General features: G+C 72.9%; 34 protein-coding genes. 20 read left to right on the forward strand and 14 right to left on the reverse strand.

Translation table 11 applies throughout. The features are described from left to right. Positions 1 to 27: 27 nt before the first annotated feature. Complete coding sequence (locus HII36_RS23205) at positions 28 to 915, reverse strand: SGNH/GDSL hydrolase family protein (protein WP_173525339.1); 888 nt, start codon at positions 913 to 915, stop codon at positions 28 to 30. Positions 916 to 1,194: 279 nt separating this feature from the next. On the opposite strand from HII36_RS23205, the gene HII36_RS23210 reads away from it, so the two are divergent. Then, the gene (locus HII36_RS23210; protein WP_173525340.1) at positions 1,195 to 3,042 is read left to right on the forward strand and encodes a S1 family peptidase; all 1,848 of its coding nucleotides are present in this window, start codon (positions 1,195 to 1,197) and stop codon (positions 3,040 to 3,042) included. A 171-nt stretch (positions 3,043 to 3,213) separates the two neighbouring features. Here HII36_RS23210 and HII36_RS23215 read toward each other — a convergent pair whose 3' ends face one another. The 3 genes from HII36_RS23215 to dnaE all read right to left on the reverse strand — a co-directional run bounded on the left by HII36_RS23215 (position 3,214) and on the right by dnaE (position 8,431). After that, a complete protein-coding gene (locus HII36_RS23215; RefSeq protein ID WP_173525341.1) occupies positions 3,214 to 4,398 on the reverse strand; it encodes an FAD-dependent monooxygenase in 1,185 nt (394 codons plus the stop codon). Positions 4,399 to 4,478: 80 nt separating this feature from the next. Continuing rightward, positions 4,479 to 4,871: a DUF6300 family protein gene (locus HII36_RS23220; RefSeq protein WP_173525342.1), complete on the reverse strand. Its 393-nt coding sequence runs from the start codon at positions 4,869 to 4,871 to the stop codon at positions 4,479 to 4,481. 14 nt (positions 4,872 to 4,885) lie between these two features. Continuing rightward, positions 4,886 to 8,431: a DNA polymerase III subunit alpha gene (gene dnaE / locus HII36_RS23225; RefSeq protein ID WP_173525343.1), complete on the reverse strand. Its 3,546-nt coding sequence runs from the start codon at positions 8,429 to 8,431 to the stop codon at positions 4,886 to 4,888. A 107-nt stretch (positions 8,432 to 8,538) separates the two neighbouring features. On the opposite strand from dnaE, the gene HII36_RS23230 reads away from it, so the two are divergent. Both HII36_RS23230 and HII36_RS23235 read left to right on the forward strand, forming a co-directional pair. Continuing rightward, positions 8,539 to 9,537, forward strand: a complete 999-nt coding sequence (locus tag HII36_RS23230; RefSeq protein WP_173525344.1) for a LysR family transcriptional regulator — start codon at positions 8,539 to 8,541, stop codon at positions 9,535 to 9,537. A gap of 40 nt (positions 9,538 to 9,577) precedes the next feature. Continuing rightward, positions 9,578 to 10,864 (forward strand): esterase-like activity of phytase family protein, encoded by a 1,287-nt coding sequence (locus tag HII36_RS23235; protein WP_173525345.1) that lies wholly within the window; start codon positions 9,578 to 9,580, stop codon positions 10,862 to 10,864. Positions 10,865 to 10,873: 9 nt separating this feature from the next. Here the strand turns inward: HII36_RS23235 and HII36_RS23240 are convergent, their stop codons facing one another. After that, entirely contained in the window at positions 10,874 to 11,701 is an 828-nt protein-coding gene (locus HII36_RS23240; protein ID WP_173525346.1) for a helix-turn-helix domain-containing protein, read from the reverse strand. Between HII36_RS23240 and HII36_RS23245 the strand changes: the two genes are divergently transcribed. Next, positions 11,700 to 12,242, forward strand: a complete 543-nt coding sequence (locus tag HII36_RS23245; protein WP_173525347.1) for a TIGR03086 family metal-binding protein — start codon at positions 11,700 to 11,702, stop codon at positions 12,240 to 12,242. The two genes, HII36_RS23240 and HII36_RS23245, sit on opposite strands and share 2 nt — an antisense overlap. 40 nt (positions 12,243 to 12,282) lie before the next feature. Here HII36_RS23245 and HII36_RS23250 read toward each other — a convergent pair whose 3' ends face one another. The 4 genes from HII36_RS23250 to HII36_RS23265 form a co-directional block, all read right to left on the reverse strand. Beyond that, positions 12,283 to 14,784 carry a penicillin acylase family protein gene (locus tag HII36_RS23250; RefSeq protein ID WP_173525348.1) on the reverse strand — a complete coding sequence of 834 codons (2,502 nt, stop codon included), beginning with the start codon at positions 14,782 to 14,784 and terminating at the stop codon, positions 12,283 to 12,285. A gap of 147 nt (positions 14,785 to 14,931) precedes the next feature. Further along, complete coding sequence (locus tag HII36_RS23255; protein ID WP_173525349.1) at positions 14,932 to 17,190, reverse strand: FtsX-like permease family protein; 2,259 nt, start codon at positions 17,188 to 17,190, stop codon at positions 14,932 to 14,934. After that, on the reverse strand, positions 17,187 to 17,867 hold the full coding sequence (locus HII36_RS23260) for an ABC transporter ATP-binding protein (RefSeq protein ID WP_173525350.1): 681 nt from the start codon (positions 17,865 to 17,867) through the stop codon (positions 17,187 to 17,189). Before HII36_RS23260 ends, HII36_RS23255 begins: the two co-directional genes overlap by 4 nt. Further along, positions 17,864 to 18,391, reverse strand: coding sequence for a PadR family transcriptional regulator (locus HII36_RS23265; protein WP_173525351.1), 528 nt, complete (start codon positions 18,389 to 18,391; stop codon positions 17,864 to 17,866). Before HII36_RS23265 ends, HII36_RS23260 begins: the two co-directional genes overlap by 4 nt. Positions 18,392 to 18,462: 71 nt before the next feature. Here HII36_RS23265 and HII36_RS23270 point away from each other — a divergent pair, with 71 nt between their 5' ends. Beyond that, positions 18,463 to 19,395, forward strand: coding sequence for a GNAT family N-acetyltransferase (locus HII36_RS23270; protein ID WP_217369850.1), 933 nt, complete (start codon positions 18,463 to 18,465; stop codon positions 19,393 to 19,395). 9 nt (positions 19,396 to 19,404) lie between these two features. On the opposite strand, the gene HII36_RS23275 is transcribed toward HII36_RS23270, so the two are convergent. Further along, positions 19,405 to 20,169: an MBL fold metallo-hydrolase gene (locus HII36_RS23275; protein ID WP_173525352.1), complete on the reverse strand. Its 765-nt coding sequence runs from the start codon at positions 20,167 to 20,169 to the stop codon at positions 19,405 to 19,407. A 116-nt stretch (positions 20,170 to 20,285) separates the two neighbouring features. On the opposite strand from HII36_RS23275, the gene aroQ reads away from it, so the two are divergent. Continuing rightward, positions 20,286 to 20,873 (forward strand): gamma subclass chorismate mutase AroQ, encoded by a 588-nt coding sequence (aroQ, locus tag HII36_RS23280; RefSeq protein ID WP_173525353.1) that lies wholly within the window; start codon positions 20,286 to 20,288, stop codon positions 20,871 to 20,873. A 78-nt stretch (positions 20,874 to 20,951) separates the two neighbouring features. After that, positions 20,952 to 21,518, forward strand: coding sequence for a YciI family protein (locus tag HII36_RS23285; RefSeq protein WP_173525354.1), 567 nt, complete (start codon positions 20,952 to 20,954; stop codon positions 21,516 to 21,518). 40 nt (positions 21,519 to 21,558) lie between these two features. Here the strand turns inward: HII36_RS23285 and HII36_RS23290 are convergent, their stop codons facing one another. After that, positions 21,559 to 22,596, reverse strand: coding sequence for an alpha/beta fold hydrolase (locus HII36_RS23290; protein ID WP_173525355.1), 1,038 nt, complete (start codon positions 22,594 to 22,596; stop codon positions 21,559 to 21,561). Then, positions 22,593 to 22,841, reverse strand: coding sequence for an AbrB/MazE/SpoVT family DNA-binding domain-containing protein (locus HII36_RS23295; protein WP_236003786.1), 249 nt, complete (start codon positions 22,839 to 22,841; stop codon positions 22,593 to 22,595). Before HII36_RS23295 ends, HII36_RS23290 begins: the two co-directional genes overlap by 4 nt. Before the next feature lie 106 nt (positions 22,842 to 22,947). On the opposite strand from HII36_RS23295, the gene HII36_RS23300 reads away from it, so the two are divergent. After that, positions 22,948 to 23,817, forward strand: coding sequence for an alpha/beta fold hydrolase (locus HII36_RS23300; RefSeq protein ID WP_173525356.1), 870 nt, complete (start codon positions 22,948 to 22,950; stop codon positions 23,815 to 23,817). A gap of 7 nt (positions 23,818 to 23,824) precedes the next feature. Here the strand turns inward: HII36_RS23300 and HII36_RS23305 are convergent, their stop codons facing one another. Together HII36_RS23305 and HII36_RS23310 are read right to left on the reverse strand one after the other, a co-directional pair. After that, positions 23,825 to 24,757 carry a hypothetical protein gene (locus HII36_RS23305; RefSeq protein WP_217369851.1) on the reverse strand — a complete coding sequence of 311 codons (933 nt, stop codon included), beginning with the start codon at positions 24,755 to 24,757 and terminating at the stop codon, positions 23,825 to 23,827. Continuing rightward, entirely contained in the window at positions 24,754 to 26,001 is a 1,248-nt protein-coding gene (locus HII36_RS23310; RefSeq protein WP_173525370.1) for a CoA transferase, read from the reverse strand. The genes HII36_RS23305 and HII36_RS23310 overlap by 4 nt, the downstream gene beginning before the upstream one ends. 114 nt (positions 26,002 to 26,115) lie before the next feature. Here HII36_RS23310 and HII36_RS23315 point away from each other — a divergent pair, with 114 nt between their 5' ends. The 12 genes from HII36_RS23315 to HII36_RS23370 form a co-directional block, all read left to right on the forward strand. Beyond that, on the forward strand, positions 26,116 to 28,239 hold the full coding sequence (locus HII36_RS23315) for a TerD family protein (protein WP_173525357.1): 2,124 nt from the start codon (positions 26,116 to 26,118) through the stop codon (positions 28,237 to 28,239). Positions 28,240 to 28,614: 375 nt separating this feature from the next. Then, a complete protein-coding gene (locus tag HII36_RS23320; protein ID WP_217369852.1) occupies positions 28,615 to 29,742 on the forward strand; it encodes an ROK family transcriptional regulator in 1,128 nt (375 codons plus the stop codon). Continuing rightward, entirely contained in the window at positions 29,739 to 30,533 is a 795-nt protein-coding gene (locus HII36_RS23325; RefSeq protein WP_328807836.1) for an ABC transporter permease, read from the forward strand. Before HII36_RS23320 ends, HII36_RS23325 begins: the two co-directional genes overlap by 4 nt. After that, positions 30,530 to 31,321 carry an ABC transporter ATP-binding protein gene (locus HII36_RS23330; RefSeq protein ID WP_173525360.1) on the forward strand — a complete coding sequence of 264 codons (792 nt, stop codon included), beginning with the start codon at positions 30,530 to 30,532 and terminating at the stop codon, positions 31,319 to 31,321. The genes HII36_RS23325 and HII36_RS23330 overlap by 4 nt, the downstream gene beginning before the upstream one ends. After that, positions 31,318 to 32,301, forward strand: a complete 984-nt coding sequence (locus HII36_RS23335) for an aliphatic sulfonate ABC transporter substrate-binding protein (RefSeq protein WP_173525361.1) — start codon at positions 31,318 to 31,320, stop codon at positions 32,299 to 32,301. The genes HII36_RS23330 and HII36_RS23335 overlap by 4 nt, the downstream gene beginning before the upstream one ends. Next, entirely contained in the window at positions 32,298 to 33,767 is a 1,470-nt protein-coding gene (locus tag HII36_RS23340; protein WP_328807837.1) for a sulfatase-like hydrolase/transferase, read from the forward strand. Before HII36_RS23335 ends, HII36_RS23340 begins: the two co-directional genes overlap by 4 nt. Continuing rightward, positions 33,764 to 35,179, forward strand: a complete 1,416-nt coding sequence (locus HII36_RS23345) for a sulfatase family protein (protein ID WP_173525363.1) — start codon at positions 33,764 to 33,766, stop codon at positions 35,177 to 35,179. Before HII36_RS23340 ends, HII36_RS23345 begins: the two co-directional genes overlap by 4 nt. A gap of 1 nt (position 35,180) precedes the next feature. After that, a complete protein-coding gene (locus tag HII36_RS23350) occupies positions 35,181 to 36,176 on the forward strand; it encodes a formylglycine-generating enzyme family protein (RefSeq protein WP_173525364.1) in 996 nt (331 codons plus the stop codon). Between the two features lie 151 nt (positions 36,177 to 36,327). Next, positions 36,328 to 37,194 (forward strand): DUF4132 domain-containing protein, encoded by an 867-nt coding sequence (locus HII36_RS23355; protein WP_173525365.1) that lies wholly within the window; start codon positions 36,328 to 36,330, stop codon positions 37,192 to 37,194. Then, a complete protein-coding gene (locus tag HII36_RS23360; protein ID WP_236003787.1) occupies positions 37,191 to 42,128 on the forward strand; it encodes a DNA-binding protein in 4,938 nt (1,645 codons plus the stop codon). The genes HII36_RS23355 and HII36_RS23360 overlap by 4 nt, the downstream gene beginning before the upstream one ends. Before the next feature lie 88 nt (positions 42,129 to 42,216). Further along, entirely contained in the window at positions 42,217 to 43,374 is a 1,158-nt protein-coding gene (locus tag HII36_RS23365) for an ATP-binding protein (protein WP_173525366.1), read from the forward strand. Further along, a partial coding sequence (locus HII36_RS23370; RefSeq protein ID WP_236003788.1) for a DUF5682 family protein occupies positions 43,371 to 44,216 on the forward strand: 846 nt, incomplete at its 3' end. The genes HII36_RS23365 and HII36_RS23370, both read left to right, overlap by 4 nt.

Below are 44,216 nucleotides of genomic sequence, written 5' to 3' on the forward strand. Positions count from 1 at the left end.
GTTGCGGGGTGGGCGCTGATGGGCCGGTCAGGCCGCGGCCGCGGGGTGGCCGACGGCGGCGAGCAGGGCGGCGGACATGGCCTGGTGGCCGGCCGCGTTGGGGTGCAGGCCGGCCGAGTCCACGCCCTCCATCGGCTCCATCCACCGGGTTCCGACCGGCTTGCACAGGTCGTGGCCGATCGAGCCGGTGTAGGTGTCGACGTAGCCAGCGCCGTGGGCCGCCGCCCGCGTGGCGAGCATGGCGTTGAGCCGCTTCTCCACGTCACGCAGCCAGGGGGCGTCGCCTCTGGAGATCGGGACGGTCGAGTAACAGTTGCCGCCGTCGTCCGGCATGATGACCGGGTAGCCCACGACCAGGACGCGCGCGGCCGGTGAGCGCCGCTTGATCTCCTGGAGCACGGTGTCGAGCTTGTGGCCGGTGTCCGTGATGCGCCGGCCGATCTCGTCGGTGCCGGCGAGCGTGTAGCTGGTCTTGCACGGCGAGCCGAACGGGTTGAGCTTGCCCAGGATCACGCAGCGGGCGATGACGCCGCTGACGTTGATGTCGTTGCCGCCGATGCCGAGGGTGACCAGGGCGGTGTCCGGGCGCAGGGCGTCGAGCTGGGGTGCGGCGGTGCCCTGCGTGGCGGTCATGTGCGCGGTGGTCGCGCCGGCGCAGCTCACGTCGGTGAGTGCGGTCCCGGGCAGCGCAGCCGCGGTCAGGGTCGGGTAGTTGCGGTCCGAGCGGCCGCAGTTGGCGTCGGTCTGGTTCGGGATCTCCGGCCCGGCCGTGTAGGAGTCGCCGAGCGCCACGTACTGGCCGACGACGGCCGAGGCGGAGGCGGCAGCGGGGGGTTGGACGGCGGCGGTCGCGAGAGCGGCTCCCGCGGCGAGCGCGAGAAGCGTCTTCCTGTGCCGTGGACTGACTGCGGGCATGGCCACCTCACTGGTACGGGTCGAGTACGAGGCTCCGCCGACGCTCCCGGCACGCGAAACCGGTGCGTCGGCGGCGAAACGAACGCCGTGCGCACAGCGTGAACGGCGCGAACGCCGTTTACCTACCAAGTGGTAAGAATGACCTTGAGCGGCCCGCGCGTCAAGGTCCCGGGGCACTTCCAGCCCCGTCCCTACGGGGGTTCCAGTCGACTCCAAGCCACCAACAAGCGGCGTACTCCACGATGAGCGCCTGTGAGCGGAAATATCAGAAGAAGGTTCATGCGGATCGTCGCGGCGGCGGCGATCGCGCTCCCGGTCGCGCTGACCGCGTTACCGGCGGCAGCGGCAGACGACAACCCGGACGAGCGGCCCGACATCGCGGTCGGCACCTGGCTGGCCGCGCGTACCCAGCCCGCCGTGCAGCTGACCAGCTTCACCTACACCGGCACTGTCGTCGTGCCCACCAGCACGCTGAACGAGACCACGTTCAACCAGCTCGTCGAGGCGGCCACCGCGGCCGTCCTGGCCGGCAAGATCTCCTCGGACGAGCGCAGCATCGCCAAGTGGATGTTCCAGCGCATCGCGGCCGACGTCGACACCTATCTCACCTCGACCACGCCGGAACGCACGGTCGAGGCCGAGGTCGGCGGCATGTGCACCGGCTGGTGGATCACCCCCGACGGTTACATGGTCACCGGCGCGCACTGCGTCCAGGTCGGCGAGACCGAGCTGAGCCAGCTGTTCGCGCAGCAGGCGCTGGCCAAGTTCAACAAGCAGGACGCCCAGGAGATCATCAAGGGCCTGCAGGGCATCGAGGCGGACGAGGAGATCGTCAAGCTGGCCCAGCAGATCTACGTCACGTTCAACAGCAGCCACATGCAGATCCGCAACCTGAAGCAGAGCCTGTCGGTGATGCAGAGCCTGCCCGGCGGTGGCGTGGACAAGACGGCCAAGGCCGTCCCGGCCGAGCTCGTGTCGGTGGGCGAGAGCTACCCGGGCAAGGACTTCGCGCTGTTGAAGGTCAACGGTCAGCAGAACCTGCCGACCGTGCCGCTCGGTGACGACGCGGACGTGCGCACCGGCGACACCCTTTACATCAGCGGCTTCCCCGGCCTGGTCACCAACACGCCGTTCTTCAGCCTGGAGTCCAGGCTCGAACCGGCGCTGACCGAGGGCCCGTACAACGCCAAGCGCGCGACGCAGAGCGGGGTGCCGTACATCCAGACCCAGGCGCCTTCGTACAAGGGCAACTCCGGCGGCCCGGTGTTCAGCAAGGACGGCAAGGTCATCGGCATGCTCATCGCCGGCACCGTGAGCGAGAGCGGTGAGGCGTCGGAGAGCGAGAGCTTCGTCCTGCCGGTGAGCATCATCAAGGAGAAGCTCAGCGAGAAGAACGTCAAGCCGGCCCAGGCCCTCACGACGACCCGCTACAACGAGGCGCTCAACGACTTCTTCCGCAACTACTACGAGGACGCGCTGCCGAAGTTCCGCGAGGTCCAGGCGCTGTTCCCGAACCACCCGTACGTCGCGAAGTACATCAGCGACTCCCAGGGCGCCATCTCGGCGGGCAAGGACGAATCGCCCCAGCCCATCCTGCTCTGGGTGTTGATCGGGGTCGGCGTGCTGCTGGTCCTGGTGCTCATCCTGGTGCTGGTCAAGGCCCTGCGCCGGCGCGGTTCGCGGCGCGAGCCCGCCATCATCTCGCCCCAGCCCGCCGGTTCGTACGGCCAGGTGCCGCCGCCCCCGTGGCAGCAGCTCCCCGCGGGCCAGGCTCAGGTGTCACCCCCGGTCCAGCAGGGCCAGGGCGGCGGTTACGGTCAGGGCGGTTACGGTCAGGGCGGTTACAGCGCCGGTCCGTACGGCTCGCCGCCTCCGCAGCAGGGCGGATCTCCCTACGGCGCCGGACCGTACGGCGCCGCCCAGCCCGGTTACCCGCAGGGGCAGGCCCAGGGCCAGGCCCAGGGACAGGCGCAGCAGCCCGGTGGCCCCGGTGGCGGTCCGACCCGCGCGGTCCGCTACGGCCAGTTCTCGCCGCCCGCGGATCACCAGGCTCAGCCGCAGACCGACCTGGAGCGGCAGATCGCCGACCTCCAGCGCCAGCTCGGCCAGCGGCCGCCGGACGCGTGACGCCCGGCGACGACGAGGCGCCGCACCTCGGCGGCGCCGTGATCGGCCCATGTCCCGGCCCGGCGTAGATACGCCCAGCCGGGATCGGCCTGTCGGGACCGCCTGGTCGGAACGGTCTGTTCGGACCGGTCTGTTCGGGTCGCCCGTTCGGAACGGCCTGTTCGGAACGGCCTATTCGGGGGCCCGGGCCGGGATGAGCCTGGCCGGGATGAGCCGGGCCATTCGTGTCCCCAGCCAGCCGGCCCCGTAGTACACCCGCGGCGGCAGCCGTCTGAGCCAGCTCGAATGCCGCTGGCCGAGCAGCGCGAACATCTGCATCGGCGGCAGGTCGATGTAGCGCGTGAGATTCTCGTAGAAGTGGGCGCTGTTGCTCGCCGCCCGCCGCGTCATCTTGATCGCGGCCTGGCGCTCCTTCTGGTACGAGGCCAGCGCCTGTGACAGGTCGTCCGTCTCGTGCAGTGCCTCGGTCAGGAAGACCGCGTCGCCCAGCGCGAGTGCCGTGCCCGCGCCGATCGAGTAGTGCGTGGTGTGCGCGGCGTCCCCGACGAGCACCAGCTTGTCCTTGAACCACCTGCGGTTGGTCACGGTGCGGAAGGTCAGCCAGTGCGCGGTGCCCTCGGGCTGCGCGCGGCCGATCAGCCGGTGACCGTCTAGCACCTCGGCGAAGAGCTTCTCCAGCAGCGACAGGCTGTCGGCCTCGTTCGTCTCGTGCAGTCCGAGCCCCCGCCACGTCTCGGGCGCGCACTCGATGACGCAGGTGCTGTGGTCCTTGCCGAAGCCGTAGCCGTAACACCAGATCCAGCCGTGCTCGGTCTCGACGAACGAGAACGTGAACGAGGTGAAGATCTTGGTGGTGCCGAGCCACATGTAGACGTTGCGCCCGGTCCTGACCTCGGTGCCGAAGTGGGCGGCGTGGGGTTCGCGCAGCGCGCTGTTGACCCCGTCGCCGGCGACGATCAGGTCGGCGTCGGCCACCTCCTCCTGGCCGGTGATCTCGCGCTCGTACTCGACGCGGACGCCGAGGGAGCGGGCCCGCTCGTCGAGGATGCCGAGCAGGGCGCGGCGGCCGATGCCGAAGCCCTCGTCGCCCGGCTCGATCAGCACCGACGCGCGATCGTGGATGCGGGCGTCCCAGGTGTTCCAGCGGACCGAGTTGGCCTTGATGGTCTGGGCGGACTCGGGGTCGGCCGCGTAGAGGTTGTCGAAGAGCTCGTCCCAGTAGGTGACGCCCCATCCGTACGTCGAGCCGGCCGGGTTCCGTTCGTAGATGGTGATGTCGTGCGACGGGTCCACCCGCTTCATCAGGATCGAGAAGTACAGGCTGGCGGGTCCGCCGCCGACGCAGGCGATCTTCACGGTATCCCCCAATATCGCGCAGAGTAGCCAATCTATGACTGATAGTAGCAGAACGGACTAAAGGCCCAGATGGCGGCCCATCACAGCTCGCCCCGGGCCCAGGCCTCCGCCTCGGCGTCGACCGCGTGCGCGGCCGGTCGCGGCGGCCGGGCCCGGGCCGCCCAGCGCCGCAGCCCGGGCGCCAGGCGTTCCGCGCTCTCCGGCCGCAGGCTTCCGTCCGCGGCGAAGCAGGCCAGGACCGGGGCGGCGGCCTGATCGCCGGCGTCGCAGCGTGTGCACAGCAGGACCTCGCTGACCACCCGGAACGCGTGCCCCGACGCGTTCGTCCAGACGTGCGGCAGCCGCACGACGGCCACGACGGCGGCGGCCCGGCACCGCGGGCACACCGGGTTCCCGCTCGCGAGGGGATCCCCGCTCAGGGCCGCGTCCCCGCTCAGGACCGGATCGTTGCTCAGGGCCGGATCGCTGCTCACGGCCGGGTCCACGCTCACGATCCGCTGATCGCGGCGGCCCCGAGCAGGGCCTTGACGTCGCCGTAGAACGCCGGTTCCGCGGCGACCAGGAACGGGCGCAGGCTCAGCAGCACGCTCCCCGCGCCCCGGCGGTGCACCCGCACGTGGACGGGCGCCCGTCCGGGATGGGTGAGCAGGATGTGCTTGAACTCCGCGACCAGGCGCGGGGTGAGCTGGGCCTCCTGCAGGGTGATCAGCACGGGCGGCTCGGCCCCGGCCAGGGAGACGTCGAGCGGCGTGATCTCCTCGACGTACAGGCTGGTCGTCTCGTCACGCACGTTGACCCGGCCGCGCACCGCGATCACCCGGTCCTGGGCGGGCACCTCGCCGTACAACGCGTAGGTCTTGGGGAAGACGAGGCATTCCACCGCGGCGTCGTGGTCCTCCAGCGTGACGATCGCCCACGGGCTGCCCTGCTTGGTGACCTTGCGCTGCAGGCCGGAGACGATGCCGCTGACCCGGGCCGCCGCGTCCTGCCGCCCGGCCGACAGCAGGTCGGCGATGGTGGTGTCGCGGTGGGCGTCCAGGACGTGCTCGGCGCCGTCGAGCGGGTGGCCGGAGACGTACAGGCCGAGCATCTCGCGTTCCAGGGCCAGTCTGGTGGGGGTGTCCCACTCGCCCTCGGGCACGTCGACGGAGAACGCGTCGTCGCGGCCCGGCTCGCCGAACAGCGAGTCCTGGCCCCTGGCCGCGTTCCGCTTGAGGTCGATGACCGCGTCGACGGCCTGCTCGTGCACCGCGACCAGGCCCTTGCGCGGATGGCCCAGGCCGTCGAAGGCCCCGGCCTTGGCCAGCGACTCGATGACCCGCTTGGCGCAGACCACGGCCGGGACCTTGGCCAGGAAGTCGTCGAAGCTCGCGTACGGCCCCGCGGACTCGCGGGCGGCGACGATCGCGTCCACCACCCCGGCTCCGACGTTGCGCACCGCGCCCAGGCCGAAGCGGATGTCGGCGCCGACCGCGGCGAAGTCCAGCCGGCTCGCGTTGACGTCCGGCGGCAGCACCTTGATGCCCATGCGGCGGCAGTCGGCCAGGTAGACGGCCATCTTGTCCTTGTCGTCGCCGACCGAGGTGAGCAGCGCGGCCAGGTACTCCTGCGGATGGTTGGCCTTGAGATAGGCGGTCCAGTACGAGACCAGGCCGTACCCGGCGGTGTGCGACTTGTTGAAGCCGTAGCCGCTGAACGGGACCAGGACGTCCCAGACCGCCTTGACCGCCGCGGCGGAGAAGCCGCGCTCGCGCATGCCGGCCGAGAACCGGCCCCACTCGGCGTCCAGCACCTCTTTCTTCTTCTTGCCCATGGCCCTGCGCAGCATGTCGGCGGCGCCCAGCGAGTACCCGGCCAGCCGCTGGGCGATGGCCATCACCTGCTCCTGGAAGACGACCAGGTGGTAGGTGTCGCCCAGGATGGGTTCGAGCGCGTCGGCCAGTTCGGGATGGATCGGCTCGACCGGCTGCCTGCCCGTCTTGCGCAACGCGTAGTTGGTGTGTGCGTTCATCTCCATCGGGCCCGGCCGGTAGAGCGCGTTCACGGCCGCGATGTCGGTGAACGTGGTGGGCCGCATCAGTTTCAGCAGCACCCGCATGCCGCCGCTGTCGAGCTGGAACACCCCGAGCGTGTCGCCGCGGGCGAGCAGTTCGTACGTCCTGGCGTCGTCCAGCGGGACGTCGAGCACGTCGATCTCGACGCCCTTGTTGGCCCGCACGTTCGCGATCGCGTCGCCGATGACGGTGAGGTTGCGCAGGCCGAGGAAGTCCATCTTCAGCAGGCCCATGTCCTCGGCCTGGGTGAAGGGGAACCCGGTGACCACCGGGCCGTCCGCCTTGGGCCTGACCAGCGGGATCACGTCGATCAGCGGCTCGGCGGACAGGATCACGCCCGCCGCGTGGATCCCGGTGCCCCGGGTGAGCCCCTCGATGCCGGCCGCGGTGTCGATCACTCGCTTGACGTCCGGGTCCTGCTCGTACATGCGGCGCAGCTCGGCCGCCTCGCCGTGACGGGCGTGGCGTTCGTCGTGGATGGCGGCCAGCGGGATCTCCTTGCCGCCGTCGGCGGCCGGGAAGGCCTTGGTGATGCGGTCGCCGACCGCGTACGGCAGGCCGAGCACCCGGCACGAGTCCTTGATCGCGGCCTTGGCCTTGATCGTGTTGAACGTGATGATCTGGCAGACCCGGTCCGCGCCGTACGTGCGGGTGACGTAGTCGATCATCTCGTCGCGCCGCCGGTCGTCGAAGTCGAGGTCGACGTCGGGCATGGAGACGCGTTCCGGGTTGAGGAAACGTTCGAAGATGAGCTGGTGCTCGATCGGGTCGAGCTGCGTGATGCCGGTGCAGTAGGCGACGATCGAGCCGGTGGCCGAGCCGCGGCCCGGACCCAGGCCGATGCCGTTCTCGCGGGCGTGCCGGCAGATGTCGGCGACCACCAGGAAGTAGCCGGGGAAGCCCATGGCGTCGATGACCGACAGCTCGTGGTCGATGCGCTCCAGCACCTCGCGCGACGGGTGCGCGCCGTAACGGGCGCGCGCGCCGCGCAGGGTCTCCGCGCGCAGCCAGCTCGACTCGCTCTCACCTTCCGGGACGGGGAAGCGCGGCGTCAGGTCCCGGTGCGCGAACACCTCGCCGTAGTCGCCGACGCGCTCGGCGATCAGCAACGTGTTGTCGCAGGCCCCGGGCACCTCCCGGTCCCACAGGTCGCGCATCCGCGCGGCGGACTCGATGAAGTAGCCGCTGCCGGAGAACCTGAAGCGGTCGGCGTCGGCCAGGCGCTTGCCGGTGCCCACGCAGAGCAGCACGTCGTGCGCCTGGGCCTGGTCCCGCGTGACGTAGTGGGAGTCGTTGGTGGCCAGCGGCGGCAGCGCGAGCTCCTTGCCGAGCCTGAGCAGGTCTTCGCGGACGCGGCGCTCGATGGGCAGCCCGTGGTCCATCAGTTCGAGGAAGAAGCCGTCCGGGCCGAAGATGTCGCGCAGGCGGGCGGCGGCCGCGACGGCCTGGTCGTACTGGCCGAGGCGGAGCCTGGTCTGCACCTCGCCCGACGGGCAGCCGGTGGTGGCGATGAGTCCCCGGCCGTGCTCGGCGAGCAGTTCCTCGTCCATGCGCGGATATTTCTGGACGTGTCCTTCGAGCCAGGCGCGGGACTGCAGCCGGAACAGGTTACGCAGCCCCTCCGCACTGTCGGCCCACATCGTCAAGTGCGTGTACAGGCCGCGTCCTGAGACGTCACCGCCCTCGCCCGTCGCGTCGTCGGAGCGGCGCAGCGCCGGGTCGTCGCTGAAGTACACCGGCCCCCGGTGCCGCCGTCCGGCGGGGGCCACGTAGGCCTCGATGCCGATGATCGGCTTGATCCCGGCCCGGCGCGCCGCCTGATGGAACGCGTACGCCCCGTGCACGTTGCCGTGGTCGCTCATCGCCACGGCCGGCATTCCCTGCCGGGCGACCTCGTCCATCAGCAGGCCGACCTTCGCCGCGCCGTCGAGCATGCTGTACTCGGTGTGCACGTGGAGATGTACGAACGATTCCGTCAAGGAACACGCCTCCTGGTTGTAGGCTCGCTGGCGAACTCGAGCATTCGACCCGAGGACGAGACCGGTTGTCCAACAAACGACACCCCGAAACACCACAACAGCTGGTTGTGAGCGAGGCTGTAGCGGACCTTGATCTCGGCGCCGTCCGCGCCTTCGTCGCCGTCACCGAGGACCGCTACTTCAGCGAGGCCGCCGCCCGGCTCGGCATCAGCCAGCAGGCCGTCTCCAAGCGCATCGCGAAGCTGGAGTCCGACCTCGGCGTGCGGCTGTTCTTCCGCACCCGCACCGGCGCCGACCTCACCGCAGACGGGCGGTCGTTCCTGCACCACGCGCGCGCCCTCGTCGGCCTCGCCGACCAGGCGCTCGACGTGCTGCGCGGCCGCCGCAGGGCGCTGCGCGTGGACGTCCTGGACACCCGGCTGGGCTCGGTCGACCTGGTCAGGGACTTCCACCAGAGCGTCGAGGGCGCGGACGTCGAGGTCCTCACCTCCAACGGGCTCAGGTCCGCCCGCGACGCGCTCGCCCGCGGCTCGGTCGACGCCGCCTTCGCCCGGGTCAGCGGCACGCTGGAGGAGGACCTGCGGCAGGCGCCCGCCTACCTGGAGCCCATCCACCTCATGGTCGGCCGCGACCACCCGCTCGCCGGCCTGCCGGAGGTGGCGGCGCGGCGGCTGGCCGGAGCGACCGTGTGGATGCCGGGAAACGCGCCAGACAGCGAGTGGGCCGAGTACTACCGGCTCCTCGGCGACGCGTTCGACCTCGACATCGACGACACCGGGCCGGACTTCGGCTGGGAGTACTTCATGGAGGAGATCGCCACCGGCCACCGCATCGGGTTCGTCGGCGAGGCGTGCCGGATGCCGTGGAACCCGGGCGTGGTGCGGATCCCGGTCGTCGATCCGGTGCCCGTCTACCCGTGCTCGCTGCTGAGCCACCGGCAGAACCCGCACCCGGTGCTGGCGCTGCTCGTCCGGTTCGTCGAGCGCGGCTTCGTGCCGTACGACCCGGGCCGCCAGTGGCTGCCGGACGCCGACCGCGCGGCCTTCGCCGGAGGTTCACCCGGACGTTCACTCGGACGTCGGAGACCGGACATCGGACGTCGCTAGGTTTCGGCGGTAACCCGGAATCTTGCCGTAAGGAAGCGTCATGTCCCGTTCATTGATCGCCGCGCTGGCCGCCGGCTCCCTGCTCGCCGCCGGCCTCGCCGCGCCGGCGTCCGCCGCGACCGGGGCCGGGCGCGAGCCGCGGGTGGTGTCCGACGTGACGCTGCCCGCGCCCGACCTGGCCGCGTTCCAGCCCGGGATCGTGACGGACTCGCGCGGCGTCAAGCTCGGCGGCGTCGGCAGCGGCCTCTACCCCGCGGACCGGCCGGGCGAGTACTGGATGGTCACCGACCGCGGGCCGAACGGCGAACCCAAGATCGACGGCGAGAAGCGGCGCACGTTCCCGGTGCCCGCGTTCGCGCCGGCCATCGTGCGCGTCGCCGTCCGCCACGGCACCGCGCGGATCGTGCGCGCGATCCCGCTGCGGAAGTCCGACGGCACGCCGATCAGCGGCCTGTCGAACCAGGCCGGGCACGACGAGACCCCCTACACCTGGGACGGGCGCACCCAGCTGCCCTACGACCCGAACGGCCTGGACACCGAGGACATCGTCACCGACGGCCGCGGCGGCTTCTGGCTGGTGGACGAATACTCGCCGTCGCTCGTCCACGTCGGCGCCGACGGCCGGATCCTGGCCCGATACGTCCCCAAGGGCCTCGGCCTGACCGGCGCCGGATACCCGGTCCACGAGACGCTGCCCGCCGTCTTCGGCACCCGCCAGCAGAACCGTGGCCTGGAGGCCGTCGGGCTCTCGCCCGCGGAACGCGCCCTGTACGTGGCGATCCAGAGCCCCCTGGCCAACCCGGACAAGAAGACCGGCAAGGCGTCGAGCGTCGCCCGCATCCTGCGCGTCGACCTGCGCACCGGCCGGCCGACCGGCGAATGGGCCTACCGGATGGAGGACGCCGCCGCCTTCGACCCGGCCGCCGAACAGGGCGACATGAAGATCTCCGCGCTCACCGTGCTCCGCCCGGGCCGCCTGCTGCTGCAGGAACGCACCGACGCCGTGGCCCGCCTCTACACCGTCGACCTGCGCGGCGCGAGCGACCTGCTCGGCGGCCCGCACGACGACCCGGCCACCACCCCGTCGCTGGAGGCGTCGCTGCCGGCGAACGTCCGGGTGGCGACCAAGTCGCTCGCCGTGGACCTGGCGGCCATCCCCGGCCTGCCCGGCAAGATCGAGGGCGTCGCGCTGCTCGACCGCCGGACGATCGCGGTGGCCAACGACAACGACTTCGGCCTCGGCACCTTCGGCCCGGACGGCCGCCTCATCGACTCGGGCGTGACCAGCCGCATCCTCACCATCCGCCTCCCCCGCCCGCTCCTCTGAGACCGGGGGTCAAGGGCGGCTGCTGCGGCGGGCATACGCCGCCGGGGGCATGCCCACGGCGGCGGTGAAGTCGCGGGTCAGGTGGGCCTGGTCGGTGTAGCCGAGTTCGGCGGCCAGCGTGGCCAGGTCGAGGCCCTGGTGGATGCGTTCGGCGGCCTCGTACAGGCGGAAGCGGCGGATCACCCACTTGGGGCCGATGCCGACGTAGTCCCTGAACAGGCGCTGGAGTGAGCGGACCGAGCGGCCCGATCTGGTGGCCAGGTCGTCGACCCTGGTCAGGGTCACGTCATTCTCCACCAGCGAGACCAGGGCGTCGGCTTCCTCGGCCAGGGGGTCGTGGTGGGGGGCGAGGCTCTGCAGGAAGGTGTCGATGGTGGTGACGGCGGTCTGGGTGTCCGGTTCTGAGAGGACCTGTTCGACCAGGTGTGCGCCGGACGGGCCGAACAGGGCGGCGATCTCGGTGAAGTGGCCGGTCAGCTGTGAGACGGGGGCGCCGAGGAACGGGCGGAAGCCGCCGGGACGGAAGCGGGTGCCGATCACCCGGCCGCTGCCGCGCATCGTGTAGGAGAACCCGCCCCTGATCACGCCCGCGATGCGGCGGAAGTCCCGGGTGATCGTCATGTTCACCGTCGGGTGGGAGATGATGCGCTGCTCGTAGGGTTCGGCGAGGTCGGTCCAGGTGACGACCCAGAAGTGCCCGACGAACGCGGCCAGCCCGGCGGACGGCTCGAACCTGGCGTAGTCGAACGCGTCGCGCCCCGCGTACGGGTCGACCCAGCCGCGCTGTCGCGTTTCTACAAGCCTGGACTCGGACGAGCGGGGCACGATGGCTGCCATGGACGACATGATGCCGCTGATGACGCACGCCACGGAACGGACGGCACGCCTGGTGAGCGCCGTGCGGGAGGAACAGCTCGGGTCCCCGACGCCGTGCGCGAAGTTCGACGTCAAGGACCTGATCAACCATCTGGAGTGGGTGGCGGAGCTGTTCGAGTCGCTGGCCGGCGACGGGCCGATGGTGGAGCAGGCGCCGTACGCGGGCGACTTCCCCGAGCGCGGACGGCGGACGCTCGCCGCCTGGTCACGCCCCGAGGCGTGGGAGGGGACGAGCGCGGCCATGGGCATGCCGATGGACATGCTCGCCCACATGTATCTCGTGGACATGGTGGTGCACGGCTGGGACCTGGCCAGGGCCACCGGCCAGGACTACGCGCCCGGGGAGGCGGAGGTCGAGCGGGCGTGGCGGTTCACCGAGCGGATGGCGGAGATGGGGCGGCAGCGGGGCGCGTTCGGGCCGCCGGTGGCGGTGCCCGGCGACGCCCCGCGGTTCGACCGCCTGCTCGGCCTCATCGGCCGCGACCCCGCCTGGCCTGCTTGACCTCGCTTGGCCTGCCTGACGCCGCCGCTGGCGTTCCAGGTCAGCCGCGTACCGTGGTCGTGCGTAGTTGCGGCGAGGCGGCGATCTCCGCGTCGGTGAACCGTTCCGTCACCCACTGCCCGCGCGAGAACAGCACGGTCTGGTCGGTGTGGTGCGGCGAGGACGGGTTCGCCGACAGCGAGTAGGTGAGCAGGGTACGGCTCCGCGGCCCGTCCGGGGTGAGCTCGACGGCCATCATGAAGCTGGAGCCGGTGTCGACGTCCGGGTAGCGGCCGTCGGGGCCGAGCGGGCCGCCGGTGCGGACGCGGTCGAAGCAGCCCTCGCTGCCCGTGCAGCCGGGTATCGGGATCCCCGCGTAACGCTGGGCCTGTCCGGTGGTCAGGGTCAGTGGGATGCGGTTGGCCTGGAAGAACGCCACGGTGTCGGCCAGCGCCCGCTGCGTCGCCGGGTCGTCGTGCTTGAGCCCGCGCGGCGTGGTGAGCGGACGTTCCGGGTCGAACGGCACCCGCCACCAACTGGGCGCGGGCTCGCCGGGCTTGCTGGGCACGCCCAGCCGGTCGAAGAACTCCCGCCAGAGCACCGCGCCCTCGCTGTCGAGGGTGGCGCGGCCGTCCCAGGCGGCCAGGGTCGCGCAGGCCCGGCGCACGTTCACCCGCCGTCCGTCGGACGTGGTCAGCTCGCGGTGCGCGCGGCACAGCGCCGCCAGGTCCGCGCGCATGAGCTCGACGCTGTGGTTGCGCTTGGCCTGGACGGTGGCCGCCAACGTCTCCAGCGTGAAGCCGGGCGCGCCGAGCCCGTCGGAGCCGGCCAGCCGCCGGGCGATCATGTCCAGGCTCACCCGGGGACGGGTGTCCAGCTCGGCGCGGCCTCCGTCCCAAACCGGCGGAAACCCGGTCAGCGGCGCCGACGGGTTCGCCAGCCAGTAACCGTTGTTCGAGTTGGCCACGTAGTCGGTACGGGTCAGCCTCGGCTGGTTGCCGGGGCCGAAGATGCCGGGCACGACGGCGTCGCGGTCCTTGCCGAGCAGGCACGCGCTGGTCGAGCCGTCCAGGACGGTGGCCTCGAGCCCCGGCATGGGCGCGGGCTTCGCGCAGCGGCGGGCCTGGGCGGCGGTGATGTGCGGGACGACCGAGGCGTCGGCGAACGAGGCGGTCCCGCCGGCGTCCACGGCGAGGGTGTAGACGAACGGCATCCCCTGGTAGGTGTCCTGGGCCGCGCGCAGCTCCGCCAGGTTCCCGGCTCCGGCCATGGCCAGCCAGGCGTCGGCCGAGCGCAGGTTGGCGGCGTTGACGTCGGCCAGCGCGTACGCCGTCTCCGCGCTCCGCCCGGCGGCCAGGACCGGGCCGTAGCGCGAGGTCAGGAGGGTGTGATTGGCGATGCCCCCGCCCCGCAGCGTCACCTCGACCTCCTGGCGGCCCATCGGCTCAGGACGGCCGTCGACCAGGTAGCTGGTGGGGTCGCCGGGCACCAGCGTGAGCCGGTAGAGGGCGAAGCGCTGGGCGTGGGAGACCGTGTGGGTCCAGGCGACGCTCGCGTTGTGCCCGATCTGGACGACCGGCGTGCCGTACAGGCTGCCGCCGGCGACGTCGAGCACGCCCGGGATGGTCAGGTGCACCTGGTAGAAGCGGCGGATGCCGCGCCACGGGAAGTGCGGGTCGGCCAGCAGCATGCCGGTTCCCGCGCGCGTCGCCTCCTTGCCCAGCGCCCAGCCGTTGCTGCCGGGAGCGCCCTCGACCGGCCCGAACAGGTTCCCAGTCGTCGCATCGAACGGCGACTCGCCGGCCGTGGCGAACGGAGGCTCGCCGGCCGCGCCGAACGGAGGCTCGTTGTTCGTGGGCGGTGCTGGTGGGGTGCGGCCCGGTGCGGATCTGGTCGGGCCGTCGGACTCGGCCTCGCCGACCACGGCCTCCTTGAGCGCGGCGCCGCCCGCCATGCGGTTCAGGTCGAGGACGGTGTGCCACACGTCGTTGGCGGTGATGGGGCCGACCCACTCCTTGCCCCGGCAGGTGGGGTCGGGCAGGTTCGACACCCCGGTCTCGGCCAGGTAGCGGTTGTAGCCGGCCGCGTAGCCGTCGACCAGCCGCCGCAGCTCGTCGCTCGGGCCCACCGGCGCCGGTCTGGCCAGCAGCCGACGTACCACCCCCGAGTCCGCGACGCTCTTGTGGTAGACGTCGCTGGTCAGGTTGGGCACCGGGTCGACGGGGTCGTCCGACATCGACTCCGCGCCGAAATGGCGTGAGCGCTCGCCGCGTAACGTCACCACCCACGAGGCGAGTACGCACAGGTTGTCCTGGGCGAAGGCGTAACCGTAGCCGAAGCCGAGCCCGCCGTGGTCCTTGGCCGAGATGTGGGGGATGCCGTACTCGGTGCGCCGGATCTCGGCGGCGTAGCGCCCATCAGCGGCCTCCATGGCCTCCATGGCTTCGGCGGCTCCGGCGGCTCCGGCGGCAGCGGCGGGTGTGTCCGTGCGTACCGCCACCGCCGCGACGGCGGCGACCAGGGCCAGCGCGACGGCCGATGCCGCCCGCGTGCTGAGCTTCATTCCTGCTCCTCTTCCATGCGCCACGTGGCCGGGCGCGGTCCAAGCCGTCAGATGGTCAGGCGCGGTCCGGGCCGTCGTGCGGTCCGGGACGTCATACGGTCGGGCCGGTCGGTGTGACGGCGCCGCGTGGCCACGCGTGGTCCGGTCTTATTCGAATCGCGCGTTGTCAGGTGCGGTCATACGTCTGAGCAGCGGCAACAACGTCAGGATCACCAGCAGCGACGCCACCAGCCCACCCCCCACCGCCGCGAAGTACACCGGCCCGGGCATGGCCAGGGACGCGCCCTTCATCGCCAGCTGGTCGATGACCGGCTCAGCCACCCCGAACCCGGCCGCGGCCGCCAGCAGCGCGGCCACGACCAGCGGCAGCGCCGACTCCAGCAGCACCACCGCCGACAGCGTGCGGGCCGGGGTGCCGGCCAGGCGCAGCAGCGTGAACGGCTGCCGCCGCTCGATGAGCCCGCCGCCGACGGTCACCACCAGGCTGCAGCCGCCGGCCAGCAGGGTCAGCGCGACCATGGCCAGCGCGACGTTCTCTGCCTGGCCGAACATGACCGCCCTGACCTGGGCGACCTCGGCGAACGTCATGGGCGCGTCCGCGGCGGCCCCGGCGTACCCGGCCAGCAGGGTGCGCAGTCGTTCCAGAGTGGCGGTGTCGTCCGTGCTGACCAGGACCGCGGACAGGGCGAGCCCGGCCGCAGAGTCGACCCGGCCGGACGGGCTCGCCAGGGGGAGCAGCTTGCCGATGGTGAGCGGGTTGTCGGCGCCGACCAGGCGGTCGAACTGTCCGGCCACCGCCTGGGCGCCCGCCGGGCAGCGGCCGAGCACGGGGAAGCGGGCCAGGTGCGCGCACTCGACCACGGCCCGGGCCGGTGGCGGGCCGTCGCCGGGAACCGGGGGCACCCGTTCGTCCGGCTTGGCGTAGATCGGCAGCACGTCGACGCCGGGATGGGCGCGCAGCTCGGCCAGCAGGGCGGTGGCGGCACCCGGTGACAGCCCGCCGGAGCCTGGCGGGGTGAGTGCGGCGCGCAGCACGTCGTTCAGCGCGCCGCCGCCCACCGCCTGCTGGCCGGTGACCACGGCGGGGACGATTCCGGCGATCGCCGTCCCGATGAACACCGCGAGGACGAGCCCGCTCACCGAGCGGAAGGCGGTCTTCGGGTCGGCGGACAGCCGCTGGGCGGCCAGCAGGGTCGCCGCGCCGCCGGTCAGCCTGGCGGTCAGGCGGGCGGCCAGCATCGTCAGCCAGGGGCCCGCCACCACCAGCCCGATCATGATCAACGCCAGCCCGACCCCGGCGAGCAGCGCGTCGGGATCGCCGCCATCGCCGCCACCACCGCCGCCGGCATCATCGCCGTTACTGAACACCGGGCCGGCGAACAGGCCGAGCCCGGCCAGCAGCGGGATCGTCCGCCAGGCCCGGGGCGGGCGGGCGGCGGTCCGCCGGACCGTGCCGAGCGGGGAGATCCGCACCCGGCGCAGCGACCACAGCGCGGCGCAGGCCGCCACGACCGGCGCGCCGGCCAGCACGGCCGCGTACTGCCAGGGCGCCGGGGCGACCAGGTCGGGGAAGAACCGGGCGCCGGTGATGCGGGCCTCGGTCAGCGCCGGGCGTACCAGGATGAAGACCGCGACCCCGGCCAGCGCGCCGAGCAGCGCGCCCGCCGCCGCGTCCACCGCGGCGAGCACGTTGACCTGCCGCGACGTCGCGCCCACCAGCCTGATGGCGGCGAAACGCGCCTCGCGCCTGGCGGCGGCCAGCCGGGTGGCGGTCGCGACGAGCACCAGCAGCGGGACGATCAGCCCGATGGCGGCGATGCCGAACCCGTACCGGTAGGCGTCGGTGGTGTCGTCGATCGCGGGCGCGGTCTCGACGGCGTCCACCTGCCGGGTGCCGGTCAGCGCGGCGACCTGTTGCGGCGTGCGTCCGACGACCACGGCCAGCTCGTCGGGCCCGGACAGCGCGGCCGGGCCGATGAGCCCGGCCCTGGCGCCGGGGAAGCGGTCGGCGAGCTGTTCGCGCGGCGCCCGGTCGAGCAGCCCGGCCAGCGCGGGGGAGACGACGTACGTGCCGGGTCCCGGCATCGCGGACAGGCCGGGGATCACCGGGGCGCGGTCGCCGAGCGCGGCCGCGTCGAGCCGTTTGACCCGCTGACCGGCGTAGTAGTCCTCGCGGTAGTTCCACAGCGCGCCGTCGGCGGTGGCGTCGAGCGCCCAGCCGCTGGGCGCGGTGCCGGTGGTGCACTCCCAGCACGGTCGGGCGGTGGTCGCCTGGAAGGCGTTGAACAGCGAGAGCGTGGCCAGCAGCACCGTCACGCCGACGGCCACCCCGGCGACGATCAGGACCAGTCTGGCCGCCGCCTCCCTGCCGCCCTGGAGTGACAGCCGCAGCCCGAGCGAGATCATCGCGCGGCCTCGCCGGCGTAGAGGTCGCTGACCCGGCCGTCGCGTACGACGACCTCACGGTCGGCGCAGGCGGCCACCCGGGCGTCGTGCGTCACCACGATCACCGTGGTGCCCTCTTCCCTGGCCAGGCCCACCAGCAGCTCCATCACGTGCTCGCCGGTGAGCGAGTCGAGTGCGCCGGTCGGCTCGTCGGCGAACAGCACCCGCGGGCCCGTCACCAGCGCCCGCGCGATCGCCACCCGCTGCGCCTGGCCGCCGGACAGCTCCCCGGTGCGCCGGTCGCCCAGCTCGGCCAGGCCCAGCCGGTCCAGCCAGCCCCGCGCCCGCCCGTGGGCGGCCTTCCGCCCGGTACGCCCGAGCAGCAGCGGCAGCGCGACGTTGTCGGTCACGGTCAGCTCGGGCACGAGCTGACCGAACTGGAAGACGAAACCGAAGGCGGTGCGCCGCAGCCGGGTGCGCCGCTCGTCGCTCATGGTGTCGAGCCGCTGCCCGTCGAACCACACCTGCCCGCTGTCGGGCGTGAAGATCCCGGCCAGGCAGTGCAGCAACGTGGACTTGCCCGAGCCGCTCGGCCCCATCACGGCCACGATCTCCCCGGCGTCCACCGCCAGGCTCGCCTCGCACAGCGCCGGCGTGCTGCCGTAGGAGCGGCTGACCCGCTTCGCCTCGACGATCATTGCGCACGCACCATGGCCGCCAGCGCGCCGAGCCTGGCCTGGGTGACGTCGATCCAGCGCAGATCGGCTTCGAGGTGGAACATGCCGTGGTCGGCCAGCAGCGCGTCGGGCAGCCCGCCGCCGCGCTTGACCTCGGCCAGCTCGCGCATGCGCCGCATATGCGTGGCGCGCTGCAGGTCGAGGTAGGCGGCCGCGTCGCGGCCCAGCATCAGCGCGAGCACGACCTTGGTGAACAACACGGTCTGCAGGTACGGCTCGGCCGCGACCGGCTCCGACAGCCACACCTCGACCTCCCGCGTGCCGACCGGCGTGATGGCGTAACGCTTGCGGTCCGGGCCGTCGCCGGGCTCGCTCTGCCCGGCGATGATCTTGCCGTCTCTGGCGAGCCTGCCGAGCGTGGCGTACACCTGGCCGAACGGCAGGGCCTTGCCCCGGCCGAAGAAGGCGTCGTAGTCACGTTTCAGGTCGTAGCCGTGGCTCGGCTCGCGTTCGAGCAGGCCGAGCAGGGCAAGGGGAACGCTCATGCCGGGCGACTATACTCTAAGCGTATATACGCGGAGAATAAGGGGTTCGCGGGGATCGCTAGGGTTCTGGGGTGATTTCCTACCGCGCCGCCACCCCCGCCGACCTCGACCGCGTCACCGCCTGGACGGTGCGCGAACCGGTCGCCTGGATCGCCGCCGACCGCTACCTCGACGAACTGGCGGAAGGCATGTACCGCCAGGAATGGACCTGGCTCGCCGAGGACGGCGACCGCCTGGTGGGCCGGGCGCTGTGGTGGGGGCCGAAGTCGAGCGCGCATCCGATCGCGCTCGACTGCCTGGACGTCGACCCCGCCGCCGGCGACCGCGCGGCCGTCGCGACCGGCCTGATGAGTGCGGCGCTGGCCGGATTCGCCGCGCCCGTGCAGTACGCGGTGAAGGTGGCGGCCGGCTGGCGCGAGGACCCGGCCACCGTCGCGGCCGTGGAGTGGCGGCGTGCAGCGGCCCGCGCCGCCGGGCTGACCCGCGAGGTGGAGCGGCTGCAGTTCGAGTGGACGCCGGCCGCCGGTGTGCCCTCCGCCGCCACCGGCGCGCTGCGTTTCGCCGCGGCCCCGGACGAGGAGTTCCTCGCGGTGTTCCAGCGGATCGCCGAAGGCAGCCTCGACGCGGAGACCCGCGCGAACCTGGCCGAGCTGGGCGCCGAGGCGACCGCCAGGGAGGAGATGGACTTCTACCTGGGCGCGCCGGGCAAGCGGGAGTGGTGGCGGCTGGCGTACACGCCGGAGGGCCTGGTGGCGGGCATGGCCATCCCCTCGGCCACCCCGTACAGCGTGAACGTCGGCTACCTGGGCGTGGTGCCGGAGTTCCGCGGGCGCGGGTACGTGGACGAGGTGCTGGCCGAGATCACCCGCTTCCACGCCATCGGCGGCGCGCGGCGCATCACCGCCACCACCGACCTGGGCAACGCGCCCATGGCGGCGGCGTTCCTGCGGGCCGGTTACCGGGTCACGGAGATCCGGCTGAACTTCTCCAACGCCGGGGTCTGACGCGGCCGGTCAGCCGGTGGCGGCGGACCGCTCGGCCGGGCGGGCGCCCCGGTCGTCGACGGTGAAGGTCTGGCCGTCGGCGGGGAAGACGATGTTCGCCCGGTCGGAGCCGGTCACGTCGTCGCCCAGGTGGGTGGGGACGAGGGTGAGCGCGGAGTGGCGGTCGGCGAGCGCCTCGACGTCGTCCAGGCCCATGTGCCCGGCCTTCGAGGTGCGGAAGGACGTGTCGATCACCAGGGCCTTGCCGGCGCCGGCGAGCGTCTCCACCGACGGGCACATGACGGTGTCGCCGGTGTAGCCCAGGGTGACGCCGGCGCCGTCGGTGATGGCGTAGCCGAGCGCGATCGGCGTGGTGTGCTGGACGGGCAGGGCGCGGACCCGGTACCCGTGGCCCGACCACTGGCCGCCCTTCTCGCCGAACTCCACGAAGCGCGGTGAGACGTTCGGCTTGACGGTCGCCCAGACGCCGGGATAACTGAGCTCGAACAGCTGCTCGATGCGCCCGGCGAGGCCGGTCGGCCCGGCCAGCACCAGCTCGCCGTCGCGCTTGCGCGTCAGGCCCTGCTCCATGAGCAGGAAGATGATGTCGAAGAAGTGGTCGGCGTGGAAGTGCGTGATGAGGCAGACGTCGACGATGCCCGGGTCGATCCCGGAGCGGCGCATCGCCTTGACGGAACCGTTCGGGGTGTCGATGAGGATCTTGTCGTCGATCAGCGCGCTGGCGCTCATGCGGTTGGTGAAGATGGATCCGGTCCCGATGAAGTGAAGCTGCATGATGATGGATCTCTCGGGGGTCGGTGCGCGTAAGCTGTGCTCACGCTGTGTGCTCTTGCCTGTTCAAAGAGTAGTAATGCCTGGTGGGAGAGGTCACTGTCAGCATGGTGACAGCCGTGTACGCCGTTCTGCTCGCCTTGTCCGTCCCCTTTGTTCCGTCCGGGCCCCAGGGGCTGGCGGAGTCGGCCGTCGAGCGGTTGCTGCTGGCCGACGCGGTGGCGGCGGCCAAGCTCGGCACCGGGAAGCCCATCACCGACGCGGCGCGGGAACGTGAACTGCTCGACGCCGTCGCTGCCCTGTCGGCGCGGATCGGGCTCTCGCCGGAGCTCGGCACCCGGTTCTTCCGCGCCCAGATCGAGGCGGGCAAGGCGGTGCAGCGCGGGCTGCACGCGCGCTGGCGGTCGTACGGGGAGCGGCCGCCCGGTCGCCGGCCTGATCTCGCCGGGGAGATCAGGCCGCGGCTCGACCGGCTCACGCCACGGCTGCTGCGGCGGTTGCGGCAGGTGGAGCCGCTGCGCGCGAACCCGGTCCGGTGCGCGGCGGTCATGGACGCGGCCGGGCGCGCCGCCGGGGCGCGGGCCGGGCTCGACGCGCTGCACCGCGACGCGCTCCGCCAGGCCCTGGTTCCGGTCTGCGCCAGGCCCTGGCCACAGTCCACGCCGAGCCCGGCCCCGCCCGTCTCCGGTGCCGCACGTCTCCGATGAGTCGGCCCCGCACGTCTCCGATGACGCTGGGGCCGCCCGCCTCCGGTGAGTTCGCAGTGCGTCGGTACGCTTCTCGGCATGCCGTTCTACGTACACGCCGAGGACAGGCCCGGAGTCGGGCCCCGGCTGCTCGACCTGGCCGAGGAACACTGGTCGTACATGGACGAGTTCGACGACCGGCTCGTGCTGCGCGGCCCGACCCTGTCGGCCGACGGGGAGGAGCACACCGGCAGCGTGCACGTCGTGGACCTGGACGACCGGGCCGCGGCCGAGCGGTTCGCGGCCGAGGAGCCGTTCTGGCGGGCCGGTCTCTACGGTCACCTCACGACCGACCGCGTCGTCGTGCTGCTCGACGGCCGTCCCGGGCGGGGCGCGTACCTGTCGGAAGGGCCGTACGCGCTGGTCACCGGCCGGTGGCCGGTGGTGCGGGGCGAGGCGGGGCTGCCCGGCGGCGAGCCTGACGGACGGCTGCGCTTCGTCGCCGCGCTGGTGGACGACGACCGGACGGGCACGACCGGGATCGTGGCGGTCGCCCCGGGAGCGCCCGAGGCGGCGCGGGCCGTCGTCCAGCCGGTCGCGGACCTGCTCGCGGGAGCTCCCGTGACGCTGACCGCCCAGCGCTGGCAGCGCGGCGGGCGCTCCTAGCCGACGCTCCACCCGGGAGCGGGGCGCGTGGCGGGCGCTCCTAGCCCACGCTTCGCTCGGGAGCGGGGAGTGCGGCGGCGAACTCGGTCACGGCGGTGACGAACGCGCGCGGCTTGTCGTCGTGGATGACGTGCCGCGCGTCGATCCGCCGGTAGACGGTCTGCGGGGCCAGTTCGCGCACCCGGCGGGCGTCGTCGTCGTCCATGGCGCCGACCAGCCCGTGCCGGTCGAACCTGCTCCAGTTGGCGTGCAGCAGCAACACGGGGACGGTCGTCGCGCGGAGCGCGGCCGCGTGCGAGAAGTCGCCGTAGAAGCGGCCGTCGACGAACGCCCTGGCGAAGTCGGGGTCGAACATCGACGCCGCCCTGATCAGCTCGTTCAGCGACCCGGGCAGCCACCGGACGCCCAGCCCGGCCGGCCGGCCCGGGTTACGCCGCCGGTGGCGGGCCACCAGCCGATCGAGCAGGCCGACGAACCGCTCGGGCATCCGGATCGTCCTGTCCTCGGCGACCGGGATCTCCTGCCGGTAGATGTCGGTCACCCGCTGGTGATCGAGGTCGCCCAGCGCCCGTACGGTGTGGGCCAGGCTCTCGTACACCCAGCGGTCACGGTCGCGGAAGCGCGGCCACTCGGCCGAGAAGATCGGCGGGTCCTCCAGCACGATCGCGGAGACCAGCTCGGGCACGCGGGCCGCGCACCACAGCGCCAGGACGCCGCCGGAGGAGTTCCCGCTGACGATCGCCGGCCGGCCGACGACCTGGCGCAGGAAGCGCGCGATGTCGCCGCCGGCCGAGTCCCACGAGTAGTCGCCGGGCGTCCACGAGGAGTTCCCGTGGCCGCGGACGTCGACGGCGTACACCGTGAACCGCCGCGCGAGCTCCGGCATGACCCGCCGGTAGCTGCTCCACAGACTCATCTGGCCGGGTATGAGCACGAGCGGCGCCCCCGACTCCGGCCCGCGGACGTAGTTGACCAGCACCCCGCCGAGCTCGGCGGACTCCTGCCGGAATCCGGCCTCGACCAGCGCCGGCGGCAGCGGCTCGCGCTGCCCTTCGTACGGGTTGCGGTGGCCGGTCATCGTCCCGGCTCCCGGTCGGGCTCCTCCTGCGCGGCCAGGACGCCCTGGGCGAACAGCCGGAACCTCTCGTTGTCGACCAGCGCGATGCCCTGTTCGCGGTCGACGAGCACGAGCAGGGTGTCGCCCGGTTCGAGGTCGAGCAGGTCACGTGCGTCCTTGGGGATGACGATCTGCCCCTTCTCGCCGATCTTCACGGTGCCGACGATGTAACGCCCGTCCGGCCCCTCGATCATCTTCCCGCCCATCCGTTCCGCCCTCCCTAGTGGATCTAGTACGACTTTACCCACTTTTCTTACTTTTCGCACTCGGGTGAGGGATGTGGACCGCGGATTCCCGGGTAGGTGGCCGACCATGCTCGCGCAGGTGACACACCGCACCACGGACGTCGACGGGATCGAGACCTTCTACCGGGAGGCGGGACCGCCGGACGCGCCGGTGTTCCTGCTGCCGCACGGCTACCCCTGCTCGTCCTACGAGTTCAGGAACCTCATGCCCGCGCTCGGCGACCGCTGGCGGCTGCTCGCCCCCGACCTGCCCGGCTTCGGCCACAGCGCCACCCCGGACGACTTCTCCTACACCTTCGACGGCTACGCCGGCTTCCTGGAACGCTTCACCCACGTGATGGGCCTGCGGCGCTACGCCATCTACCTGCACGACTACGGCTCGCAGTTCGGTCTCAGACTGGCCCTGCGCGCTCCCGAGCGGGTCGCCGGGCTGGTCATCCAGAACGGCGACATCTACGAGGACGCCCTGGGCCCGAAATACGCCGCGCTCAAGGAGTTCTGGGCCGATCCGACCGACGAGGGCCGGGCCGCGCTGGCCCAGAACGTCTCGGCGGAGGGCTTCCGCGACGAGTTCGTCGGCGAACTGCCCGCGCACCTCGCCGAACGGGTGAGCCCCGACCTGTGGACGCTGCACTGGGCGCTGATGAACACCCCGCGGCGGCGCCGCAACGTCGTGGGCCTGTTCGAGGACCAGGCGACGACCCTGCGCTGGTTCCCCAAGGAACAGGCCTACCTGCGCGAGCACCGGCCGCCCACGCTCATCGTGTGGGGGCCGCACGACGGCTACATGCCGGCGGGCTCGGCGCGGGCGTACCTGCGCGACCTGCCGGACGCCGAGCTGCACCTGCTGGACGCCGGTCACTGGGCGCTGGAGACCAACCTCGCGGAGATCGTCCCGCTGGTCCGTGACTTCCTCGGGCGCGTGCTGCCGGGGTGACCGGGCGTCAGGCGAACGTGACCTCGGCCGTGGCGTGGCGGTCCTCGCGGTGCGTGGCCACGCGCAGGGCGGCTCGCGCTCCGGGCCTGCCGCCGTCCAGGACCGTTGGGCCGCCGCAGGCCAGCAGGTGTTCGCCGGCGAACGCCGGGCGGCGCAGCCGGTAGCTCAGCGACCGCACCCGCCGGTCGGCGGCGTCGCGCCGCACCAGCTCCAGCATGGCGATGACCAGCAGCGGGCCGTGGACGACCAGCCCCGGGTGGCCTTCCACCTCCCGCGTGTACGTGGCGTCGTAGTGGATGCGGTGGGCGTTCGCGGTCAGCGCGCTGAAGCGGAACAGCAGCACCGGGTCGGGGGTGAGTGGCAGCCGCCAGGGCTCGTCGGCGTCCGGCGCGACGCCCGTGCCAAGGCCCAGCTCGGCCGCCTGGTTCGGGGCGCGTCCTGAGCGGTACACGATGTCCTGCTCCTCGACCAGGCGGACGCGGCCCCGCTGCCGGAACTCGCTGCGCGTGGTGACGAACAGCAGCTCACCCGTCGTGCCCCGCTTGACCGTGACCGGTCCCAGGCTGGTGGTGCGGTGGGCGGGCTCGCCGAGCCGCAGCGGTTCGGCGATCTCGCAGCGGCCGCCGGCGAACATGCGCTGCCGGTGGGGGAGCGGGGGCAGGAAGTGCCCGTGCCTGGGATGGCCGTCGTCGCCGAGTTCCGCCTGTCCTGGCCAGTCCAGGAAGTACAGCCAGTGCCACAGCGGCGGCAGCGCGTCCCCGGCCTGCGGGACCGCGGGCCGGGGCAGGTCGAGCAGCGCGGACAGCGCGGCCGCCGGGCCGGGCGCCAGCTCGTCGGCCGCGCCGACCGGCCCCGGCGCCCAGGACACGAGGTACCCGCCGAGCCCGCTACCCCCGCCGAGCCCGCCGTCTTCGCCGGGCCCGCCGCCGGGCGCGGTCATGACGGGTCGCCGATCGTGCCGGCCCGCCGCAGCGCCTCGATCTCGCCGGACGTGAGACCGAGCACATCCGTCAGCACGGCGTCGGTGTCACCGCCCAGGCGCGGGGCCGGACCTGCCGGGACGCGGTCCGTGCCGGTGAAGCCCAGCGGCGACCCGGGGGCGAGCACCCGTCCCACGCCCGGCTGCTCGATCTCGGCCAGCATCGGGTTGCCGAGCAGTTCGGGCAGCCCGTCGCCGACGACCTCGGTGAAACCTCGGTAGACCGACCACGGCAGCGACGCCCCGGCCAGCGCCAGGCGTACCTCGGCCAGGTCGCGTCCGGCGAACCAGGGCCCGAGCAGGGCGGCGATCACCTCGCGGTGGCGGAAGCGGTCGCCTTCCGTGGCGAAGTCGGCGTGCAGCGCGTCGGCGACGGCGGTGAAGGTGTCGGTGGTGCCGGTGGCCGCGAGCAGGTCCTGCCAGTGCCTCCGGGTGAGCGCCACGATCATCACCCGCCGGCCGTCGCGGGTCTGGAAGTCCCTGGCGAAGCCGCCGTACAGGTGGTTGCCGATGCGTTGCCGTTCGACCCCGGTGAGCTGCGCCTCGGCGAGCAGGCCGAGGTTGGCGGCGGTCGCCAGGGCGACGTCGGCGAGCGCGACGCTCACCTGCTCGCCCCGCCCGGTACGGCGGCGCAGCCGCTCGGCGGCGAGTACGCCGACCGCCGCGTACAGCCCGCAGGCCACGTCCCAGGCGGGCAGCACGTGGTTGACCGGTCCCGCGTGCCCTTCCGGGCCGGTGACCAGCGGGAAGCCCAGCTCGGCGTTCACCGTGTAGTCGACGGCCGGCCGGCCGTCGGGGTAGCCCTGGACGCGGACGTGGATCAGGTCGGGACGGCGTTCGCGCAACCGCTCGTAGCCGAGCCAGTCGCGGCCCACCGCGTTGGTGAGCAGGATGCCGCCGTCGGGGCCGGACTCCGTCACCAGGCGGGTGACGAGCTCCTGGCCGGCCGCGCCGCGGAAGTCGACGGTGATCGAGCGCTTGCCCTTGTTCAGCCCGGTCCAGTAGAGGCTGACCCCGCTCGGCGCCAGCGGCCAGCGGCCCAGGTCGGCGGCCCCGCCCAGCGGGTCGACGCGGATGACGTCGGCGCCGAGCTGGGCCAGCGTCATCCCGCCGAGCGGGGCGGCGACGAAGCTCGACACCTCGACGACCCGCAGCCCGGCCAGTGCCCCACGTGGCAGGCCACCCGCGCTCGCCGTCAGGCCCATGCGGCTCACGCCCTCTCCGTCGGCAACATTATGCACAAGGGCCCCGCTTGCACCGAGACCTCGCGCCCGGAAAAACCGCCGGAAAACGCATGTAATCCCCTATATGGTGCGCTCGTGGAGAACCTGGAGAGCCTTGTCATCGCCCGGCGGCTGCGCGTCCCCGTGGACGCGCCCGCCGACGTGCCCGCCGGCGCCACGCCCGGCTGGGGCGAGGTGGCCGCGCGCCAGCTCGACGCCGCGCTCCTGAGCGTCGGGTTCACCTGCTCGCCCGCGCTGCTCGGACGCCTGGCCGACCTGCCCGGCGAGCACGTGGTCGACCTCGGCGTACGGGTGCTCGCCGCGGTGCGCCACCTGGTCGGCGATCATGTCACGCACAACGCGTACTTCATCGACTTCCCCGCCAACGTGCCCGACACGCTGGAGTTCTGGGCCGGGCGGCTGCGTGAGGCGATGCTCGACCCGGTCGCCGCCGCGCGCGTCCGCCCGGACACGGTGAACCTGCTCACCCTGCCCGGCTACGGCCGCTACCAGCACGGCTACGCCGACCTGGTGGCCGCGCACGCCGAGCTGATCCCGCTGGCCGCCGACCGGGTGAGCGTGCTGGAGCTCGGCGGCGGCTTGGCGGAGGAGGCGCGCGAGCTGTACTTCTCGCTGGCCGGCTCGGAGGCCCCGCTGCCCGCGGAGGACCTCGCCGCGCTGCGCCTGCTGGCCGCGTACTGCCAGGACGAGCCGGAGCGCATCCCGGTGCGCGAGAACCGCGCGATCGTGAACGAGGCGCGGCTGGCCGCGGGCCGGCCGCTGCTCGTCGACACGGTGACCGACGTGCTCAGGCTGGCCTGCGGCTGCTCCGGCGGCGACGTGACGCTGGCCACGCCGGCCAGGTTCCGCTCGTTCCGCCGCGCCGAGCGCCGCGCGCTCCTGCGCGCCCTGGACGCGGTCGCCACCCCGGCCAAGCTCGGCGACGTGCCCCGGCACCGCGAGCAGTGGAAGCGCCTGGGCGAGCGGCTGCACCCGCACGAGTACCCGCAGTTCCCCCGTGCCGTCCAGGTGTTCGAGGTGGCCAGGGGCGAGCGCCGGGCCGCCGGTCTGGACAGCCGGGTCGAGTCCGCCCTGGCCGGCGGCCGCACCGCAGACGCGGTCGCCCTGCTCGCGCACAGCCCGGGCGCGCTGCTGCGCCGCCTGGACCACCTGCTGCGCACCGGCGAGTCGGCCGCGGACGTGCTGGCTGCCGCCGAGCGGGCCGCCGCGCAGGCGTCCGGCCGGGTCCTGCTGTCGCTGCGCGAGCACCTGCAGAACCGGCTCGTGGCCGCCGCCGGCCGCGTCTTCGTCAACCGGCACGGCCGCGCCTGGGCCGCCCCCGACACCCGTCCGGAGCTGGCCGAGGAGGTCCTGCCGCGGGCGCTGGCGTTCCTGGACGAGGAGATCACCCGCCGCCTGCCCGACGTCGGCGAGGTCACCGTCGACCGGGACGCGCTGGACGTGGCGCTGCCGCTGTCGGGCAAGGCCGTCGCGCCAGGGCTCGGCATGCTCCCGCGCGGCTCGCTGGCGCCGGTCGAGGGGGAGCTGCTGCGCTTCTTCACGTACTGGCGCCAGGCCGACCGGCACACCGACTACGACCTGTCGGCCCTCATGCTCGACGACTCCTACGACAACGCCACGCAGATCTCGTGGACGAATTACGCCAACGACTTCGCCACCTACTCCGGCGACCTCACCCAGGCCCCGGACGGCGCGTCGGAGTTCATCGACATCCGCCTCGCCAAGGCCACCAGGCCGATCGTCATCCCGATGGTCAACATCTACGCGGGCGAGCCGTTCGACGAGGCGGCCGAGGCGTTCTTCGGCTACATGAGCAGGGACGCCGCCCAGGAAGGGCTGCCGTTCGAGCCGCGTACCGTACGGATGAAGTCGGACCTGCGCGGCGCGGGACGGGTGGCGCTGCCGCTGGCGTTCCTGCGCGGCGACGACGGCGCGTGGCGGGTGAAGTGGCTGCACCTCTACCTGAAGGGCCGCCCGGCCTTCAACCGGGTGGAGGGGCACCAGGTCACCGCGTCGCTGCTGGTGCGCTCGATCGTGGAGCGCGACTACCTGCGGGTCGGCTACCTGGCCGGGCTGCTGCGGGCGAAGAGCTCGCCGGACGGCCCGCCCGTGCACATCGGCCTGGACCGGCCCGCCGGCCTGCCCGAGGAGCACCTGGTGTACACGCCCGCGACCCTGCACGAGCTGATCCCCGCCTGATACGGTGGAGATCGCGAGGCCATGGGAAGGCTTCCTTCTCCGTTTGAAAAACGAAACCATAGTCTTCCCGCTTCCCTCGCCTCCCGGTCGTGAGGCCATTCGGGGGCTTCCTCCCCCTTCCGGAACCAGGCTGGGCCCTTCGGGGCCACTGGTCTTCTAGCCTTCGAGCTCTCCTCACGACCGGTCTTCCACTCCCTCTCCGCGACCCGGCCGGGCACGCGTCTGCCCTGGTCAACGTCATTTCATCAAGGTTGCGACAAATTTCACCAAGTTTTCTGCCGGGACATTGACGGAAAAAGTGGTGAACCCTATGTTTCCCCCGTGTCAACGCCAAGTGGAGCGCATGCGCTCGTCCGCCGATCCCATGAGGAGCGCGTGCTTCGTGCGCTGCGTCAGAACGGCGCGCTGAGCCGGGGCGAGATCACCGCGCGGGTCGGACTGTCACGCACCACGGTCTCCGAGATCACCGGCGAACTGCTCGCCCGCGGCGCCATCAAGGTGGTCGCCACCGACGCCGTCGAGCGGGTGGGCAGCGGCAGGCCGGCCGAGCGCCTGGCGCTCGACCCTGGCTCCGGCCAGTACATGGGCATCGACTTCGGGCACCGCCGGGTGAACGTGGTGGTCGCCGACGCCGCGCACGACGTCATCGCCTCGGGCACCGCCCGTTACGACGAGTCGGCCCAGTGGCCGGAACGCCTGGAGTCGGGGCTGGCGCTGATCGGCAGGCTGAGCGCCGACACCGGCGTGCACTACGGCGCGCTGCAGGCGATCGGCATCGGCGTCCCCGGCTGGGGCGACCGCTCGCCCGCCGACGGCGTGGCCGAGCTGTTCGCCGAGCGCTTCCACGCCGCGGTGATCGTGGACAACAACGTGCGCTTCGCCGGCCTGGCCGAGGCGCTGCACGCGCAGTCCGAGACCGTGCGAGACCTCATCTACCTGCGGCTGTCCGACGGCGTCGGCGGCGGCCTGGTGGTCGGCGGTCAGCTCGTGCGCGGCTCCCAGGGCTACGCCGGCGAGCTCGGCCACGTCACCGTGGTCGCCGACGGCGCGCAGTGCCGGTGCGGCAAGCGCGGATGCGTGGAGACGGTCGCCTCCGTCCCCGCGATCCTGGCCCGCTGCCGGGAGCTCGGCGCGCCGGTGGACGGCGTCGCGGACCTGCGGGCCCAGGTGGAGATCGCGCACCCGGCGGTCGAGCAGGCGCTGCGCGAGGCGGGCACGGCCGTCGGCAAGGTGCTCGGCGCCGCGGCGATGACGCTCAACCCCAGCGAGATCGTCCTGGCCGGCGAGGTCGTCACCCTGGCCCCGCCGCTGCTGCAGCAGGCCAGAGCGACGATCACGTACGAGTTGTCGTGGCTGACCGACGCGGTCCCGGTGATCCGCCCGGCCCTGATGTCGGACGACGGCGGCGCGCTCGGCGCCGTGGCCGCGCTCTTCCACGAGTCCCCCCTGCTTGACGGATACGAAGCGAACCTCACGACGGACGGAGGCCGACGGTGGCCGTGACCGGCACAGATGCCACCAGGGCGCCCGGCGCCCAGGGACGGCGGCGCACGAGCAGATCCCTGCTGACCCTGAACATCGTCTCGGTCGTGGCCGGGCTGGCCCTGTGGTGGGGCCTGGCCCTGGCGGGGCTGCAGTTCCCGTCGCCGCTGGAGGTGATCGAGGCCGCCTGGCGGATGACACTCAACGGCACGCTGGCCGCCGACCTCGGCGCCTCGCTCGGCCGGGTGCTGGCCGGGTTCGCGCTCGGCTCGGTCGCGGCCGTGCTGATCGGGTTCCTCATGGGCTGGTACACGATCGCCAGAGGCCTGTTCGAGCCGTGGATCCAGTTCTTCAGGACGATCCCGCCGCTGGCGATGTTGCCGCTCGTCCTGGTGCTGCTCGGCATCGGGGAGAGCCCGAAGATCTTCGTCATCTTCCTGGCGGCGTTCCTGGCCTGCGTGGTCTCGACGTACCAGGGCGTGGTGAACGTCGACAAGACGCTCGTCAACGCCGCCCGGGTGCTCGGCGCGAAGGACGCCGTGATCTTCGCCAGGGTCGTGGTGCCCGCCTCGACCCCGTTCATCCTGGTCGGGATGCGGGTCGGGCTCGGCTCGGCCTGGGGCACGCTGGTGGCCGCCGAACTGCTGGCCGCGCAGGCCGGGCTCGGCCACCGGATGCAGAGCGCGCAGCTCTACTACGACCTGCCGACCATCTTCGTCGGCATCATCACGATCGGGATCCTCGGCCTGATCATGGACCGGCTGCTCATGCTCGCCGGAAACAAGCTCACGGCCTGGCAGGAGAGCCGATGACCACCCCCAAGATCTCCGTCCGCGACGTCCAGAAGGTCTTCGCACTCGGCAACGGCAAGGAGGACTTCGTCGCGCTCGGCGGCGTCTCCCTCGACATCGCCGACAGCGAGTTCGTGACCGTCGTCGGGCCGTCCGGCTGCGGAAAGAGCACGCTGCTCAACATCCTCGCCGGACTGGAGCAGCCCACCGGCGGCGCCGCGCTCGTCGACGGCCGGCCCGTGGCAGGACCAGGCCCCGAGCGCGGGGTCATCTTCCAGCAGTACGCGCTGTTCCCGTGGCTGACCGTGCGCGAGAACGTCGAGTTCGGGCTGCGCACCGCCAAGATCCCCAAGGACGAGCGGCGGCGCCGGGCCGAGCACTTCATCCGCCTGGTCGGCCTGGAACAGTTCGCTGACGCGCTGCCCAAGACGCTCTCGGGCGGCATGAAGCAGCGCTGCGCCATCGCCCGCGCCTACGCGGTCGACCCGTCGATCCTGCTCATGGACGAACCCTTCGGCGCACTCGACGCGCTGACCAGGGTGAAGCTGCAGGAACAGCTCCTGGAGACCTGGAGCCAGGATCGCCGGACCGTCATGTTCATCACCCACGACGTCGACGAGGCGGTGTTCCTCGCCAACCGGGTGGTCGTCATGGCCGCCAGGCCGGGGCGCATCGCCCAGATCATCGACGTCGATCTGCCCTATCCGCGTACCGAGGACATGCGGCTGAGCCCGGAGTTCGGGGACCTGCGCAACCGCGTGTGGCACGCCGTCTATCACCAGCAGCCAGTCAAGGAGCCCGCGCCATGAAGAAGACCCTGATAGCCGCCCTGATCCTCGCCCTCGGCGCGACCGCCTGCGGCGGCGGCGACGGCGGTGAGTCCGCCGCCGGCGCCACCAAGGTGAACTTCGGCTACATCGCCGACTTCAACGGCGCCAGCCTGCTGGCCGTCGCCGACAAGCAGGGCCTGTGGAAGAAGCACGGCGTCGAGCCGAAGATCAGCGTCTTCACCAACGGGCCGCTGCAGATCCAGGCGCTCGGCACCGGCGACCTCGACTTCGGCTACATCGGCCCGGGCGCCATGTGGCTGCCCGCCTCCGGCAAGGCCAAGGTCGTCGCGGTGAACACGCTCGGCAACGCCGACCGGGTGATCGCCCAGGAGGGCACGGTGTCCATCGCCGACCTGCGGGGCAAGACGGTCGGCGTGCCCGAGGGCACTTCCGGCGACATGATCCTCACGCTCGCCCTGCAGAAGGCCGGCCTGGCCAAGAGCGACGTCAAGATCGTCCCGATGGACGCGTCCACGATCGTCTCCGCCTTCACCTCCAAGCAGATCGACGCGGCCGGCTTCTGGTACCCGGCCATCGCCACGATCAAGAAGACCGTCCCGAACCTGGTCGAGCTGGCCAAGAACGAGGACTTCGCCGACAGCGTGTCGTTCCCGACCGCGTTCGTGGCCGGCAACGACGTCGTCGCCAAGCAGCAGGACAAGACCAAGAAGGTCATCGCCGTGCTGCGCGACGCCATCCAGTACCGCAGCGAGCACCTGGACGAGACCGTCGCGGCCACGGCCGAGATGCTCAACCTGCCGGCCGACCAGGTGAAGGCCGACGCCGCCAACTCCAAGATCCTCTCGCTGGCCGAGCTGGACGGCTTCACCAAGGACGGCACCGTCGACAAGTGGCTGACCGGCATGAACACCTACTTCACCCAGGCCGGGAAGCTCACCGGCGCCGTCGACCCCAAGACCTACTACACCGCTGATCTCTTCTCGGGCGCCGCCAAGTGAACATCCTCTTCCTGATGACCGACCAGCACCGGGTCGACACCCTCGGCGCGTACGGCAACCGGCTCGCCGCCACCCCGGTGCTGGACGAGCTGGCCGGCACCGGCACCAGGTTCGACCGCTGGTACACGCCCACCGCGATCTGCACGCCGGCCAGGGCGAGCCTGCTCACCGGCCAGGCGCCGTTCCGCCACAAGCTGCTGGCCAACCACGAGCGGAACGTCGGCTACCTGGAGGACCTGCCGGACGGCCAGTACACCTTCCCCCAGGCGCTGCGCGAGGTCGGCTACAACTGCGGGCTCATCGGCAAGTGGCACGTCGGGCACCATCGCAGGGCCGCCGACTTCGGCTTCGACGGGCCCGACCTGCCCGGCTGGCACAACCCGGTCGACCACCCCGACTACCTCGCCTACCTGGCCGAGCGCGGGCTGCCGCCGTACGAGATCCACGACCACATCCGCGGCACGCTGCCCAACGGCGGCCCCGGCAACCTGCTGGCGGCGCGGCTGCGCCAGCCGGTCGAGGCGACGTTCGAGCACTACCTGGCCACCCGCGCGATCGAGATGCTGGAACGTTACAGCGCCGAAGGCAAGCTGTTCTTCCTGCAGCTCAACTTCTTCGGCCCGCACCTGCCGTACATCGTGCCCGACGAGTACTTCGACATGTTCGACCCCGACCTGGTCGAGCTGCCCAAGTCGATCGCCGAGACGTTCGCGGACAAGCCGCCGGTGCAGGCCAACTACAGCGCGCACTGGACGTTCGACACCATGCCGCTGGAGGTGACGCGCAAGCTCATCGCGGTCTACTGGGGCTACGTGGCGCTCATCGACGCCCAGATCGGCCGGGTCATGGACGCCATGCGCCGCCTCGGCCTGGACGACGAGACCGCCGTGTTCTTCACCTGCGACCACGGCGAGTTCACCGGCGCGCACCGGCTGCACGACAAGGGCCCGGCGATGTACGAGGACATCTACCGCACCCCCGGCCTGCTGCGCCTGCCGGGCCAGGAACCCGGCGTGGTCAGGACGGAGTTCGTCAGCCTGCTCGACTGCACGGCCACCATCCTGGACCTGGCCGGGCTCGACCCGTCGCCCGCGGTCGACTCGCGCAGCCTGGTGCCGCTGGCCAAGGGCGAGCAGGTGCCGTGGGAGGAGGACATCGTCTGCGAGTTCCACGGCCACCACTTCCCCTATCCGCAGCGGATGATCAGGACGGACCGCTACAAGCTGGTCGTCAACCCGGACTCGACCAACGAGCTGTACGACCTGTTCACCGACCCCGACGAGCTGCTCAACCGCTACACCCACCCCGAGATGGCCGAGGTGCGCGCGCGGCTCATGCAGCGGCTCTACGAGGTGCTGCGGGCTCGGGGCGACAACTTCTACCACTGGATGACCTCGATGTACGACGTCGGCGACGTCTCCTACGACCCCACCATGAGCGGGCTGGACGAGGCGACCTACCGGTGAGACGGCCCAACATCGTCCTGATCCTCACCGACGACCACGCCGCGCACGCCATCAGCGCCTACGGCTCGGTCGTCAACCGCACCCCGAGGATCGACGAGATCGCCGGGCTCGGCGCCAGGTTCGACCACTGCTTCGCCACCAACGCGCTGTGCTCGCCGAGCCGGGCGAGCATTCTCACCGGGACGTACTCGCACGTCAACGGCGTCACCACGCTGGAGACGCCGATCGACGCCGGCCAGCCGACCTTCGTGTCGCTGCTGCGCGAGTCCGGCTACCGCACCGCGATCGTCGGCAAGTGGCACATGGGCGAAGGGCCCGGCCACGACCCGGAGGGCTTCGACCACTGGGACGTGCTGATCGACCAGGGCGAGTACGTCGATCCCCGGTTCCTGTCGGCCGGCGGGCTGCGCACCGAGCCGGGTTACGCCACGGACGTCATCACCGACCTGGCCCTGCGCTGGGCCGACGGGCTCGACGGCGACGACCCGTGGTGCCTGCTGATCTGCCACAAGGCCCCGCACCGGCCGTGGACGCCGGACGCCGAGCACGCCGGGATGTACGCCGACCCCATCCCGGTGCCGGCCACGTTCACCGACGACCTGACCGGCCGCTCGTCCTCGGCCAGGCGGGCGGCGATGCGCATCGCCGAGCACCTGACCGCCGACGACCTCAAGCGCGACCCGCCGGACGGGCTGTCGTACGAGGAGCTGGCGCTGTGGAAGTACCAGCGCTACATGGAGGACTACCTGGCGGTCGTGGCCTCGGTCGACGACAACGTGGGCCGGGTCGTCGACTGGCTGCGCGAGCGCGGCGACATCGAGGACACGCTGCTCATGTACTGTTCCGACCAGGGCTTCTTCCTCGGCGATCACGGCTGGTTCGACAAGCGCCTGATGTACGAGGAGTCGCTGCGGATGCCGCTGGTGCTCAGCTACCCGCGCCGGGTGCCCGCCGGGCAGGAGCACACCGGCATCGTCACCAACGTCGACTTCGCCCGGACCCTGCTGGAGGCGGCCGGGGTGCCCGCGCACCCGCGCATGCAGGGCCGCAGCTTCCTGGCCGACCTGACGGGCGAGCCGGGACCGGCCCCGGCCGAGGGCATGTACTACCGCTACTGGGAACACGACGACGTCTGGCACAAGGCGCCGGCGCACTACGGCTACCGCACCGCCCGATACAAGATTATTTATTACTACAACGACGGCCTGGGACTGCCGGGGACCGGCCCGGCGACGTACCCGGGGGAGTGGGAGCTGTACGACCTGGAGACCGACCCCGAGGAGCTGCGCAACGTGTACCTGGACCCGGCGTACCTGGAGGTCCGCGAAGAGCTGAAGGTCCGCCTGTGGCGGGCGCAGGCCGAGCTCGGCGACCGCCCGCACCCGGGCCAGCCGGTCCCCGAGGGGGTCTGACATGGCGGGGGAGTGCTGCGCGCCGGCCACCACAGCGGTCACCGCAGCGGTCACCACAGCGATCACCACTGCGCCCGTCACGGGGACCCCGGCCGGTCCCGCGCGCTTCGCCGCCACCGGGGAGCACGCCGTCGAGCAGGTCGAACTGCCCGGCGGGGCGTTCCTCATGGGCGACTCGCGCGGCGACGGCAACCCGGGAGACGGTGAGGGGCCCGTGCACCGCGTGGTCGTGCCGGCCTTCTCCATCGACGCGACCACCGTGACCACCGCCGACTTCGCCGCCTTCACCGCGGCGACCGGCTACCGCACCGAGGCCGAGACGTACGGCTTCTCCGCCGTCTTCCACCTGGCCCTGCGCGCCCGGCCGCAGGACGTGATGCGGCCGGTGCCCGGCGTGCCGTGGTGGATCGGGGTGCGCGGGGCCGACTGGCGCCACCCGGGCGGCCCGCTGTCCGAGGCCGAACCCGACCACCCCGTCGTGCACGTGAGCTGGAACGACGCGATGGCGTACTGCTCCTGGGCCGGACGCAGGCTGCCCACCGAGGCCGAGTGGGAGTACGCCTCCCGCGGCGGCCTGGAAGGCGCCCGCTACCCCTGGGGCGACGACCTGCCCGACGGCGAATGGCCGGTGAACATCTGGCAGGGCGTCTTCCCCACGAGCAACACCCTGGAGGACGGCCACCTCACCACGGCCCCGGTGCGCGCGTACGCGCCCAACGCCTACGGCCTGTGGCAGACGGTCGGCAACGTGTGGGAGTGGTGCGCGGACTGGTACGACCCCGGCTACTACGCCGTCTCACCCGAGCACGACCCGCGCGGCCCCAGCCACGGCTCGCACCCGGGCCCGCACCCGGGCGTAGCCAGGGTGCTGCGCGGCGGCTCCTTCCTGTGCCACGACTCCTACTGCAACCGCTACCGCAACTCGGCCAGATCGGGCAACACCCCCGACTCCTCCATGGCCAACGCCGGATTCAGGACCGTCTCCCCGCGCGCCTGACCCACTGCCGCCGCCGGGCCGCGCCGCCCCTGTCCTGCGCCGGTAGGCGTTTGTCAGTGATCGCCGCTAACGTTCCGCGCATCGCCGCGGCGGCGGACGTGCCGCGCGCGTGACACATCCCTGACGGCTCCACCATGGAAGGCGGCGGCAAGTGGGTTGGCTGGCGGCGGGCGACGCGTATGAGGTCGCACTGATAGAGGGCAAGGTCACGGCGAGAGCCGCGACCGGCCGGTCGGCGGGGCGACAGCTGAAGACCCTGCCGAAGGCGGTGCGCGAACACCCCGAGACGGACCGGCTGCGCCGCTTCGCCGAATGGCTCGACAGGCACGCCGCGTCCTGCGTGGCGCACGTCGACGCCTGGATGGTGTCCTCGCTGCCGGTGCCGACCGGGCTGATCGCCCAGGTCTGGCCGGACGAGGCGTGGCAGGCGGCCCTGCGCGACATGGCGGTGGTCGGCGACGACCCCGACGAGGTGGGGTTCCTGCGCGACGTCACCGACGCGGGCGAGCTGCGGATGGTCAATCTCGACGGCGAGACCGTCCGGCTGTCGCCGCGCACGGTGACGCTGCCGCACCCGGTGCTGCTGCCCGACCTCGACGACCTGCGCGAGTTCGCCGCCGAGCTGGGCGTCACCCAGCGGGTCGAGCAGATCCACCGGGCCGTCTGGCGCAGGCCCGCCGACCCCGGCGCGAAGGCACGCCAGGTCACCGAGTTCGCCGGCGGCACGTACGCCTCACGCTTCGGCCTGGCGGCCCGGGCCACCCAGCTCGGCTACCGGGTCTCCGGCGGGTTCGCCACCTGCCGGGTCCACGAGGGCGGCAGCCTCACCGAGGCGGCCGTGTGGATCGGCGAACCGTACTGGGACGACGAGATGTCCACCGGCAACCTCACCTGGCGCGACCAGGACGGCAGGGCGCTCGTGCTCCGCGAGGTCGGCCAGGTCGCCTGGTCGGAGGGCATGCGGATGGCCGCCGCGCTGTACGCGGGCCGCCGGGTCGAAGAGGGGAAGGACGCATGACCGCACAGCCGACGCAGGAGAGGGAACCGGACCGGACCGACCTGTCCGTCGCGGAAGCCGAGGTGATGCTCACCGCCGGCGCCGTGCTGCCACCCGGCACGCGAGGGGCTGGAGAGCGGGCCGTGCCGCTGGTCGCCCGCGCCTACCGGCACCCCGGGCTCGACGACCGCGTGATCGTCCGGCTGGTCCCCGGGGAGCTGAGCGCCGCGGAAGACCAGGCGGCCGGCTTCCTCGGCATGACGCCCGACGGCGAGGCCGCCGTGGTCGGCCTGGGCCTGCGGCGCTCGCTCGGCTTCCCCGAATGGGTGCTCGCGCACCACCCGGAGGACGGCCACCACGCGCTGGCCGTCGTGCCCGAGCTGGAGCGCGCCGCCCGCCAGTCCAGGTCCAAGCCCAAGTCCGCGCTCGAGGCGTTCCAGCGGCTGGCCGGGCAGCTGGCCGTGTCCGTCCCGCACTTCCTGCCCACCTTCTACGAGCAGGCGGGCCGGCTGTTCCTGGACGCCGACAACACTCAATACGCCGGCCAGCTCTTCTCCGCCGCGCGCAAGGCCGAGGCCCAGCACGGGCTGCCCGTCGACGACGACCGGCTCGACGCGGTGTTCCTGGAGTTCGCGCTGGCCGGAGCGCTGCCGGTCAAGGTGCTCTCCGGCTACGCCAAGGACCTGGCCGCCCGGCTGCCCGCCGACGAGGCGCTGCGCCGATACGCGCGCCTGTGCGTGCGCAGGACGGCCGGCGGGCTCGCGCCGTCGGCGCAGATGGCCACCGACATCCGCAGGCTGGCCAAGGCCGCGGGCGTCGACGCCGACACGGCCGAACAGGACTACCTGTCCGAACTGCTCACCCTGCCCGCCATCATGGAGGCCGCGACCGGTTGGTGGAAGGCGCACGCCCCGGCCGTCGCGGCGCTGGCCAGGCAGCGGCCCGAGCTGCGCGGCACGCTGCTGAACAACGTCCCGGCGAGCGACGACCGGGAGCTGCCCGGCATCTGGCTCGGCATCCTGGAGTCGTCGGGCGCGACCGCCGGCCTGCACACCGACGTGCCGGAGGAGGAGCGCGCCGCCGACGGCGCCGCCGGCTGGACCCGCAGGTTCCTCGCCGCCCGCGACCGCGGCTGGGGCTTCCCCGCGCACCTGCCCGCACTCCACGCGCTGATCGAGCGCATGGCCGACCGGCTGCGCGCCGAGCTGACCGCCGCCGGGCAGTCGCTCCCCGCCTGCGACGACCCCGACCTGCTCGACCTGTTGCTCGCCCTGGACCTCCCGGTGGCCGACCCCGGCGACCAGACCACGCTCCGGCTGGACCGCTGGGCCGAGCGCGACGACCGGCGCGACCTGCGCGCCCTGGCGGCCGACCCGCGCTTCCGCCCCGCCTTCCGCCACGGCGCGTTCCGCCTGGACCCGGACGACGAAGGCCGGGCCGCCGTCCTCGCCCTGGCCGCCGCGCCCGGCGGGCGTCCGATGCTGACCGAGTGGGTGAGCCTGGTCGCCGGGCAGACGGCCGCCGCCGGGCTGCCCCGCCTGCCCGACGCGCTGCGCCGCCTGTCCTGGCTGCCCGGCGAGGTGCTGGCCCTGGCCGAGGACGACGTCCGCCAGGCCGTCGCCGAGGCGAGCGTGGCCGGGGTGCTCGCCCGCACGCTCCGCGCCGGCATCATCGACGAGCTGGGCTGGCCCGCCTTCGAGGACGCCGCGGCGAACCTGGTGCCCGAGAAGGACGTCGACGACATCATCGTGTGCGACGCCTGGCCGCACCTGGTCGTGGCCGGCACCGCGCAGGCCAGGGTGCTCGGCCCCGAGGGCACCGTGCTCACCCACGACCTGCGCGTCCCGGCCGGCGACACCTGGAACGACCCCGGCTTCCACTACGTGGACGGCGACCTGCTCGTCTACTGGGACTCGCGGTCCCGCCAGAACGGGCTGCGCGGCTACTGGCACACCGCCGCCGACCAGGTACGCGACCTCGACGGCATCGACCGCACCCGGGGCACCAGGCTCGACTACTACCAGGGCGACAACCAGCTCAGCCTCGCCGTCCCCGGCGGCGGCCGCACCACCGGGTACGCCCCGCTGCACGCCGGCGACACGGCGGTGCCCGAGGAGCGTCCCGTGCTGACCGACGGCACGTCCTTCTGGATCTGGGCATGGGACGGCGAGACCTCAGACTGGTACGAGTTCGACCCGGCGAGCGGCAGGACCGGCCGCCGCTCGGCGCCCGGCTTCCTGGCCGACGCGCTGCGCACCGCGCCCGCCGGCAGCGCTCTCGACCACGGCTGGCTGCTGCCCGCGCCCTCCGCCGAGCCGACCCCGGCGGGCACGCCCGTGAACGGCCTGTTCGGCCTGCGCGTGGTGGGACTGCCCGACGGGTCGCGCCGCGCCGAGGACCTCTCCGGGCTGTCCATGACCGTGCCGCCCAACGCCGGCACGCCGGTCCGCCTGCTGACGTTCCCCGGCGCCGAACGGCCGTGCGCCGTCGTGCGCAGGAGCTACCGGGTGGACCTGGTCGACGCCGACGGCGTCGTGCTGGCCGAGCTCAAGACCGACGGCAGGCCCGGCGCGTTCGGCGCGGGCACGCTCATCCTGCCGCCCGAGTCGTACTGGTACTGCCTGCGGCCCCGCGACCCGGAAGGGTCGGCGACCCTGCGCGCGGTGGGCGAGGAGACGACCGCGGCCCTGCTCGAAGCCGCCGAACCCGAGGACGCCGACGTGGCCGCGGCCGTCCGCGCGCTGCTGCCGGGCGTGACGAACGAGTCGCTGGTCAAGGGCATCGCGGCGATCGCCGGGTTCGCCGCCGTCCAGCAGACCGCGGTGCGTGCCGTCGTGGCCGAGCTCACCCGGGCGCTGACCGGCGCCCCGGTCGAGGAGCAGACCTGGATCGGGCCCTCCGACAGCCTGCTCGACCACGCGATCAACGGCCTCGGCACCACCTCCGACCAGTACACGCTCCGCGACAGCCGCGACGGAGCCTGCCGGCAGATCCGGGCGATCGGCCAGGCCGTCGCCGCCCCGGCGGAGCCCGCGGAGTCGCGCGTCCACGTCGGGCTGCCGGACGTGCACGTCGGGCTGCCCGGGCTGCCGGTCGCGGGCCTGCGCTGGGAGCGGTGGCTGGACCACTGCGCGGCGCTGGCGTACCGGAGCGCGGCGGCCACCACCTCCGCCGAGCACCGCGCCGCGCTGCGGGCGCTGCTGCGCGAGCTGAACGACGGCGGCCTGCCCGTCACGGCCGACCTCGCCCGCTGGCGGCGCATGACGATGCGGCTGGCCCGCGAACACGTGCGGACGCCCGGCGGCCGCCTGCCCGACGAGCCGCTGTGCGGGCTGCTGCCCCTGGCCGGCGGCGCGTTCGTCGCCTTCGTCCACCCGAAGCCGGAACACTACGACGGCCTGAGCTGGACGGCGCTGTTCCACGACCCGGCCGGCCGGTTCGAGATCCCCGAGCCGTACACCGCGCACGACTTCGCCCCGATCGGCGAGGAACGGGTGGCAGGCTGGCTGGAGACGTTCCTCGCCGAGCTCGACACGCGCGGCCCGGCGACCTGGCAGGCGGCCGCCGCCGACGAGTTCACCCGGCTCACCGGCGTGCCCGAGACGTCCGCGCGGCTGATCGTGGCCGGGTTCCCGCGGATCGAGGTCTACAGCAGGAGCTTCCTCGACAAGGAGGCCCGCACCCTGCTCGGGGTGAAGGTGGCCGACGCCGCCGTCGCCAAGGGAGAGCTGGAGCAGATCCCCGACGCCGTCCGGCGCGCCGTCACCGCGGCGCTGCTGCCCGCCGACCCGGCCAGGCTGTGGACCGACGGGCCCGACATGGCCGCCGCGGCCGAGGTGTGGAACTCCCGCGTCGGGCAGCGCGTGGCCCTGCCGGAATGGCTGCTCGGCGAGGCCAACCGCGCCGTGCGCGGCGCCTGGGACACCGCTCACGGCCTGCGCGCCGTGCTCGACCCCGCCGCCGCGCCCGAGCTGAGCCAGGACCGGACCTGGGAGGTGCGCGGCGACCGCGTCCAGCCGGTCGCCGGTCAGGGCGCCGGCTTCGGCGGCGCGTCGCTGGTCATGGCCGTCGCCACGGCCGGCTGGCTGGCGCACCGGCTCCCCGCCGGGCACCCGCTGCGCGCCGCGCTGCCCGCCGCCCTGTCCGCGGTACGCGACCGGCTCGCCAACCCCGGGCTGCTGCTCGACCTCGACGAGTACGTCAGTCTGCCCGGCTTCAAGAAGGCCGCGGGAACCCCGACCGAGACCGGCGCCGGGTTCGAGCGGTACGGCGCGGTCATCATGGCCACCCACGACAGCCAGCCGTCGCCCGCGCTCCGGCTCGACCTGCTCGACTCCAGCGGCGACGACCCCTACCTGCGGGCACTGATCGGGCTGAACGGCGAGTTCGGGCCGGTGTCCGCGCTGCGCGTCGCGCTCGACCCGGACTTCGCCGCGCTCCTCGCCGACCCGGGCGACCCGGCGCAGGGCGAACGCGACGCCGACGGCACCTGGTGGCCGCAGGACCCCACCCGCTCGGTGCCCGACCTGGTCGTGGACGTGGCCAAGGCACACGGGCTGGGCGAGGACGCCGCCGCCGTCTACCTGATGCTGCTGGCCATGCCCGACCCGGCCGACCGCAACGTCGCCCGCTGGACCGGCTGGAAGCCGGCCAGGCTCAAGGCGGCGCGGACCGAACTGGCCGGCACCGACCTGGTGCTGCAGGCCGCCCGCGCCCGGGCCGGGCGCTCGCTGTTCCTGCCCGGCGGCTGGTCGGAGCAGCGCAGCCCGCGCCTGCCGCTGGAGCTGTGGAAACTGCCCATGTTCCGCCACGACGGGTGGCTCGGCACGCCGCTCGTGCCTGGCGAGCCCGTGGCCGCGCTCTACGCCAGGGCGTGGCGGCGCGTCCAGGACGGCGACGTGCCCCGGTTCCAGCAGCTCGACGTCAAGCGCGGCCGCGGCCGAGGTCGGCGGTGACGCGGCCCAGCGGCTCGGCTTCCGTGCGCCTTCCTCGCTTGCTTCCTTCCTGACACTCACCGGACTTTCTTTCGCAGAGGACCCCTCCATGACACTCACCGAAGAGGTGACCCCCGCCGCGCAGGTGCTCTCCGCCGAGCAGCGGTACGCCACCGAGCTGGCCTTCCTCGCCGCCCACGACGGCGGCCCGCGTCCGCCCGGCTGGCTGCTGACGCCGCGCGCCGTGGTGACCTTCATCTGCGGCAGCGGCGACGAGACCCTCGCCCTGCCCGGGACCGTGCCCGACGGGCTGCCCGGAAGGCTGAAGGTGGCGCCCAAGTTCGTCGGCGAGCGCGCGCTGGTCGAGCGCTGCGTCGTCACGCTGGCCGGCGAGCGCGGCCTGCTGCTGGTCGGCGAGCCGGGCACGGCCAAGTCCATGCTGTCGGAGCTGCTGTCCGCCGCCGTGTGCGGCACCAGCGCGCTCACCGTCCAGGGCACCGCGGGCACCACGGAAGACGCCTTCCGCTACGGCTGGAACTACGCGCTGCTGCTGGCCCAGGGGCCGAGCCGGGCCGCGCTCGTCGACTCGCCCGTGCTCACCGCCATGCGGTCGGGACGGGTCGCCAGGGTCGAGGAGATCACCCGCTGCCTGCCCGAGGTGCAGGACGCGCTGGTCTCCATCCTGTCCGACCGGCGGGTCAGCGTGCCCGAGCTGGCCGGCACCGGCGACGCCCAGGTGGCCGCCGCGCCCGGCTTCACCGTGATCGCCACGGCCAACCTCCGCGACCGGGGCGTCTCCGAGATGTCGGCCGCGCTCAAGCGGCGTTTCAACTTCGAGACCGTCGACCCCATCGCCGACGCGGCGGCCGAGACGTCCCTGGTGCGGCGGCAGGCCACGGCGGTCGTCCAGCGGGCCGGGGCCGGCTTCTCCGTGGACGACGCGGTGCTCGAAGCGCTGGTCACGGTCTTCCGCGACCTGCGCAACGGGCGCTCCGACGAGGGCTGGGACGTCGAGCGTCCCGGCACCGTCATGTCCACCGCCGAGGCCGTGCAGGTGGCCGCCTCGCTCGGGGTGGCCGCCGCTTACCTGCCCGCCGGTGACGTGCTGGACCTGGTGCCCGGGCACCTGCTGGGCGTCGTACGCAAGGACGACCCGGCCGACCACGGGCGGCTGCTCGGCTACTGGGACGGGCCGGTGCGGCGGCGCGCCGAACACGGGTCGGCGATGTGGCGCAGGCTCTGGGACCTGCGGGAGAACCTGCGTTGACCGATCACGTGAACCTGACGGATCGCGGCGGCGACGCGGTTTTGGCGGGGGATCCGCGGCAGGCGGTGGCCGCGCTGGCCGCCGCCACCCGGCCGTACCTGCTGGGGGTGCGCCACCACAGCCCGGCGCTCGCCGTCGTGCTCCCCGCGCTGCTCGAGGCGGCGGACGTGACGGCGGTGTGCGTCGAACTGCCCGCCGACTTCCAGCAGTGGCTCCCGTACCTGGCCGACCCGGGCACCGTCGCCCCGGTCGCACTCGCCGGGGGCGGGCCGGACGGCGGGCTCGGGTTCTACCCGTTCGCCGACTTCTCGCCCGAACTGGTGGCGATCAGGTGGGCGGCCGCGCGCGGGGTCGAGGTGCTGTGCTGCGACCTGCCGCTGTCCGACCCGGGCTGGCGGCCCGCGGACCCGGCTCCCGGGGAACTGGCTCCTGACGACGCGGCTCCTGGGGGCGCGGCTCCCGAGAACCTGGCTCCCGGGGGCGCGGCTCCCGGGAACCCGGCTCCCGGGGACACGTCGCCGGTGGCGGGCTCGGTGCGTGGCTCGTTCGCCGACGCGCTGGCCGCCTCGGGCACCGGACGCGACGGCGACGACATGTGGGATCGGGCCGTGGAGGTCCTGGCGCCGGGGTGCACGCCGGAAGCCGTCCGGCGAGCCGCGCTCGGCGTCGGCTGGGCACTGCGCAGGGACGCGGCGGCGGCCGGCGGGATCCCGGCCAGGAACCTGGCGCGGGAGGCGCACATGCGGCGCGTCCTGGCGGAAGCCGCGGCGGGCGGTCGGCGGGTCGCGGCGGTCGTCGGCGCCTTCCACGCCCCCGCACTCCTCACCCTCGAACCCACCCCC

It is taken from the genome of Nonomuraea antri (assembly GCF_013283785.1).
Lineage (GTDB): Bacteria > Actinomycetota > Actinomycetes > Streptosporangiales > Streptosporangiaceae > Nonomuraea > Nonomuraea antri.

Excerpts from the sequence above, each read along its gene's own strand:
- HII36_RS23205 (WP_173525339.1), bottom strand. The coding sequence starts at position 915 with ATGCCCGCAGTCAGTCCACGGCACAGGAAGACGCTTCTCGCGCTCGCC.
- HII36_RS23210 (WP_173525340.1), top strand. The coding sequence starts at position 1,195 with ATGCGGATCGTCGCGGCGGCGGCGATCGCGCTCCCGGTCGCGCTGACC.
- HII36_RS23235 (WP_173525345.1), top strand. The coding sequence starts at position 9,578 with ATGTCCCGTTCATTGATCGCCGCGCTGGCCGCCGGCTCCCTGCTCGCC.
- HII36_RS23245 (WP_173525347.1), top strand. The coding sequence starts at position 11,700 with ATGGACGACATGATGCCGCTGATGACGCACGCCACGGAACGGACGGCA.
- HII36_RS23240 (WP_173525346.1), bottom strand. The coding sequence starts at position 11,701 with ATGGCAGCCATCGTGCCCCGCTCGTCCGAGTCCAGGCTTGTAGAAACG.
- HII36_RS23250 (WP_173525348.1), bottom strand. The coding sequence starts at position 14,784 with ATGAAGCTCAGCACGCGGGCGGCATCGGCCGTCGCGCTGGCCCTGGTC.
- HII36_RS23255 (WP_173525349.1), bottom strand. The coding sequence starts at position 17,190 with ATGATCTCGCTCGGGCTGCGGCTGTCACTCCAGGGCGGCAGGGAGGCG.
- HII36_RS23260 (WP_173525350.1), bottom strand. The coding sequence starts at position 17,867 with ATGATCGTCGAGGCGAAGCGGGTCAGCCGCTCCTACGGCAGCACGCCG.
- HII36_RS23265 (WP_173525351.1), bottom strand. The coding sequence starts at position 18,391 with ATGAGCGTTCCCCTTGCCCTGCTCGGCCTGCTCGAACGCGAGCCGAGC.
- HII36_RS23275 (WP_173525352.1), bottom strand. The coding sequence starts at position 20,169 with ATGCAGCTTCACTTCATCGGGACCGGATCCATCTTCACCAACCGCATG.
- HII36_RS23285 (WP_173525354.1), top strand. The coding sequence starts at position 20,952 with ATGCCGTTCTACGTACACGCCGAGGACAGGCCCGGAGTCGGGCCCCGG.
- HII36_RS23290 (WP_173525355.1), bottom strand. The coding sequence starts at position 22,596 with ATGACCGGCCACCGCAACCCGTACGAAGGGCAGCGCGAGCCGCTGCCG.
- HII36_RS23295 (WP_236003786.1), bottom strand. The coding sequence starts at position 22,841 with ATGGGCGGGAAGATGATCGAGGGGCCGGACGGGCGTTACATCGTCGGC.
- HII36_RS23300 (WP_173525356.1), top strand. The coding sequence starts at position 22,948 with ATGCTCGCGCAGGTGACACACCGCACCACGGACGTCGACGGGATCGAG.
- HII36_RS23305 (WP_217369851.1), bottom strand. The coding sequence starts at position 24,757 with ATGACCGCGCCCGGCGGCGGGCCCGGCGAAGACGGCGGGCTCGGCGGG.
- HII36_RS23310 (WP_173525370.1), bottom strand. The coding sequence starts at position 26,001 with ATGGGCCTGACGGCGAGCGCGGGTGGCCTGCCACGTGGGGCACTGGCC.
- HII36_RS23330 (WP_173525360.1), top strand. The coding sequence starts at position 30,530 with ATGACCACCCCCAAGATCTCCGTCCGCGACGTCCAGAAGGTCTTCGCA.
- HII36_RS23335 (WP_173525361.1), top strand. The coding sequence starts at position 31,318 with ATGAAGAAGACCCTGATAGCCGCCCTGATCCTCGCCCTCGGCGCGACC.
- HII36_RS23350 (WP_173525364.1), top strand. The coding sequence starts at position 35,181 with ATGGCGGGGGAGTGCTGCGCGCCGGCCACCACAGCGGTCACCGCAGCG.
- HII36_RS23360 (WP_236003787.1), top strand. The coding sequence starts at position 37,191 with ATGACCGCACAGCCGACGCAGGAGAGGGAACCGGACCGGACCGACCTG.
- HII36_RS23365 (WP_173525366.1), top strand. The coding sequence starts at position 42,217 with ATGACACTCACCGAAGAGGTGACCCCCGCCGCGCAGGTGCTCTCCGCC.